Annotated in this window: 55 protein-coding genes (1 of these 55 running past the window's edge); 31 read left to right on the top strand and 24 right to left on the bottom strand. The window is 59.1% G+C overall.

What is annotated here, in order from left to right; all coding sequences use genetic code 11:
• The 6 genes in view from Q666_RS37135 to Q666_RS37110 are tightly spaced (each overlapping or abutting the next) and all read left to right on the top strand, a layout consistent with a single transcriptional unit that may run on beyond the window.
• Positions 1 to 15: the final stretch of an aromatic-ring-hydroxylating dioxygenase subunit beta gene (locus tag Q666_RS37135; RefSeq protein ID WP_023001313.1), read on the top strand. It extends 459 nt beyond the left edge of the window; only the last 15 of its 474 coding nucleotides appear in the window; its start codon lies beyond the left edge, outside the window; it ends in the stop codon at positions 13 to 15.
• Positions 12 to 1625, top strand: coding sequence for an AMP-binding protein (locus tag Q666_RS37130; protein WP_023001312.1), 1614 nt, complete (start codon positions 12 to 14; stop codon positions 1623 to 1625). The genes Q666_RS37135 and Q666_RS37130 overlap by 4 nt, the downstream gene beginning before the upstream one ends.
• Positions 1625 to 2800 (top strand): thiolase family protein, encoded by a 1176-nt coding sequence (locus tag Q666_RS37125; protein WP_023001311.1) that lies wholly within the window; start codon positions 1625 to 1627, stop codon positions 2798 to 2800. The genes Q666_RS37130 and Q666_RS37125 overlap by 1 nt, the downstream gene beginning before the upstream one ends.
• Positions 2797 to 4053 carry an SDR family NAD(P)-dependent oxidoreductase gene (locus tag Q666_RS37120; protein ID WP_023001310.1) on the top strand — a complete coding sequence of 419 codons (1257 nt, stop codon included), beginning with the start codon at positions 2797 to 2799 and terminating at the stop codon, positions 4051 to 4053. The genes Q666_RS37125 and Q666_RS37120 overlap by 4 nt, the downstream gene beginning before the upstream one ends.
• Positions 4050 to 4823 carry a cyclase family protein gene (locus Q666_RS37115; RefSeq protein WP_023001309.1) on the top strand — a complete coding sequence of 258 codons (774 nt, stop codon included), beginning with the start codon at positions 4050 to 4052 and terminating at the stop codon, positions 4821 to 4823. Before Q666_RS37120 ends, Q666_RS37115 begins: the two co-directional genes overlap by 4 nt.
• Positions 4820 to 5545 (top strand): SDR family oxidoreductase, encoded by a 726-nt coding sequence (locus Q666_RS37110; RefSeq protein ID WP_023001308.1) that lies wholly within the window; start codon positions 4820 to 4822, stop codon positions 5543 to 5545. The genes Q666_RS37115 and Q666_RS37110 overlap by 4 nt, the downstream gene beginning before the upstream one ends.
• A 46-nt stretch (positions 5546 to 5591) precedes the next feature.
• On the opposite strand, the gene Q666_RS37105 is transcribed toward Q666_RS37110, so the two are convergent.
• A complete protein-coding gene (locus Q666_RS37105) occupies positions 5592 to 6020 on the bottom strand; it encodes a thioesterase family protein (protein ID WP_031269446.1) in 429 nt (142 codons plus the stop codon).
• Between the two features lie 382 nt (positions 6021 to 6402).
• Here Q666_RS37105 and Q666_RS37100 point away from each other — a divergent pair, with 382 nt between their 5' ends.
• The 4 genes from Q666_RS37100 to Q666_RS37085 all read left to right on the top strand — a co-directional run bounded on the left by Q666_RS37100 (position 6403) and on the right by Q666_RS37085 (position 11743).
• Entirely contained in the window at positions 6403 to 7419 is a 1017-nt protein-coding gene (locus Q666_RS37100) for a TRAP transporter substrate-binding protein (protein WP_023001306.1), read from the top strand.
• Positions 7420 to 7473: 54 nt separating this feature from the next.
• A complete protein-coding gene (locus Q666_RS37095) occupies positions 7474 to 7971 on the top strand; it encodes a TRAP transporter small permease subunit (RefSeq protein WP_023001305.1) in 498 nt (165 codons plus the stop codon).
• Positions 7964 to 9277 (top strand): TRAP transporter large permease, encoded by a 1314-nt coding sequence (locus Q666_RS37090; RefSeq protein ID WP_023001304.1) that lies wholly within the window; start codon positions 7964 to 7966, stop codon positions 9275 to 9277. The genes Q666_RS37095 and Q666_RS37090 overlap by 8 nt, the downstream gene beginning before the upstream one ends.
• A 117-nt stretch (positions 9278 to 9394) precedes the next feature.
• The gene (locus Q666_RS37085) at positions 9395 to 11743 is read left to right on the top strand and encodes a cytochrome P450/oxidoreductase (RefSeq protein WP_023001303.1); all 2349 of its coding nucleotides are present in this window, start codon (positions 9395 to 9397) and stop codon (positions 11741 to 11743) included.
• 53 nt (positions 11744 to 11796) lie between these two features.
• Here Q666_RS37085 and Q666_RS0132775 read toward each other — a convergent pair whose 3' ends face one another.
• Entirely contained in the window at positions 11797 to 12474 is a 678-nt protein-coding gene (locus tag Q666_RS0132775) for an SH3 domain-containing protein (RefSeq protein WP_031269444.1), read from the bottom strand.
• Between the two features lie 295 nt (positions 12475 to 12769).
• On the opposite strand from Q666_RS0132775, the gene Q666_RS37080 reads away from it, so the two are divergent.
• The 4 genes from Q666_RS37080 (at position 12770) to Q666_RS37070 (ending at position 15818) form a co-directional block, all read left to right on the top strand.
• Positions 12770 to 13486 carry a response regulator transcription factor gene (locus Q666_RS37080; protein ID WP_023001301.1) on the top strand — a complete coding sequence of 239 codons (717 nt, stop codon included), beginning with the start codon at positions 12770 to 12772 and terminating at the stop codon, positions 13484 to 13486.
• Between the two features lies 1 nt (position 13487).
• Positions 13488 to 14825, top strand: coding sequence for a HAMP domain-containing sensor histidine kinase (locus Q666_RS37075; RefSeq protein ID WP_023001300.1), 1338 nt, complete (start codon positions 13488 to 13490; stop codon positions 14823 to 14825).
• A 56-nt stretch (positions 14826 to 14881) separates the two neighbouring features.
• Positions 14882 to 15460 carry a hypothetical protein gene (locus Q666_RS64690; protein WP_023001299.1) on the top strand — a complete coding sequence of 193 codons (579 nt, stop codon included), beginning with the start codon at positions 14882 to 14884 and terminating at the stop codon, positions 15458 to 15460.
• Between the two features lie 115 nt (positions 15461 to 15575).
• Positions 15576 to 15818, top strand: coding sequence for a cysteine rich repeat-containing protein (locus tag Q666_RS37070; protein WP_200863787.1), 243 nt, complete (start codon positions 15576 to 15578; stop codon positions 15816 to 15818).
• 86 nt (positions 15819 to 15904) lie between these two features.
• Here Q666_RS37070 and Q666_RS37065 read toward each other — a convergent pair whose 3' ends face one another.
• Positions 15905 to 16822 (bottom strand): LysR family transcriptional regulator, encoded by a 918-nt coding sequence (locus Q666_RS37065; RefSeq protein WP_023001297.1) that lies wholly within the window; start codon positions 16820 to 16822, stop codon positions 15905 to 15907.
• 111 nt (positions 16823 to 16933) lie between these two features.
• Between Q666_RS37065 and Q666_RS37060 the strand changes: the two genes are divergently transcribed.
• On the top strand, positions 16934 to 17563 hold the full coding sequence (locus Q666_RS37060; protein WP_023001296.1) for an NAD(P)H-dependent oxidoreductase: 630 nt from the start codon (positions 16934 to 16936) through the stop codon (positions 17561 to 17563).
• Positions 17564 to 17870: 307 nt separating this feature from the next.
• Here the strand turns inward: Q666_RS37060 and Q666_RS37055 are convergent, their stop codons facing one another.
• Both Q666_RS37055 and Q666_RS37050 read right to left on the bottom strand, forming a co-directional pair.
• Positions 17871 to 19448: a GMC family oxidoreductase N-terminal domain-containing protein gene (locus Q666_RS37055; protein ID WP_200863786.1), complete on the bottom strand. Its 1578-nt coding sequence runs from the start codon at positions 19446 to 19448 to the stop codon at positions 17871 to 17873.
• A gap of 42 nt (positions 19449 to 19490) precedes the next feature.
• Positions 19491 to 20261 carry an alpha/beta hydrolase gene (locus Q666_RS37050; RefSeq protein ID WP_031269442.1) on the bottom strand — a complete coding sequence of 257 codons (771 nt, stop codon included), beginning with the start codon at positions 20259 to 20261 and terminating at the stop codon, positions 19491 to 19493.
• A 158-nt stretch (positions 20262 to 20419) separates the two neighbouring features.
• Here Q666_RS37050 and Q666_RS37045 point away from each other — a divergent pair, with 158 nt between their 5' ends.
• Positions 20420 to 20890 carry a MarR family transcriptional regulator gene (locus Q666_RS37045; RefSeq protein WP_023001293.1) on the top strand — a complete coding sequence of 157 codons (471 nt, stop codon included), beginning with the start codon at positions 20420 to 20422 and terminating at the stop codon, positions 20888 to 20890.
• 18 nt (positions 20891 to 20908) lie between these two features.
• Here Q666_RS37045 and Q666_RS37040 read toward each other — a convergent pair whose 3' ends face one another.
• Positions 20909 to 21691 carry an SDR family oxidoreductase gene (locus Q666_RS37040; RefSeq protein ID WP_023001292.1) on the bottom strand — a complete coding sequence of 261 codons (783 nt, stop codon included), beginning with the start codon at positions 21689 to 21691 and terminating at the stop codon, positions 20909 to 20911.
• Complete coding sequence (locus Q666_RS37035; RefSeq protein WP_023001291.1) at positions 21688 to 22017, bottom strand: nuclear transport factor 2 family protein; 330 nt, start codon at positions 22015 to 22017, stop codon at positions 21688 to 21690. Before Q666_RS37035 ends, Q666_RS37040 begins: the two co-directional genes overlap by 4 nt.
• A gap of 134 nt (positions 22018 to 22151) precedes the next feature.
• On the opposite strand from Q666_RS37035, the gene Q666_RS37030 reads away from it, so the two are divergent.
• The 4 genes from Q666_RS37030 (at position 22152) to Q666_RS37015 (ending at position 24616) form a co-directional block, all read left to right on the top strand.
• Positions 22152 to 23063 carry a LysR family transcriptional regulator gene (locus tag Q666_RS37030; RefSeq protein ID WP_023001290.1) on the top strand — a complete coding sequence of 304 codons (912 nt, stop codon included), beginning with the start codon at positions 22152 to 22154 and terminating at the stop codon, positions 23061 to 23063.
• Between the two features lie 201 nt (positions 23064 to 23264).
• Entirely contained in the window at positions 23265 to 23579 is a 315-nt protein-coding gene (locus tag Q666_RS37025; RefSeq protein ID WP_031269440.1) for a metalloregulator ArsR/SmtB family transcription factor, read from the top strand.
• A gap of 47 nt (positions 23580 to 23626) precedes the next feature.
• Positions 23627 to 23965 carry an SRPBCC domain-containing protein gene (locus Q666_RS37020; protein WP_023001288.1) on the top strand — a complete coding sequence of 113 codons (339 nt, stop codon included), beginning with the start codon at positions 23627 to 23629 and terminating at the stop codon, positions 23963 to 23965.
• 45 nt (positions 23966 to 24010) lie between these two features.
• A complete protein-coding gene (locus tag Q666_RS37015; protein ID WP_023001287.1) occupies positions 24011 to 24616 on the top strand; it encodes an ATP-dependent Clp protease proteolytic subunit in 606 nt (201 codons plus the stop codon).
• Between the two features lie 108 nt (positions 24617 to 24724).
• Here the strand turns inward: Q666_RS37015 and Q666_RS37010 are convergent, their stop codons facing one another.
• The 15 genes from Q666_RS37010 to Q666_RS36940 all read right to left on the bottom strand — a co-directional run bounded on the left by Q666_RS37010 (position 24725) and on the right by Q666_RS36940 (position 40293).
• Complete coding sequence (locus tag Q666_RS37010; protein ID WP_023001286.1) at positions 24725 to 25420, bottom strand: RraA family protein; 696 nt, start codon at positions 25418 to 25420, stop codon at positions 24725 to 24727.
• 7 nt (positions 25421 to 25427) lie between these two features.
• Positions 25428 to 26126: an alpha/beta hydrolase gene (locus Q666_RS37005; protein ID WP_023001285.1), complete on the bottom strand. Its 699-nt coding sequence runs from the start codon at positions 26124 to 26126 to the stop codon at positions 25428 to 25430.
• A 61-nt stretch (positions 26127 to 26187) separates the two neighbouring features.
• Positions 26188 to 27150, bottom strand: a complete 963-nt coding sequence (locus tag Q666_RS37000; RefSeq protein WP_023001284.1) for a cupin domain-containing protein — start codon at positions 27148 to 27150, stop codon at positions 26188 to 26190.
• Positions 27151 to 27281: 131 nt separating this feature from the next.
• The gene (locus Q666_RS36995; RefSeq protein WP_031269438.1) at positions 27282 to 28301 is read right to left on the bottom strand and encodes a LacI family DNA-binding transcriptional regulator; all 1020 of its coding nucleotides are present in this window, start codon (positions 28299 to 28301) and stop codon (positions 27282 to 27284) included.
• A complete protein-coding gene (locus Q666_RS36990) occupies positions 28301 to 29065 on the bottom strand; it encodes an SDR family oxidoreductase (protein WP_023001282.1) in 765 nt (254 codons plus the stop codon). The genes Q666_RS36995 and Q666_RS36990 overlap by 1 nt, the downstream gene beginning before the upstream one ends.
• Positions 29062 to 30393, bottom strand: coding sequence for a histidinol dehydrogenase (gene hisD / locus Q666_RS36985; RefSeq protein ID WP_023001281.1), 1332 nt, complete (start codon positions 30391 to 30393; stop codon positions 29062 to 29064). Before hisD (Q666_RS36985) ends, Q666_RS36990 begins: the two co-directional genes overlap by 4 nt.
• 121 nt (positions 30394 to 30514) lie before the next feature.
• Positions 30515 to 31813 carry a TRAP transporter large permease gene (locus Q666_RS36980; RefSeq protein WP_023001280.1) on the bottom strand — a complete coding sequence of 433 codons (1299 nt, stop codon included), beginning with the start codon at positions 31811 to 31813 and terminating at the stop codon, positions 30515 to 30517.
• Between the two features lie 3 nt (positions 31814 to 31816).
• Positions 31817 to 32308, bottom strand: a complete 492-nt coding sequence (locus Q666_RS36975) for a TRAP transporter small permease (RefSeq protein WP_023001279.1) — start codon at positions 32306 to 32308, stop codon at positions 31817 to 31819.
• Between the two features lie 25 nt (positions 32309 to 32333).
• Positions 32334 to 33314, bottom strand: a complete 981-nt coding sequence (locus tag Q666_RS36970) for a TRAP transporter substrate-binding protein (protein ID WP_023001278.1) — start codon at positions 33312 to 33314, stop codon at positions 32334 to 32336.
• Between the two features lie 400 nt (positions 33315 to 33714).
• On the bottom strand, positions 33715 to 34719 hold the full coding sequence (locus Q666_RS36965) for a LacI family DNA-binding transcriptional regulator (RefSeq protein WP_031269437.1): 1005 nt from the start codon (positions 34717 to 34719) through the stop codon (positions 33715 to 33717).
• 52 nt (positions 34720 to 34771) lie between these two features.
• The gene (gene ugpC / locus Q666_RS36960) at positions 34772 to 35830 is read right to left on the bottom strand and encodes a sn-glycerol-3-phosphate ABC transporter ATP-binding protein UgpC (RefSeq protein WP_023001275.1); all 1059 of its coding nucleotides are present in this window, start codon (positions 35828 to 35830) and stop codon (positions 34772 to 34774) included.
• A gap of 3 nt (positions 35831 to 35833) precedes the next feature.
• The gene (locus Q666_RS36955) at positions 35834 to 36712 is read right to left on the bottom strand and encodes a carbohydrate ABC transporter permease (protein ID WP_023001274.1); all 879 of its coding nucleotides are present in this window, start codon (positions 36710 to 36712) and stop codon (positions 35834 to 35836) included.
• On the bottom strand, positions 36712 to 37743 hold the full coding sequence (locus Q666_RS36950) for a sugar ABC transporter permease (RefSeq protein ID WP_031269436.1): 1032 nt from the start codon (positions 37741 to 37743) through the stop codon (positions 36712 to 36714). Before Q666_RS36950 ends, Q666_RS36955 begins: the two co-directional genes overlap by 1 nt.
• Before the next feature lie 65 nt (positions 37744 to 37808).
• The gene (locus tag Q666_RS36945) at positions 37809 to 39044 is read right to left on the bottom strand and encodes an extracellular solute-binding protein (RefSeq protein WP_031269434.1); all 1236 of its coding nucleotides are present in this window, start codon (positions 39042 to 39044) and stop codon (positions 37809 to 37811) included.
• 64 nt (positions 39045 to 39108) lie between these two features.
• Complete coding sequence (locus Q666_RS36940; RefSeq protein ID WP_023001271.1) at positions 39109 to 40293, bottom strand: ester cyclase; 1185 nt, start codon at positions 40291 to 40293, stop codon at positions 39109 to 39111.
• A gap of 207 nt (positions 40294 to 40500) precedes the next feature.
• On the opposite strand from Q666_RS36940, the gene Q666_RS66165 reads away from it, so the two are divergent.
• Positions 40501 to 40641 (top strand): hypothetical protein, encoded by a 141-nt coding sequence (locus Q666_RS66165; protein ID WP_161633257.1) that lies wholly within the window; start codon positions 40501 to 40503, stop codon positions 40639 to 40641.
• On the top strand, positions 40622 to 42013 hold the full coding sequence (locus Q666_RS36930; RefSeq protein WP_081713174.1) for an amidase: 1392 nt from the start codon (positions 40622 to 40624) through the stop codon (positions 42011 to 42013). The genes Q666_RS66165 and Q666_RS36930 overlap by 20 nt, the downstream gene beginning before the upstream one ends.
• Here Q666_RS36930 and hisD (Q666_RS36925) read toward each other — a convergent pair.
• A complete protein-coding gene (gene hisD, locus Q666_RS36925; protein WP_023001268.1) occupies positions 42004 to 43287 on the bottom strand; it encodes a histidinol dehydrogenase in 1284 nt (427 codons plus the stop codon). The genes Q666_RS36930 and hisD (Q666_RS36925) overlap by 10 nt on opposite strands.
• A 524-nt stretch (positions 43288 to 43811) precedes the next feature.
• Between hisD (Q666_RS36925) and Q666_RS36920 the strand changes: the two genes are divergently transcribed.
• The 8 genes from Q666_RS36920 to Q666_RS36885 all read left to right on the top strand — a co-directional run bounded on the left by Q666_RS36920 (position 43812) and on the right by Q666_RS36885 (position 53561).
• The gene (locus tag Q666_RS36920; protein ID WP_023001267.1) at positions 43812 to 44840 is read left to right on the top strand and encodes a hypothetical protein; all 1029 of its coding nucleotides are present in this window, start codon (positions 43812 to 43814) and stop codon (positions 44838 to 44840) included.
• 235 nt (positions 44841 to 45075) lie between these two features.
• Positions 45076 to 47742 carry an AAA family ATPase gene (locus tag Q666_RS36915; RefSeq protein ID WP_081713173.1) on the top strand — a complete coding sequence of 889 codons (2667 nt, stop codon included), beginning with the start codon at positions 45076 to 45078 and terminating at the stop codon, positions 47740 to 47742.
• Positions 47743 to 47823: 81 nt separating this feature from the next.
• Positions 47824 to 49059 carry a serine hydrolase gene (locus tag Q666_RS36910; protein ID WP_081713172.1) on the top strand — a complete coding sequence of 412 codons (1236 nt, stop codon included), beginning with the start codon at positions 47824 to 47826 and terminating at the stop codon, positions 49057 to 49059.
• Between the two features lie 119 nt (positions 49060 to 49178).
• On the top strand, positions 49179 to 50111 hold the full coding sequence (locus Q666_RS36905; protein WP_023001264.1) for a hypothetical protein: 933 nt from the start codon (positions 49179 to 49181) through the stop codon (positions 50109 to 50111).
• Between the two features lie 314 nt (positions 50112 to 50425).
• On the top strand, positions 50426 to 51199 hold the full coding sequence (locus Q666_RS36900; protein ID WP_051990056.1) for a prephenate dehydrogenase: 774 nt from the start codon (positions 50426 to 50428) through the stop codon (positions 51197 to 51199).
• A gap of 482 nt (positions 51200 to 51681) precedes the next feature.
• The gene (locus tag Q666_RS36895; protein ID WP_023001262.1) at positions 51682 to 52635 is read left to right on the top strand and encodes a homocysteine S-methyltransferase family protein; all 954 of its coding nucleotides are present in this window, start codon (positions 51682 to 51684) and stop codon (positions 52633 to 52635) included.
• Between the two features lie 18 nt (positions 52636 to 52653).
• The gene (locus Q666_RS36890) at positions 52654 to 52941 is read left to right on the top strand and encodes a DUF1127 domain-containing protein (RefSeq protein WP_023001261.1); all 288 of its coding nucleotides are present in this window, start codon (positions 52654 to 52656) and stop codon (positions 52939 to 52941) included.
• Positions 52942 to 52943: 2 nt separating this feature from the next.
• Positions 52944 to 53561, top strand: coding sequence for a GNAT family N-acetyltransferase (locus tag Q666_RS36885; RefSeq protein WP_023001260.1), 618 nt, complete (start codon positions 52944 to 52946; stop codon positions 53559 to 53561).
• A gap of 30 nt (positions 53562 to 53591) precedes the next feature.
• On the opposite strand, the gene Q666_RS36880 is transcribed toward Q666_RS36885, so the two are convergent.
• Complete coding sequence (locus tag Q666_RS36880) at positions 53592 to 54695, bottom strand: hypothetical protein (protein WP_152533263.1); 1104 nt, start codon at positions 54693 to 54695, stop codon at positions 53592 to 53594.
• A gap of 435 nt (positions 54696 to 55130) precedes the next feature.
• Here Q666_RS36880 and Q666_RS0132755 point away from each other — a divergent pair.
• Positions 55131 to 56573 (top strand): VCBS domain-containing protein (locus Q666_RS0132755; protein ID WP_031269429.1); only part of this gene is annotated, 1443 nt, incomplete at its 3' end.

Below are 56573 nucleotides of genomic sequence, written 5' to 3'. Positions count from 1 at the left end.
CAGTTGCTGCCATGACAGCCATGACAGTTGAAACAGTTTATGAGGCCTTCGCTGCAACGGCGGAGAAATATCCGGACCGGCCGTTTCTGAACGTTCTGCCCGGCACTGCAGACATCTACGGCATACCGCCCGGCGAGCTGACATATGGCGCCGCACGCCAGGAAGTCGACACGCTTGCGCAGGACTTGATGGAGGCTGGCTATGGTGCAGGCATGCGTGTCGCCCTGCTTCTGGAAAACCGGCCCACGTTCTTCCTGCATTGGCTCGCGGTAAACCGGATCGGCGGCTCCGTTGTGCCGGTCAATCCGGACCTGAGAGCTGCGGAGCTTGAATATCTCATCGGCCACTCCGAACCGGCGTTGATCATATCGATCGAAGACCGCCACAAGGAACTTGAGGCTGCCGTTGCCGCTGCCGGCATCAAGGCGGCCGTGATTGCCCCCGGCGACCCGGTCCCCGGGCCGCGCGACCAGGCGGTCACCGCCCGGCCGCTGGAAGGCGAGGCGCGCGAGGCGGCTATCCTCTACACCTCGGGCACGACCGGCAAACCGAAGGGCTGCGTCCTTCCCAATACCTATTTCCTGCTTGCGGGCCGCTGGTATGCCGGTGTCGGCGGACTGGCAACGCTGACGGAGGACGGCGAGCGCATGATCACGCCCCTGCCCGTCTTCCATATGAACGCAATGGCCTATTCCTTCATGGCGATGGTCATGGTTGGCGGGTGTCTTACCGTTCTGGATCGCTTCCACCCGCGTGCGTGGTGGCAGGATGTTGCCGCGTCCCGGGCAACCTGTCTGCATTACCTGGGCGTGATGCCGTCCATGCTGATGGGGTTCGACCCTTCCCCTGAAGAACGTGCGCATCAGGTTCGCTTCGGCTTTGGCGCAGGCGTCGACCCGAAGCTGCAGATTGCCTTCGAGGACCGTTTCGGCTTTCCGCTGGTTGAAGCCTGGGCGATGACGGAAACCGGTGCCGGGGCAGTAATCGCCGCCTCGGGTAAAGACCGGCTGGTGGCCCAGGCAAGCATCGGCAAGCCAAGCACGGGCGTCGAATGGCGGCTTGTCGACGACAGTGGCAAGGAGGCGATTCAGGGTGAATTGCTGGTGCGCCACGCGGGGCCGGATCCGCGCTACGGCTTCTTCTCGGAATACTACAAGGACGCTGCCGCGACGGACGAGGCCTGGAAAGACGGCTGGTTCCATACCGGCGACATCGTCCGCCAGGGCAAGGACGGCAACCTGTTTTTTGTCGACCGCAAGAAAAACGTCATCCGGCGGTCGGGCGAGAACATCGCCGCCGTGGAGGTGGAATCGATCCTGATGCGCCATCCCGACATCGAGGCGGCCGGTATTGCCCCTGTGCCCGACCCGGTGCGCGGCGACGAGGTGTTTGCTTGCCTGAAAGTGAAGAACCCGAGCCGAGACAAGGCCGAGGCGATCACACGCTGGTGCCTGGAGCAGATGGCCTATTACAAGGCGCCGGGCTACATCGCCTTTGTCGACAAGCTGCCGTTGACGCCAACCCAGAAGATCCAGCGGGCCGCCTTGAAGGAATTGGCCCTGCAGCTTCTGGACGATCCCGATACAATCGCCACCGGTCACATGAAAAAGCGGCAGGCCAGTTGATGGGGAAACGACAGAGCTATGAGGGCGTTGCGGTCACTGCACCGGTTTCAATTCCCTATCAGCGTTACTCCATCGAAACGGCCCATTGGTGGATCGCAAGCGCATTGCGCGGATCCCTTCAGGCCGCTGGTTTGAGGACTGCGGATATTGACGGGTTTTCGGTTGCAAGCTTCACCCTGTTTCCGGATACCGCTGTCGGGCTGACGCAGCATCTGGGCCTGTGCCCCAGGTGGCTGGACAATATTCCGATGGGTGGTGCCAGTGGTGTGGTAGCCCTGCGGAGGGCCGCACGTGCAGTCCAGGCGGGCGACGCGGACATCGTGGCCTGTGTTGCCGGAGACACCAACCACATCGACAGCTTCAGAAATCTGCTGTCGAGCTTTTCCCGCTTTGCCCAGGATGCCTCCTACCCTTACGGATTTGGGGGGCCGAATGCCAATTTCGCGCTTCTGACCGACCGTTACATGCAGGAATATGGCGCGACACGCGCGGATTTCGGCAGGATCTGCGTTGCGCAGCGTGCCAATGCCTTGCGCAATCCGAACGCGCTGATGAAGAAGCCGCTGACGCTTGAGCAATATCTCGACGCCCGCCCGATCGCCGATCCGATTGCCCTGTTCGACTGTGTCATGCCTTGCGCCGGGTCCGAGTGTTTTCTCGTCATGTCCATTGAAGAGGCAGAGCGGCGGAACCTGCCCTATGCCGTGATCGGGGGAACAATCGAGCGCCACAACGCCCATGCCGAGGATCCCGTGCAACTGCGTGGCGGCTGGACGCTCGATGTCGAAGAACTCTACGCCATGGCGGAGTGCTCGCCGGACGACATCGATCTCCTGCAGACCTATGACGATTATCCCGTCATTTCGATGATGCAGATCGAGGATCTCGGTTTCTGCGACAAGGGCGGCGGCCCGGATTTCGTCAGAAACCGGGACCTGACAATTTCCGGAGACTTTCCGCACAACACCTCCGGCGGACAACTGTCTGCCGGTCAGGCCGGGGCAGCGGGTGGTTTCATCGGCCTCGTGGAAGCACTGCGCCAGGTACTGGGTACCGCCGGAGGCACGCAGGTGACAGATGCGACGACCGCGATGGTTTCAGGCTTCGGCATGATCAATTACGACCGCGGCGTCTGCACGAGTGCGGCCATTGTGAAAACAGGGAGCCCGGCATGAGCACACCGCTTTCCCCTCCCCTCAAGAAAGATCCGCAAAAGCGCACGCAGTCTCCATTACGTCCTCCGGAGGCCCGATCCCGCGCGGCTCTCGGCCTGACCGCGGCTGCGGCGGAAGGCCGTTTCGCTCTTCAGGTCTGTGACGACTGCGGCACGGTGCAATATCCGCCCCGGGATGTTTGCGGGAGCTGCCTGTCGGCGAGGCTGGAATGGCAGGACATCTCGCCGGCGGGCACACTGCTGGCAGAGACCCGGATCCGCACGTCGATCAATCTCTATTTCCGGGAGAGAACGCCCTGGCGCATGGGCTCGGTGCAACTGGATGCCGGTCCCGTGGTCCTGTGCCATGTGCATGGCGACTGCGAGCGCGGCGAGGAAGTTACACTGTTGAACCGCCTGGACGCGTCGGGCCAGGGCGTTTTGCTGGCAGTGCCCAAGGACAGGACAAGCAATATGGAAGACGATCCGCAAATGCGTGCCCTTTCAGCCGACCCGAAACACAGGCGCATCCTGATCACGGACCTGCGAAACCCGAACACGCCGGCTCTGGTGACGTCGCTGCTGGAGGCAGGGGCTTCAACCGTCTTTGTCGGCGAGGCCGAAAGCTGGCGTCCGCACGCGAACCGCGATCTCTTGTCCGGGCTTGAAAAGGTCAGCGTGCTGCCGCTTGACGTCACAGACACCGCTTCGGTAGAGCGGCTTGCCGGGGAAATTGGCGGCAAGACGGATATTCTGGTCAACAATGCCCGGTTTCTGCGGCCGGGCGGTGTTCTGGCAAGAGGCGATACTGCCTTCGCGCGTGAGGAAATGGAGACCAATTATCTTGGTCTGATGCGTCTTGCGCAGGCATTCGGACCGGGCATGTGCGCTCGCACCAACGATGGCGTCAACTCGGCGGTGGCCTGGGTGAATATCCTGTCAGTCTTCGCCCTGTCCAACTCACCGGACTTCGGCTGCTTTTCTGCCTCCAACGCTGCTGCCTATTCGCTGTCGCAGTCCCTGCGCGGAGAATTCCGTGCGTCCGGGCTGCGTGTCATGACCGTCTTCACCGGACCGGACGAAGACGACTGGACCCAGCCGGTGCCGCCGCCCAAGGTCAATGCAAAGGCTCTGGCAAGGTCTGTAGTCACGGGGCTGCAGCAGGGGCTTGAAGACGTGTGGTGCGGTGACGTTGCCATGGAGATACGCGAACGCTGGTGTCGGGACCCGAAAGTCCTGGAACGTGAACTCACGCAAGGGAGAGAAGGCGCATGAGCGGTCTGAACCAGCTGGTCTCCGGCCTTGCCACCGGAGCCGTCAGGATTGTGGATCTGACCCACACGCTCGATCCGGACTTTCCCGTGATTGTGCTTCCGCCCGAGTTCGGTCAGTGCGCGCGTTTCCGGATGGAGGAAATCAGCGCCTACGATCACCGTGGTCCGGCATGGAAATGGCACAACATTTCCATGAGCGAACACACCGGCACCCATTTCGATGCGCCTTCGCACTGGATTTCAGGAAAGGACGTGGCGAATGGCTCGGTTGACGAGATCCCGGTCGAGGCTTTTGTTGGTCCTGTGGTGGTAATCGATTGTTCGAAAGGGGCGGCAGGGAACGACGATTTCGAACTGACGCCGGAGATCATTGCAGGCTGGGAAAGCGAGCATGGCCGTATTCCGGAAGATGCCTGGGTGCTGATGCGTACCGACTGGTGCAAGCGCAGAGGCGCTGACTATCTGAACATGCGCGCGGACGGGCCGCATTCGCCCGGACCGACGCCGGACGCGATCCGGTTTCTGATCGAGGAACGGAACATCCGCGGCTTCGGCACGGAGACGGTCGGAACGGATGCAGGCCAGGGCGCACATTATGTTCCGCCCTACCCCGCTCACTACTTTCTACATGGCGCAGGAAAATACGGCCTGCAATGTCTGGCCAATCTGGATCAGCTGCCCGCGACAGGCGCCGTGCTGATCGCAGCTCCCCTAAAAATCAAGAATGGAACCGGCAGCCCGCTTCGGGTTCTGGCGATGGTGACGGAATGAGTGAATTTACGGCAGTCGTTACCGGCGGCAACAAGGGGATTGGTGCCGATCTGGTCGAAAGGCTTCTCGGTCAGGGCTACACGGTGGTGTCGGTCGCACGAACCGCACCGGAAAAGTCTCACCCGAACCTGCACTCGGTGGAAGCCGACCTTCTCGATGCACAAGCCGTGGCCGCTGCCGCGGGCACGATCGCGGCGGAGTTCGACGTCACTCATCTGATCCATAATGCAGGGCTCATCTGGCCCAACCTTGTCGAGGATGCCAAGCCCGAAGACATCACCGGCCTTGCGCAGTTGCACCTGGGATCGGCTTTAACACTCCTGCAGGCGGCCTTGCCAAACATGAAGGCGCGCCAGTTCGGCCGTGTCATGTTCAACGCCTCACGGGCGGCGCTCGGCGCACCGACCCGAACCGCCTACAGTGCCAGCAAGGCCGGCATGATCGGTATGGCGCGCACCTGGGCCCTGGAGCTTGCCCCACATGGCATCACCGTCAACGTGGTCGCCCCCGGCCCGATCCTGACCGACAACTTCTGGGGTATCGTCGAAAAGAACAGCCCGCAACAGGAAGCCCTCGCAAAACGCATCCCGGTCGGGCGCATTGGCAACGTCCGGGACGTTACCAATGCCTTCCTGTTCTTCTGCGATCCGGAAAACAGCTTCGTGACCGGACAGACGCTTTATGTCTGCGGCGGTGCGAGCGTCGGAACGCTGACGATCTAGTGGGAGACGCGTTTGACTAGAAACCAACGCGATTTGTTCTGAGCCGTCAGCTGTCTTCTTGATCTTGCGGCATGCAGGCCAGCAGGGCTGCCTTCACGTCATCCGGCCAGGGGATGGAGCAATGCTTGTCGAGATCGCTGGCGGCCAGCACCTGGGTGCTCGACCAGCGTTTTTCGCCCTTGCAGCTGATCTCGTGATGCATGGTGACCGACGACCGGCCGACCCGCTTCACGGTTACTTCGAACTCCAGCTCTTCCCCGAAAAAGGAAGGGCTTGAGAAGTCGCTGGAAAGATGGACAGTCGGAGTGCCCCAACGTTCCTCCCAGATAATCTTGTGCCATGGATAGCCGAGCTTCAGCCAGAATTCCTCGTTCACACCGTTGAGGATGTTCAGATAGGATGGAAAATAGGCTGTGCCGGAGATGTCGCAATCACCGAAGTTGAGCATGCGGGTGGTTTTGAATGGAACGTCCAAGATGCGTTTCTCCCTGCCACTGGCTGGCTCACCATGTAACGGCGGCCCAATTTTATTTATTTGATTTTGCACATATCGCAGAGGGGCTTCAACACGTGGATTGTTCGCCAGGATGTAAACTCCTTGCCTGCGCAACGCGGGCTGTGCGCTGAGAAATCTGGATAAAGATCTGAAATCAAGAAGAATATTCGGAGTTTCGTGAAGCGTTGATCCACCGTGAAAATGATTGCGGAGCGGCGGTGTTTTCTATTGTCGATTGCAAAAAATACATGCAGTTTCATATTTATTGACAAGGCATGCTCATCAATGGAAGTATTCAAAAACGGTCTCGGGCCTGCGGAGGAGCCCAGCCAGACAGACGCATCATTCAAGGGAGAGGAAGATGAAGTCGCTATTCAAGATTGTTGGCGCTGCCGCAGTTTCACTGAGCCTCAGCGTTTCGGCGCTTTCGGCGGAAACCGTTCTCAAGATTTCCAGCTGGCTGCCGCCAACCCATAGCGTGAATACCGGCATTTTTGCCAATCTGATCAACATGATGGAAGAAGCTACAGGCGGCGAAGTCTCGGGTGAGCTGGTCTTTGGCCTCGCCCCGCCACCAGCCCAGATGGATCTGGTTCTCGATGGTGCCGCAGACATGGCTATCATCTTCCACGGGTATCAACCGGGCCGTTTCGTCGGGACGAAGCTGATTGAACTGCCGGGTTATGAAGGCAACGCAGAAGACGCATCCGTCGCCTATTGGCGCGTTTATGAAAAATACCTTGCCGACCTTAATGAGCATCGCGGCGTCAAGGTCATTTCGCTCAACACCCATGGCCCCGGTCAGATCCATTCCAGCAAGGAAGTCAGCAGTCTTGCCGACATGAACGGCCTGAAGACGCGTATCGGCGGCGGTGTTGCCGGCGATGTGGGGTCCGCGCTCGGCCTGATCGGCATCAACGTTCCGGCTCCGAAGGTTTATGAAACGCTGGAATCCGGTGCGGCCGACGCCGTTGCGATGAATGTCGGCGAGCGTGTCGGATTCAAGCTGAACGAAGTGGCCAAGTATCTTTATGACATGCCGGGCGGTCTCTATCGCGGCTCTTTTGCCGTGATCATGAGCCAGGAAAAATTCGATAGCCTGCCGGAAGATGTCCAGAAGGCCTTGGACGAGCAAGTGTTTGGTGAGCCCGCGAGCCGGATGGCAGGTGCATCCTGGGACGAGTCCGACACGATTGCCTATGAAGCGACCAAAAACGCAGAAGGCACGAAGATCACGCCTGCGAGCGATGATGACATCGCCAAGTTCGAGGAAATCAGCAAGGAAGTCACGGACAAGGTTCTGGCGGAATTGCAGGAAGCCGGGGTGGACGCGAAAGCCGCCTACGAAATGGTCAAGCAGGAAATGGCCGGAAACTAAACGAGTCCGGGCGGTCCGGTTCGTCCGGACCGCCCGCAGCTGAAGGATCTGGACGTGTCCCGTCTACTCAAGTTTGCGGCCAGTCTGCCGGCGCTGCTTGCCTCGTTTGCCTTGTTCGTCCTCATGGTCATGACGTTCTGCGACGTGGTGCTCCGGTCGGTGTTCAACGCGCCGATCGAAGTTGCCGCCGACATGACGCGCCTGCTCATGGCAATCATGGTTTTCTCGGTTCTGCCGGTCGTTTCCGCAAAGGATGGCCACATCTGCGTCGACCTGACGGACGGCATGTTCAAGCGCGCCGGACTGACCCGCTGGCGCAACGCTTTCACGGATCTCTTTTGTGGCCTGATGCTGGTCCTCCCGGCCATGCGCGTATTTGATCTGGCCGAACGAAGCCGCTCCTATGGCGACGTCATGGAATATCTGCGCCTGCCCCTGCACTATGTCGGATGGTTCATTTCCATCGTCACGGCAATTACCGCCGCAGTCCTCATTGTTCGCGGGCTCGGCCATGTTTTCGCACCGAAATTGATGAGCCCCCGGCATGCTTGAAGGACTTCTCGGATTTGCAGCGGTTCTCGTACTGGTCCTGCTGCGAGTGCCCATCGCCTTCGCCATGGGCTTTGTCGGAATGATCGGCTTCATGATTGAATCGGGCTACCGCGCCTCGATTTCCATGACGGCCCGTCTGATCATCGATACCAGTCAGGATTACGGCCTCTCGGTCGTTCCGCTGTTCATCCTCATGGGGTTGTTCGTCAACAAGGCAGGGATCAGCCGGGAGCTCTATGCCGCTTCCAACGCGTTCCTGGGCCATTTTCGCGGTGGTCTCGCTATGGCAACCATCGTTGCCTGTGGTGGGTTTGCCGCCATATCCGGATCGTCCCTTGCAACCGCCGCCACCATGTCGAAGGTGGCCATGCCGGAAATGCGTCGGTTCGGCTATGCCGACAAACTGTCGACGGCTTCGATTGCCGCCGGCGGGACGCTCGGCATCCTCATACCGCCTTCGGTGATCCTCGTCATTTACGGTCTGCTGACCGAAACCTCGATCGGCAAGCTTTTTGTCGCCGGCATCATTCCCGGCCTTCTGGGCGTCGTACTCTATCTGGTTGCTGTCCAGTTCACGGTCTGGCGCGATCCGGAAGCCGGTCCGGCAGGGGAACGCATCAACCTCAGCGGAAGACTGTCCGCCCTGAAGGATGTCTGGGCTGTCTTGTTGCTGTTCTTTCTGGTGATCGGCGGGCTCTATGGTGTCTTCGATGTGCCGCCGATCAACCTGAGCTTCTCGCCGACGGAAGCCGCCGGCATGGGCGCCATGGGGGCTTTTCTGATTGCGCTTGCCCGCAGACGCCTGTCGCTTGCAGATGCCCTGGAAGCCCTGCGCGAAACGGCCATGACCGCAGCCAGCCTGTTTGCAGTTCTGATCGGCGCCTGGATCTTCTCCAACTTCGTCAATATCGCAGGCCTGCCGACCGCACTTAGCGACATGGTGACCGCCTACAATCTGCCGCCGTGGATGGTCATGGGGCTGATCCTGCTGATCTACATTGCGCTCGGCTGCGTGTTCGAAAGCCTGTCGATGCTGCTGTTGACCGTGCCGATTTTCTTTCCGGTCGTCACAGGGCTTGGCTATGATCCGATCTGGTTTGGCATCATCGTCGTGGTGGTAACCGAAATCAGCCTGATCACGCCTCCCGTCGGCCTGAATGTCTTCGTGTTGCGGGCGGTCGTCGGCGACGTGCCGACGGCCACGATCTTCAAGGGTGTTACGCCGTTCTGGATGGTCGATATCATTCGTCTGATCATCTTGCTGACACTGCCGGGACTAGTGCTCTTGCTGCCAAACCAGATGTAGGATCAGATTTGGTCTGGCATCTGCCGGCAAGCCTCTGGCATCGGAGCCGACACAGACCGCAGACGTACCTTTTCAAAGGGGGATGCGGTCCGACTACTTTTCTGGGAGGAGGAGAAAATGGAACGCACTGCGAGCCCTGCAGACGCGATGGCGGGCGGTAAGTCTTCAAGGGGCAGACCGGACAACCCGGCCGCTGCCGAAGCCCAGTGTCCGTTTTCCAAAAAGGCTGCCGAATTCGATGCGTTCGCCGGACCCTATCAGGCGGACCCCGCAGAAGCACTGCGCTGGTCACGGGAGCAGTTGCCCGTCTTTTACAGTCCCAAGCTCGGCTATTGGGTGGTCAGTCGCTACGATGACATCAAGGCGGTCTTTCGTGACAACATCCTCTTCTCGCCCCGGAACGCCCTGGAAAAAATCACACCGGCAACGCCGGAAGCAATGGAGGTACTGAAGGGCTACGGCTATGCAATGAACCGGACCATGGTGAACGAGGACGAGCCCGTACACATGGAACGGCGGCGCGCCCTGATGGACCACTTTCTTCCGGATAATCTGGAAGCCCGGCAAGAGATGGTACGCCGGCTGACGCGCGAAAAGATCGACGCCTTCATCGACAGCGGCCGGGTCGATCTGGTCGATGCCATGCTTTACGAAGTGCCGCTGAATGTCGCCCTGCATTTTCTGGGTGTTCCGGAAGACGACATCGCGGTCCTCAAGAACTTCTCGGTCGCCCACTCGGTCAATACCTGGGGCAAGCCCACCGACGAGCAACAGGTCGCCATTGCGCATGACGTCGGGCAGTTCTGGAACTACGCGGGCAAGATCATCGAAAAGATGCGCAAGGAGCCGGACGGAACCGGCTGGATGCATGAGACGATCCGCAAGAACGCGGAAATGCCGGATGTCGTGCCGGACAGCTACGTACATTCGATGATGATGGCGATCATCGTTGCCGCCCACGAAACGACGTCGCTTGCCTCGGCAGGAATGTTCAAGACGCTGCTCACCCACAGGCAGGCCTGGCAGGACATCTGCGAGGATCCGAGCCTGATCCCCAACGCGGTGGAAGAATGCTTGCGCTATTCAGGCTCCATTGTTGCGTGGCGGCGGCAGGCCATGGCGGCGACCAGCATCGGCGGCGTCGAGATCCCGGAAGGGGCGAAGCTGCTTATCGTTCAGGCGTCTGGCAACCAGGATGAGCGGCATTTCGAAGATGGCGACAAGTTCGACATCTACCGCGACAACGCCGTCGATCACCTCACGTTCGGCTACGGCAGCCACCAGTGCATGGGCAAGAACATTGCCCGTATGGAAATGCGGATCTTCCTGGAAGAAATGACGCGCCGGCTGCCACACCTGCAACTGGCCGAACAGGAATTCACTTACCTCGCCAATACCTCCTTCAGAGGTCCGGATCATGTCTGGGTCGAGTGGGATCCGGTGAAGAACCCCGAGCGGGCCACGCCGTCGATTGCAAACGGGAACCATCATTTCCCGGTCGGAGCGCCGGCGCGCCGTGATATCGCGCGCAAGATCCGCGTCAAGAATGTCCGCAGGGAAGCAGACGGCATCCTCGGGCTGACGATCGAGGACGCCAAGGGCCGGTCCCTGCCGGGCTGGAGTGCCGGGGCACATATCGAAGTGTGCCTTGAGGGCTTCGATCGCAAATATTCTCTGTGCGGCAGAGCCGACGGCAGGGACTACGATATCGCCGTGCTTCTTGAAGAAGATGGACGGGGTGGTTCCCGCCGAATTCACGAGGTCGCCGCAGAGGGGCTTGAACTGCGCCTTCGCGGACCCAGCAACCTCTTTCGGCTCGACGAACAGGCCAGCTCATACGTCCTGGTTGCCGGAGGGATCGGCATCACCCCAATCCTCGCGATGGCAGACCGGCTGAAAGCCTTGGGGCGGGACTACACGATCCACTATTGCGGACGATCCCGCGAAAGCATGGCCTTTCTGGACCGGTTGCAAGCAGACCACCCCGGAAGGCTTGCGATCTATGCCGGGGACGAAGGCGCACGCGCGGACCTGGCTGCCATTGTCGCCGGCTTGCGCGACGGCGGGCAGATCTATGCTTGCGGTCCGCAGCGGATGATTTCCCAGCTGGAAGACCTCACTGCAAGTCACCCGGCCGGAGCTTTGCATTTCGAGCATTTTTCCGCGCAGGAGACCGCTCTCGATCCATCGAAGGAAAACGCCTTCCAGGTTGAACTGAAAGATTCCGGCCTGACGCTTGAAGTCGCAGCAGATGTAACGTTGCTCGACGCACTGCTTGCGTCAGGTATCGACATTGCCTGCGATTGCCGGGAAGGATTGTGCGGCAGTTGCGAGGTTGAAGTTCTTGAGGGAGAAATCGATCATCGCGACGTGGTACTGACGCGCACCGAACGCGCGGAAAACCGGCGCATGATGTCCTGCTGCTCGCGGTCTGTGAAGGGCGGCAAGGTCAAGCTGGCGCTGTAGGGTGCCGGACGACGGTTCGCAATGAGCGAACCGTCCGCAGACCGGTAATCGTTTCAACGCTGGAAAACCCGCGTTCTTGTTCCACCGGCAGGTCCCGTCCGGCTGACGGTGCAGGATTGACTGTTGGTGCTGCAATTGCGAGTGCGCGACGCGGTGCCGCCGTAAGGGCCGACCACGTTTCGGGTGGCATTGCATTCACCATTGGCACAGGTGCGGGACTGGCTGGCCGAACCGCCGTAGATACCCGTCGTCGTCCGCGTGGCCGTGCAGCTGTCTCCTGTGCAGGTAACCGCCCTGTCATGCGCAGTAACGCGTGCCGCCGGCGCGACCGGATAAGCCGGGCGGTAATAATGACCCCAGCGGCCATACCAGGGATAGGCGGCGTAGTAGGTGTCCCAATAAGCGCGGTTATAGGCAACGACGGTGAGGCCGACTGCGGGTGCGACCACTGGCGTGACGATGACCGGGTTGCCGCGGTAAACGACCTGAATGTAGCTGGCCGACACCCAGCCGCGATACGCGCCGAAGCTCACGTCGCACCAGGAATAGCCGGAAACGCAGCCGTAAGTCGTGATCCGTGTTCCGGCCGGAACAACAGTGACGACGGGATAGCCGGTCGATGGGCCTGCCCTCAGGTTCACGTTTCCGGTGGAGACGGCAACCGTTGCCGCCGCCGCAAGCGATGGTGCGCCGATCAGGATCGCCAGCGCGAGGTATAGTCGTTTCATCATGGTGTTCTCCATATGCGTCGCCGCCTTGGCAACGGCCTTTGGAGACCCTCTCTCTGTCGCTTGCACCGGGTCTTTCCGGCGCGTTGCGTTATGTTTCAATTTGTAAAACATGACCGTTCGGCCGGCGTTGGTCCCGCTGGCGCGTACAGGAAGACAAATGCCGTGGCCGCGGTGGTTCTGCACCGTGCGGCGGTCTGGCAGCCAAGGCATTTCGTTAGATTTCCGGTTTGTATGATTTTGTAATCACTCCCTGTTTTCGTTTGATTTCGCAGGGTCCTCATGTGCAATTGAACTCATGGAACCGGATGCAAAGACAATATTGATCGTCGACGACGATCATGAAATCCGCCGCCTTGTGGGCGAGTTTCTGAGCCGGGAAGGCTTCGAAGTCGTCTCTGCGCAGGACGGCCGGGACATGGATTCGGCGCTTGAACGCGTCCAGCCGGACCTTTTCATTCTCGACCTCATGTTGCCGGGCGAAGATGGACTGTCCATCTGCCGCAGGCTGCGTGCGCAGGGCAATACGCCCATTCTCATGCTGACGGCAAAAGGGGATGAAACCGACCGTGTGGTCGGGCTGGAACTCGGCGCCGATGACTATGTCGTCAAGCCCTTTGGCCCGCGAGAGCTGCTGGCACGGGTCAGGGCGATGTTGCGCAGGGCCGCCTCCAACCCCTCGCAACCCATGTCGAGACGGTTTGCCTTTGACCGGTTCATTGTCGATCTGGACGCGCGCCAGGTCGAGACCGACGATGGAGATCTGGTGTCCGTCACCAGTGCCGAATTCGATCTTCTGTCGTGTTTTGTTCTCCGCCCGCGCAGGGTTCTCTCCCGCGATCAGATCCTGGACTGGACCCGTGGTCGCAGTGCCGGTCCTTTCGACCGTACAGTCGATATCCTGGTTTCGCGCATCCGCAAGAAACTGGAAAGCTACAGCCCCGGCAGCAGCTTGATAAACACCGTTCGCAATGGCGGCTATCTTCTGACGGCCTCGGTCCGGCAGGTGGCGTGAGATGCGCTTCGGCCTGGTCGCAAGACTTGTTGCCATCGGCGCAAGCCTGCTTCTGGTCTTGTGGCTGCTGGTGCTGGGCGTCGCCTATCGCGAAGGCAGTCTTTCGCGCGCAACATCCAACCCCGAACCTGCGCAGCTTGCCGCGATTGCAGAGCTTTTTGCTGATACTCCTACCGGGCAGCAGGACACGGTTCTGAAAGCTGTCCGCTCGCCGGGGCTTGATGTTCAACTGGTAGCCGTTTCCGAGGTTCCCGACACCGACAGCCAACTGCGTGACAGTGGTGTGCTTGAACCCTACAGGGCAATTCTGGGAGAGCGCCTGCTTGCCGCACAGTCTCGCAAGCTGAACGGACTGGACGGCAGCCGCTGGCGTTTCGGCCCCATGCGCCCGCTCAAGTTCTGGATCACAGCGGGAGACGGCAAGGCTCTGGCAATCGGGGTTCATCTGCCGTTCCCGGTCACGCCTCTGGGCTTGCCTGTCGGCCTGGGGGCGGGTCTGCTCGGTACGGTGTTCGCGTTTATTGCGCTGCTTCTGTTCCACCGTGAGATCCGGCCGCTTGCAAGGCTGGCGGCGGCGGTGGACCGCATCGATCCGTCTACCGAACCTGTTCCCTTGCCGGACACCCGCGCAGGTACGCCGGAAATTACAGCCCTCGTCCGGGCATTCGACAGGCTGCAAAAGCGGCTTCACACCATGACCCGCTCGCGAATGGCGCTGATCGGCGGGCTCCAGCACGACGTGCGCAGCTTCGCCACCCGCCTCAGATTGCGTCTGGAAAATCTGCCCGACGCCTCGGAGCGGGAGCGGGCAACATCCGATATCACGGACATGATTTCCCTGCTCGACAATGCCCTTCTGATTTCCCGGGCCGGCGTCGGCGTGCTCGACGAGGAGTTGCTTGATCTCTGCGAGCTTGTCAGCGCGGAGTTTGCCGAGTTCAGGGAAGCAGGACTGCCTGCCGAAGCGAGCGAGGATTTCGCGCGGAAGCAGGCATGGATCGTCGGCGATCGTGTCGCGCTCAGGCGCATCATTTTGAACGTGGTCGACAACGCCATCAAATATGGCACCTGCGCGCGGGCAACCTTCGACATGGACAAAGAGCGGATAACGATCCTGATTGATGATGATGGCCCCGGCTTTTCGGAAGAAGCCAGATCGCTGTTGCTCGAGCCCTTTGTGCGCGCGGAACCATCAAGGTCCCGGGGAACTGGCGGTGCAGGCCTCGGTCTTTCGGTAGCCCGGTCGCTGACCGAAGCCCATGACGGGGCCATCAGTCTGGAAAACACCCCACGGGGTGGCCGGGTGAAGGTGACGTTGCCCCTCTTCAAGTCAGGCTGACAACCGGGCGGGAAACAAAAAGCTACAATTTCCCATCAGCCGGAAAACCGGCGGAGATGCGGAACTTGCAGGATCTCTCCATCGACAACGAATTGGAGAGTACCGTGAAGAAGCTGATCCCCTTGTCGCTTGTGGCCGGCGTCACGCTTGCCGCCGTCATGCCTTTTGCCGCGGTGTCGCAGGACAATCCCTTCGCCATCAAAGGCCCTGCCTATCCACCCGAATTGCCTATCGTCTTCGGGGGCGTTCCCGACATCTACGACGTTGCGGAGCGCCTCGATCATCTTCGGCATTTCTATACCGGGAAAGCAGCCAGGTTCAGGCTGGCCGGCGCGTTGAGTTCGCAGGAAACGGCAATCGGCATCCGGGCCGACCAACAGGACGAATGGCGAGCCTATACCGCGGCAATGCTCGCTCTGGTCCCGGATGCCGGCACGGTGCGCGCCCTTGCAGGAGCGCCTGACGAAGATCCGGCAGGTCCGGAAGCCTTCGGCCGGATTGAAGCTCTGGCGGACGTCCTCTCCGTCTATGGCGAAAAGGGTGCAGCGTTGAAAACCGCAGTCGAGAACCTGCGCGCAGCGCTAACGGAAGAACAGCTTGAGGCCTCCCGGTTTCCTCGCCTTACCCTCAGATAACCCGCATCACAATACGACAGAATTGCCGGTGCTCCCGCCGCACCGGCAAAGACGGGCGCGTGGCCGCCATTGTTCCGCGCGCCCGTCGTCCCCCTCGAGACATAGGATGATTTTCATGAGATTTTTGATTTCGGCTCTTTTGCTTCTGGGTGTCTCCGGGGCTCATGCCCAGGAGCTGACCCGTCAGCAGATGCGGGAAATCAGGACTGCCTGCGAAGCAGACGTGCGCAGCTTATGCTCCGGCATACAGCCGGGCGGCGGCAGGCTTCTGCAGTGCCTTCAGGCCAATGCGGCAAGCATGTCGCCGAGTTGCGCGAACAAGCTTCTTGAACTTCAGGCGTTACGTCCCCCGCAATAACAAAAGCCGCGGCGGCAGACCCTTCCCGGCAATGCCGCCGCTGCCAATTCAACTTTGCCTTTTGCGGGGCTCTGGCCCATGTCGTTTCATTCGGACGGACTGGTCCAGCCTTTCCATTCCAGCTTGCCGGAAAAGGTTTCGACGAGCGCGTCGATCAGGACTCTGACTTTCCGGGGTGTATTCGCTCCAGGGGGGCGGAGTACGAAAAGGCCGACTTCAGGTGTCGGATAGTCAAGCAGCAGGGGAACAAGGTCACCACACTCAACCGCATCGTTGACGAGAAACAGGGGCGCGTGAGCAATTCCAAGCCCCGCAACCGCCCAGGCTACGGTTATGTCTCCGTTGTCAGTGCGCAGACGTCCCGACGGGCGTACCGAGATGTTCCCGTTGCCACTGTGGAAGATCCAGTCCGGTGAAAGCGCAGCTGTGTAAATAAGGCATTCGTGGGCGGTCAGGTCTTCAGGCGTTTGCGGTGTACCGTTTTGCTTCAGATAGGTCGGGCTGGCGACGACGATTGAGTTGATCGGTGCGATCTTGCGAGCGACGTAGCTGGAATCGCGCAACTTCCCAATTCGGATCGCAGCATCGAACCGCTCGCCGATCAGATCGACAACACGGTCAGAAAACGAGGCATCCACTTTCAACCGCGGGTGACGACAAGCCAGAGATCCGAGGATCGGGCCAAGATGTCTTGTCCCGAAGGCAAGAGGGACCGACAGTCGCAATTCTCCGACGATTTCGTTCGAGTGCTCGGAGATTGCTTCGAGCGTGTCTTCATAGTTGGCCAGAAGATCCTCGCTTCTGGATTTGAATTCCTGACCAGCCTCCGTGGGGGCAATGCCGCGGGTCGTTCGATCCAGAAGACGGGTGCCGAGCAGGTCTTCAATCCGCGCAATTCTGCGGCTGACGATGGATTTCGAGATGCCGAGTCGCGTCGCAGCCGCGCTCAGGCTGCCGCATTCCACGACTTCGATGAAGCATCGCATATCGTCCAGATCAATCATGCGTTCCTCTCAGAGCAACAATCTGGTGCGGAAAATGACGGTTCCGGAAAAGGCATCCGGGAACCAAGTTGACGACTGAATTTCTTACATGAAAAGCAGGACGTACAATCAATGTCTAAAGTTCTCGTACTCACAAGCAGTGTTCTGGGCGATGCCTCCGTATCCAACCAGCTTACCACCCACATCGTAAACCAGTTGCGTCTCAAGAATGGCAAAAGCAAGGTCATTGCCCGCGATCTGGGGAGCAATCCCGTACCGCACCTGATGCAGGATTCCACGATTGCCTTGCGTGTTCCCGAAGCTGAAAACGAAGTGCAGGCAAACGCGCAGGCCCTCTCCGACGAACTCATTGCCGAGTTGAAAGCGGCCGACCTGCTGGTCATCGGTGCGCCCATGTACAACTTCGGCATTCCGTCCACGCTGAAAGCCTGGTTCGACTACGTGCTGCGCGCCGGAGTAACCTTTTCCTATAGCGACGCAGGTCCGGAAGGCCTCCTGAAAGGCAAGCGTGCTATCGTCGTCTTGACACGAGGCGGCCTCTACAGCGAAGGACCGGCGCAGCTGATGGATGCCCAGGAACCTCACCTGCGCACCTTGCTCGGCTTCATCGGCATCACGGACGTCACCTTCATTCGCGCCGAGAAACTTGCCTTCGGTGCCTCTTTCCAGGAAGAGGCCATCGCCGCAGCCAAGAAGGCAGCCAATCAGGTGGTTGACGACTTGCAGCTGGTGGCTGCCTGACATCCTTGCAGCGGATTTCGTCGGTTGCGATAGCGAAACAGGCATATTTCAACACCGTCGTCCCCTATCCCCGCCCCTGTCTATGTCAGAGGGCGGGGTTTCCGTTGTGAGCAAACGTCTGAAAGATTGTTTTGCCTCTCCTGTTCGGATTTCTGCATCCACATTCGGAAACACCTGTCCCTTCATGCCCTGCCCGAGATGAAGATCGGCTCAGTTTGGCCGAGTGATCAATAAAGGTGGACGCGGCGGAGGCAGCCGCCGCGTCCAGACCATGTTTCAATCAGAGATTAAACGTCCCTTGGACGTGTCAATGGTCGGTGTCGGGCGCATCGGACAACCCGTGCTGGAGCCGGATCATATCCGCCGCGCGCTCTCCGATGACAACACATGGAGCCATCGTATTGCCGGTCGTGATGCGCGGCATGATCGAGGCGTCGGCGAGCCTAAGTCCCTCTATGCCATACACCTTGAGTTGATTATCAACCACCGACATGCTGTCCCGCCCCATCTTGGCCGTACAGGATTGATGCCAGTAGGTGACAGCGGATTTCCGGATGAAGTCGATCATGCCTGACTTGTTTCGGGACCGCGGTGCCGTCTCGGTTTTGACCAGCGGTGTGAAGGCTTCACTGTTTCCCACCTCACGGCATAGTTCCACTGCCGCCAATGCAGCCGTCAGATCTTCCGGCTCACTCAAGGAGTTGGGTTCTATGAGCATAGGGTCGCGGGCATCCGGCCCGGATAGACGCAGCCGTCCCCGGCTTTTCGGCTGTGCAAGCCCGGCAAACATCGTCCAGCCGTGCTCAGGCGTTTCCAGGTCCGTTTCAACAGGGCTGGGCACGGCAAACTCAAGCTGACACTGAAGGATATCGGGTTGCTGAAGACCGGAATTGCTCTTCCAATAGAGGGTCGCTTCACAGCCGCCTCCGCCGACCTCCTGAGGTTTGCGGTACGCCCAGGTACACCCAAACGCGATGTGATCCTGATGATTGCGGCCAACGCCGGGAAGATGCTGGACAACGGGGATGCCGTGAACCCGCAGTTCATCCTCCGGACCGATACCGGACTGCATCAGAACCTTGGGTGTGTGAACAGCGCCGAGTGACAGCACCGTTTCATATCGCGCGCGGAACTGCCGATATTCGCCAGCGACCAAAGCTTCAACGCCGATCACCTTCTTTCCCTCAAATAGGAGCCGCGTGACCAATGTATTGGTCAGCACAGTGAGGTTTGGTTGCGCCATCATCTTGTGGGTGTAGGACCGGAAGACCGACTCCCGCTTGCCATTGCGGATCCTCAGTTCCGCGATCGATGCACCGCCGGCACTTTCCATCATCTCGCCGTTGGGCGTGTCAAAGACGGGAACACCAATCAGCTCCGCCGCCTCGAGAAGTGCCCTGGCAACCGGCTTTGGACTGTCAGGTTGCGCGACGTGGACGGGGCCGCCGGATCCCCTTCGCAGAGGATCCGGTGTTCCGCGCCAGTCTTCAATACGGCGGTAATATCCGAGCACGGACTGGTATCCCCAGGCTTCGTCGCCGGATTCTGCGGCGAAATGGTTCCAGTCTTCCTTGTGGCCCCGGGCCCACACCATGACATTGATGCTTGAACCACCACCAAGCCCCTTGCCCATGCTTAAGGGAAGCCGGCGGCCGGCGAGCCCAGGTGTTGGTTCACCAACGAAGCCCCAGTCACGGTCACTGCCAAGGTTCAACGGCCATTGAGCCGGTTCCATGACACTTTCGGCGAGATCGTCGCCTCCAGCCTCAAGGAGCAGAACCCTGGCATTGCCGTCTTCGGCCAATCTGGCTGCGACAACCGACCCGCTGGAACCTGCGCCGCATACGATGAAATCGAATTCGGCATTTGTCTTTTCGAGCTGCATGGTCTTGTCCATATGATCGACCTCTATCGATGCTTGTGTTGTTTAATGCTGGTTCGAGACCGTTTGTGCGGCTTCGTCGATCGTGTCGGCGACGACTTTCGGCTGGGTCATGAAGAGAGCGTGGCTGGCAGAGACCTTCGTGATCTTTGCACCGATACGTTCCGCCATGTGGATCAGCATGGCCTGGTCGAACGCCTTGTCTTCGGTTGCAATCACCGCCCAACTCGGCTTGGAGCGCCACGCGGCATTCTTCAGCTTCGTGCCAAACGCTGCCAAGTTGAGGGGAACTTGAGAATCCCGCATGAAAGCGGCGTCCGCGTCGCTGACGTCATGGGCAAAGCCGGATTTGAATTTTTCCCGGTCGACATAGGCGAAATCGTCTTCCGAAGTGTCGATGACGAACTCGGAAGCCGCTGGAAATCCATCATATTGTTGAGCTGTCGTTTCGCCGGCATCCGGTGAAAGCGCCGAGACATAGACCAACCCGGCAACCTTCTGGTCGACCCCCGCTTCGGTAATGACCGTACCGCCCCAGGAATGCCCGACAAGAATGGCCGGGCCGTCCTGCCGGTCCAATGCGCGTTTGGTGGCCGCAACATCGTCTTCCAGAGATGTCAGCGGGTTCTGGACGATCGTGACCCGGTATCCACGCATTGTCAGTTCGTCATAGACGCCGCGCCAGCCGGAGCCATCCGCAAAAGCGCCGTGAACAAGCACAACATTCCTGACAGTCTGATCCGCCGGAATGGTGTCTGACGCGTTCGCGGACTTCAGTCCGATGACGGCAACGGCGGCAGCCGCCAGAACAAACATTTTCGTCTTGGTCTTCATGGCTCTTCTCCTAATAGGTTGCGATAACAGTTATCGCGATAAGAGTGATTATAGTGATCGAATTTTCAGGTCAAGAGAAATATTATCGCGATATTGTTTCTCGCGGTGTGGTTTGATATACGGGGGCAAAGGAGCAGCGCATGACGAATGACCGGAAGAACAGTCCACCGCCTTTGGACGATCAACTCTGCTACGCGATCTATTCGGCAGGGATTGCCATTCAGCGCGTCTACAAACCCCTTCTTGACGAGCTCGGGGTGACCTATCCGCAGTATCTCGTTCTCAATGTTCTCTGGCGCGACGACCAGAAGACAGTCGGGGCAATCGCCGAGACCCTGGCGTTGGAATCCAGTACACTCACGCCGCTTCTCAAGCGTCTCGAAACGGCGGGACTGCTGCAAAGAACCCGAAATCCAAACAACGAGCGACAGGTTGTCGTGGCCTTGACCGACAACGGCCGTGCGCTTCAGTCCAGGGCAGGATGCCTTGGCGAGGCTCTGCTGACGGCTTCGATGCAAAGCCCCGAAGACCTCGCGAGCCTCAACAAGAACATCCGAAATCTTCGCGACACGATCTATTCTCAGATCGGCGGGTGGGGCACTCCCGCCTGATCCGCGCATTCGTCATGTCTACGTTGTCGGTATGGTGCCCCCGTCAATGACGTATTCGGTGCCGGTGATCGTGGCCGCGCGGTCGGACGCCACGAACGCAATCAGGTTTGCGACCTCTTCCGGTTTTGTCGGGCGACCTATCGGTATTCCGCCAAGCGCATCCATGATCATCTTCTTGCCGCCCTCGTAATCGGTGCCTGCCTGTTTGGCGAGACGGTCGGCAAGGCGCACCGAAGCTTCCGTCTCAATCCACCCGGGCGATACACGCAGCACACGCACGCCCCTTGGCGAGACTTCTTTCGACAGGGCCTTGCTGTAGGTGGACAGCGCTGCCTTCGCCGCCGCATAGGCGGTTGTCGATTCAGGCAGCGGCAGCTCCCTCTGGATCGACGAAACGTGGATGACGACACCGCTTCCCCGTTCAACCATGTCCGGCACGAGTTGCCGGTCCAGGCGAACGGCAGGAAAGAGATTGAGGTAGAGCTCGTTGTGCCACTCGGCGTCCGTCAGGGCGACATACCCGCCTCCCGGAGCAGAGGAACCGCCGAGCATATGAACAATGATGTCCACGCCTCCCAGCCTTTCCCGGACAGCGGCGACAAGGTCATCGCAGCCTTCGGTCGTGGTCAGGTCTGCCGCGACGAACTGGACACCATTTTCAAGCGTGTCCGGTCTGGTCCGGGCGCTTGTCAGCACTTCGGCCCCGAGTTCCCGGAACAGTCTGACCGTCGCAGCTCCTGCGCCTCGCGTTCCGGACGTGACAAGCGCCCGTTTGCCTTCAAGACTGAGGAACGGACTCACGGCAGAATCTCCAGTTCAGCAATCTTTTCGCCCGTCAGGCGGAAAAAATACTTCAGGTCGACAGGGCTGCCGGGAAAGTTCCCGGCAACGTGGCCCGTCACCACCTTGCGATTTCCTTCCACCTCGATTGCGAAAGGCTCGACCGTGTAGGAGTACTTTGTTGAAGCTTCCGCCTTCCATCGGCGGATCGCGGTGCGTCCCGCATGCACGTTTTTCTCGTCCTTGACGACCGCGTCTTCGCTGAAACATTCAGCGACGGCATCGGCATTCCTGTTTCCGTCAGCTTCGAAATAGGCAGCAATCGGTCCTGGTAACCTGATATCCATCTGACATCTCCGTTTCTGGTGATGGTCCAGCCGGAACAGCGGTGTGTTCCGGCGTCGATGGTCGAAATATATGGCTGGACCTTAATCGCGATAATTGGGATAAAGCTGGATGTAACATCACGAAAATCGGAACAATGTCACGTCAGATCCTGGGAGAACTTGAAGCGGTTCTGGCCATCGCCAATCGAGGGTCTTTCCGTGCAGCGGCGCTCGAACTCGGGCTGTCGACGACGGCGCTCAGCAACCTTATTGGCAAGATAGAACGGCAACTCGGCGTTCGCCTGTTCAATCGCACCACGCGAAGTGTCTCGTTGACGGATGCCGGTCGGACCTTCGTCGAACAGGTGTCCCCCGCACTGCGTGACATCCAGGACGCAATGGCAGCCGTGCGCTCGCAACAAGACACGCCTTCGGGGACATTGCGCATCAATGCTTTCGCGACAGCTGCCCGGGAAGTGTTTGCGCCGCTTGTTCTGGCGTTCCTGCAGCGCTACCCACAGGTTCACATCGATCTCGTCACCGAAGGCCGGATCGTCGATATCGTCGCCGAAGGGTTCGATTTGGGAATCCGAACCGCCGACCTGGTGCCAAGTGACATGATCGCTGTGCCGCTGGGGGCGCCTCGCAGCTTTGCTGTGGTCGCCACCCCCACCTACCTCGAAGAACATGGGAGGCCGGCCGCACCCCCCGATCTTCTGGCTCACCAATGCATCCGTGTCCGACTGCCAAACGGTGCACTTTATCGCTGGCATTTCGAGAAGGATGGCAATGCCCTCCTGATCGACGTGGGGGGTCCGATTACACTTGATGAAGCTTCGCTTGCACGAATGGCCGTTCTCGACGGGATCGGGATCGGGTTTTTCATGGAAGCCAACGTGCGCGACGACATCGCTGCCGGGCGACTTGAACGGGTCCTGCAGGATTGGACCCCGCCAACGTCGCCGCTGTGTCTCTATTATCCCGGGCGTAAAAACCCTTCGGCTGCCTTCCGGGCTTTCGTCAATATGGCACGGGACCTTGGCAAGGCCACCACGCGAAGTGCCTAGCGGGGAAACTCACTGTTCAGAACCAGGTCTGGCAGGGATCGCTTGTGATCCACCCAGGCGAACCGGGCACTGGATGTCGCTGGTTGTCGGCAGGACTTAATCCAGACCGATACCGGCTGGCGCGCAGCGTGTTTGCCATTCCCCCAATGAACCAACCAAATCGCTGTTGCGTCATACATAAGTGTATGCTTATGTATGACCATGTTGGAAAATGACATCTTCAAGGCTCTGGCCGACCCGACGCGGCGCGCAATCTTCGAGAAGCTGGCCGATGGCCGCATGAACGCAAGTTCCCTGCGCAATGGCATGGACATCAGCCAACCGGCAATGTCCCAGCATCTCGCCGTCCTGTGCCAGGCAAAGCTTGTGCGACAGGAACGGCAGGGCAGATTCGTGAACTACGAAGTAGACCCTGACGGACTGGCTCTTATCGCCGGCTGGCTCGCAAAATACCGCGCCTATTGGCCAGCCCGCATCGACGCGTTGAAAACCCTGCTGAAGGATATGGACCAATGAGCGACCAAACGCCCGATGTGGAGTTGGCGACTTCCGTGCAAGGGGAGATGGAAACTGCTGACATCGTTCAGAAATATGAGCTGGAGGCACCACCGGAAAAGGTCTGGCGAGCCATCACCATCCCCACTTTCAGGGAACGATGGCTACCGGACCACGATCTCGCACAGGCAGAACCTGTTGCCGTGATACCGAACGAAGAGATCCTTTTCCGGCTGCGCGATGATGCACCGCCATTTCTGGAAAGTGTCGTGCAGTTTCAGCTGCAGCCGATCAGCAGCGACCGAACGCTTCTGACGATCAGGCAACGCCTTGCGGATGGCCGGCTGGCGTCTCGCGATACCTGGGCAGCAAACAGCAACGAGCCGGTCATGATGCTGGCCGCATAAGCTCTTTTCGACCAACCCAAATCATTGAAATACAGGAGTTCGCCCATGCGCGAAGCGATGCAGCTCGTCCCGATGGTCGTGGAACAATCCAGCAGCGGTGAACGCTCTTTCGACATCTATTCGCGATTGCTGCGCGAACGGATTGTCTTTCTCAACGGCGAGGTGAATGACACGGTGTCGGCCCTCATCTGCGCTCAGTTGCTTTTTCTGGAGGCGGAGAGCCCTGGGAAGCCGATCCAGCTTTATATCAACTCACCCGGTGGCATGGTCACCAGCGGCTTCGCGATGTACGACACCATGCGCTACATCCGGGCACCCGTTCATACGCTGTGCATGGGCACTGCCAGGTCGATGGGATCTTTTCTGCTCATGGCCGGGGAACCTGGCGAAAGGGCCGTGTTGCCCAATGCGAACATCCTTATCCATCAACCGTCCGGCGGCTTCCAGGGACAGGCATCGGACATGGCGATCCATGCGGAGGAAATCCTGCGCACCAAGGAGCGCATGACACGGCTTTACGCGAAGCATTGCAACAGAACCTACGAGGAGTTCGAAGCCGCGATGGACCGGGACCGGTACATGACACCGGAAGAAGCCCTGGAATGGGGACTGGTCGATCGCATTCTGTCCGAACGCGATCTCGACAGCTGATATGAGATCGGTCTGAGCCAGTCCGGGGCCAGCGCGCAACAGGCAAAGAATGAACCTCAAGCTATTGTAGTTAGCTGGTTTCATGTCTTCTTTGCTGTGCCCGTGTCCTCAGACGCGGGCAGCTTCGAAAGCCTTCCAGACCTTCTCGAAGGCGGCAAAGTCCATCGGTCCTTTTGCTGTGGCTTCCAGAACGATCTTTTCCGAGGCAAAGAGCTTGGCAATACCTTCTTTAAGACCCGGTATGACCTCCGCTGGAATGACCACGGCGCCATGGCGGTCGGCGTGGACCAGGTCACCGTCCTGGACAGTCAGCCCAAAGATGCTGACAGGCGTGCCCAACTCGCGAACATGCACGAACCCGTGGCTGGGGCCGATGGAACCCGCGACCACCGGAAATCCTTCTGCCATATCGCCGAGGTCGCGCATGACCCCGTTGGTGATGGCACCGGACATGCCGAAGGCCTTGTGGATCGAAGTATTCACCTCGCCCCAGTAGGCCCCGATGCTATGCGGGAAATCCACGTCCTCGATGACGGCTATCGAGGGTTTGGGAGCCTCGGCCATGCGCCGGTAGTATTCCATGCGGCGGGCGCGGATGACGTCCGCAGGCTCTGTTGGTGGTTCGAGTGCGGCGATCTTGGCCGTTGAGGCATAGCCCACCATGGCGCCACCCTCCGGTGCGCTGCACAGCATGGTGCCTCGTGTGAAGCCATTGAAGCCGCGCTTGCCCTCGACAACCTCGATGGCATTGCAGACCGTCGGCGTATCCACGCGTTTCAGCAGTTCCAGAAGTTCCTGATCCATTCTAATCCTAGTCCTCAAGCCATCGTGCGAGTGCGGCATTCGTTGCCGCCGGCTGTTCCAGTGTCGTCAGGTGACCGGCTTGTTCGATGATTTCCAGAACCGAGTTCTGAAGCAGTTCGGCCATCTGTGTATGCCGATCAAGGGGGCAAAGCCTGTCGCTCTCGCCGGTCAGAACCAGAGCCTTGCCTTTGTAGGCGCGCAGCGTTTCGGTCTGTGACGGGCGGTCAATCAGCGCTTTCGACTGGCGCAGGAAAACCTCGGGTCCGAGGCCTTCGGCCATGTCAAGCGCAAGGCTCTCGAGGTCGGCAGCGGTCGACCTGTCATGTGCGAAATTTGGAATGACCTCGAGGCGCATGACGTCCGAGAGCCCACCTGCGCGGACCGCCGTCATTTGTGGCGCCCGCTTTTCCTTCACCGTGTCCAGTTCGGCACGTGGATTGGTGTCGAGAAGTGCCAGACGCTCCACACGTTCGGGCGCCTGCCTCACGACCTCCATGGCGACGATCCCGCCCATGGAAAGGCCCGCGAGCGCAAAGCGTTGCGGTGCGCCGGAAAGGATCGCCGCTGCCAGGGCCTCGACATTGTCCTCGTTGCAGATCGGAGCAAGATGCAGTGCACGCGACCCGGAAAAGGCAGCGATCTGCGGCCCGTAGAGCCGGGCGTCGCACATCATGCCGGGGATCAGGACGAGCGGGAGACGCGTCATGGCCACTTCCTTTTCAAGAAGGCAGCCGGCGAGACCGGGTAGCCTCGCCGGCTGCCAGGTGTCAGTTCCCGGTCCAGGTCAGGCCGGCGGGATCATCTGTGGCGACAACCCGGTAGAGCGATGCCTCGCCGGTCATCGACGGCTCAAGCGAGTAAGCCTCTCCGGCGAGCATCAGGGCGGTGTCGCCCGGGTTGAGCACGGTTTGACCGCCGCTCCAGCTTAGCGCCCAGTGGCCACGCATCGGCATCAGCACTGTCGGCTTCTCCGGTGTGATGGTGTCGCTGGAGAGTGAGCCGCGCGTCAGGAACTCGACCTCGAAACCGGGCTTGTCTTTCAGGAGAGCGTTCTCGCCGATCACCTTCGCCGGCTTTTTCGCTGCCAGCGCCATCAGGTCCCAGTAGCGGGCAACATAGTCGCGGACCACGTCCTCCACCGGCGTTTCCGGGAAAGCCTTCAGCTCTTCGTCGGTCAGAAGCGGCATCGGCGACACGTTGTGCGGCAGGGACTGGCCCTTCTTGCTGTCGTAGAGGACCCCGTTCTCCCCAAGGATGAGACCGTGTTCCCGCGCGTCCTCGATCACCTGAGGTGCCCAGGTCACGCCGCCGCCGGCATCATCGCCGCCAAGGATCGCCATGATCATTCCGTAGTCGGTGCCGATGTTCTCGAACCCGCGAAAAATCCCGGTCGGAATGTTGAAGATGTCGCCTTCCTCGGCAACGAATTCGCCGGCCGTGCCATAGCGGCCCCAGAAGAAGCGCCAGCGTCCCTTCAAAACGAAGAAGACTTCGGCTGTGGTGTGGTTGTGAAGCGAGTTGCGGCAATGTGGCGGCTGTCCCGCGGCACCGATATTGAAGCCGACCTTGTCGGTGATGTGGACGTGCTGGTCGGGACTTTCCGAAACCCCGCCGCCGATGATGGTGAAGTTTTCCTTCTGGTTCGAGCCAGGCGTATGGGCGTCGATGAAGGCAGTCTTGCACGGCTTCAGTTCACCGTAGCGAACGATGCGATCGTTGATCGAACTCATGTCGAATATCCTTGAGAAATCTGGTCAGTGTAGGGCGGCCAGCAGCCGGTTCGGCGGGTGGTTGTTCAGCCGCCGTGATCTCAAGCTCTGCAGATAGGTGTGATGCCGTTCCTCGGCCTGAAGGGGTGTCCTCATGTGCCGAACGGGTCCAGCTTGCGCGTGGAGCCGCGCTGGATCAAATCGCCCGGGATCAGGATGCGTGTGGGCTCTGTGTGCCCCTCGACGCGGCCAAGCAATGTCTCGACTGTTGCCTCGACCATCCGGTTCACCGACTGGCGAACTGTCGTCAGGTCATAAGTCGGCCAGCCTGCGACGGGTACATCATCGTAGCCGACCACAGCGACGTCGCCCGGTACGGAAAGCCCCAATTCGAAACGCAGAACGTCCATCACGGGAAGTGCCATATGGTCGTTGCCGACGAATACCGCGTCCGGTCTGTCCGCTGAACCGAAGAGCTCACGCGCAAGCTGGCGCGCAACATCGGTGCTGTATTTGCCGTCGAGCACGGCGCAGGGTTCACGGCCGTGTTCGGCAAGCGCCTCAGTGAAGCCGCGTGCGCGGTCGCGCCCGGTCGAAGATCCCTGCCAACCGGCGATATGGGCGATCCGTTCATGTCCGCAGGCGACCAGGAAGTTGGCGACGGTCCGGCCGCCTGCAAGGTTGTCGGAGGTTACCGACGACAGGCGGTTGTCGTCCTGACCGCGATTGAACATGACGATCGGGATGCCGGCGTCCTCGCAGCGGGTGGTCAGGTCGTTGGTGATCGCAACAGAGGCCGTGATGATGCCGTCGACGCGGTAATCGAGCAATTCGTCGACCACGCGGGTGACATCGTCCTCCTGGTTCTCCGCCAGAAAAATCAGGATGTGATAGCCCCTGGCCTGCAAGGCCCGGCTGAGACGCTCGATTGCGAGCGGATAGAACTGGTTTTCAAGGTAGGCCACGACGAGGCCGATGATGCGGCTTCTGCCGGTAATCATCGCCCGCGCGATCGGGTTCGGTCGGTATCCGAGTTCCTCGGCTGCCGCCTCGATGCGGTCGCGGGTCTTCTGCGAGACGCTGGAGCCCGGCGTGAATGCACGGCTGACTGCCGACTGGGAAACCCCTGCCAGCTTTGCGACTTCGCTGAGTGTGACCTTTTCCTTGCTCATCAGTCCGCCGTCCAACCTCCATCGACCAGCAATGCCGTTCCGGTCACCAGGGAAGAAGCGTCCGAGGCGAGGTAGACGACCGCGCCCATGATATCCTCGACTTCGCCTACCCTGCCAAGCTTGATCTTCTCCTCGATCCACTTGCGCCGTTCGGGGTTCTCGAAGGTCGTCTCGGTCAGCGGGGTGCGAATGAAGGTCGGGCAGATGGAATTGATGCGGATCCCCTTCGGGCCCCACTCGATCGCCATCGATTTGGTCATGCCTTCGATTGCGTGCTTGGAAGCTGAATAGACGGCGCGGTCGATGCCGCCGACATGGCCCATCTGGGACGAGATGTTGATGATCGAACCCGGCTTGCCTTCGGCTGCCAGCCGGCCTGCGGCCAAGGCTGCAAGAAAATAGGCTGCCCGGAAATTCAGGTCGATCACTGCATCGAAGTCTTCGGGCCGGGTTTCCAGCGCAGGACCATGGCGCGCCATGCCGGCGGAGTTCACGACAACGTCAAAGGCCGGCAGGTCGGCGAGGGCTTTTTCAAGTGCTTCATGATCTGCCATGTCGAGGACCAATATGTCCGCCTGCATACCTTCGGCCTGCATTTCTGCCTGAAGGTCCTGAAGCGGCGCGGCCCGCCGGGCTGCCAGCGTTACTGCCGCCCCGGCTTCCGCAAGCGCGACAGCGCACGCCTTGCCGATGCCGGAGGACGCACCTGTTACGAGGGCGCGCCGGCCATCAAGACGGAAGGACGGGGTGCGCGGAAGGCTCATTCGGCCTTCTCCAGAACCGGTGCTGCCTCACCATAGGGGACATTGACACCGCCATAGCGGCGAACGCGGACGTTGCACTGCTCGGCGTGGCCGACAAAACCTTCCAGCATGCACAGGCGCGAGCCATAAGCACCGATACTGGCCGCTGCTTCGTCGGTCATGACCTTCTGATAGCTGTGGGTTTTCAGGAACTTGCCGACCCAAAGTCCGCCGGTGTAGCGGCCGGCCTTCTTGGTCGGCAGCGTGTGGTTGGTGCCGATGACCTTGTCACCGTTGGAGACATTTGTCCGCGGGCCGAGGAACAACGCGCCATAACAGGTCATGTTTTCCAGGAACCAGTCGTCGCGGTCGGTCATGACCTGAACATGCTCGGAAGCAATGTCGTCGGCGACCTTCAGCATTTCCTCGTAGGTATCGCAGACGATCACCTCGCCGTATTCTTCCCAGCTCACGCGGGCGGTGCCCGCTGTCGGCAGAATGGCGAGAAGCCGTTCGACTTCGGCCATGGTTTCTTCCGCCAGCCTGCGGCTGTTGGTCAGCAGCACGCAGGGGCTGTTGTAGCCGTGTTCGGCCTGGCCGAGCAGATCCGTCGCGCAGAGTTCCGCGTCTGCGGCGCTTTCATCGGCGATCACCATGGTTTCCGTCGGTCCGGCAAAAAGATCGATGCCGACGCGACCGAAGAGCTGACGCTTGGCTTCCGCAACAAAGGCGTTGCCCGGACCAACCAGCATGTGCACCGGCTCGATGGTTTCCGTGCCGATGGCCATCGCGCCGACGGCCTGAATGCCGCCCAGCACGTAGATTTCGTCCGCGCCGCCAAGGTGCATGGCCGCGATTACGGCGGGATTGGGCTTGCCGTCGAACGGCGGAGTGCAGGCAACGATGCGCGGAACGCCGGCGACCTTCGCTGTTGCGACGGACATATGTGCGGAGGCCACCATCGGAAACTTGCCGCCCGGCACGTAGCAGCCGACGGACTGAACCGGCAGGTTGCGGTGGCCGAGAATGACGCCCGGCAGCGTCTCGACCTCAATATCCAGCATGCTGTCGCGTTGGGCCTTTGCGAAATTGACCACTTGCGCCTGGGCGAATTTGATATCGGACAGTTCCTGCTCGGTCAGCTGGGCGATCAGGCCGTCGATCTCCTCTTGCGACAGGCGGTAGGATGCCGGGGAATACTTGTCGAATTTCTCGCTGAGGTCGCGCACGGCAGCATCGCCGCGTTCCTCGATATCCTTCAGGGTTGCCTCGACAACGGCGCGCACCTTGGCATCGTCCTCGACACGGTCCGCTTCCGGCTTCCCTTTCTTCAGATACTCGACAGTCATTTCAGGTTCCTCAGTTTTCCGGGCGACTTTCTGCGCGGCGAAACCGCATCGTCCGTCGTCATATTTCGAATGCGGCCGAAATGCCGCTGTTGTGTGGTTCAGCGGGTTGACCGCCGAAGGTTTAGCGCCCGTAGCCCAGGAACAGTTCTGGCAGTCCAAGGGACAGGACGGGAATGAAAGCGATCAGCAGGAGCGCGAAGATCATCGTCACCACCCAGGGAAAGATCCTGCGGGCGATGTCCTCGAACCGGATCTTGCCGACAGCGGCGGCCATGAACAGGTTTGCTCCGAGTGGCGGTGTCACGAAGCCGATAGCAAGCGCCACGACCATGACGATGCCGAAGTGAACCGGATCCACGCCGAGTTTCAGCATGATCGGCAGAAGAACAGGTGTCAGGATGACGATTGCCGCCAGTGTTTCCAGGAAGGTGCCGACGATCAGAAGCAGGACGATCGCGGCCAGCATCACCACCACCTTGCTCTGGGTCAGCGACAGCACGAGCTGGGCGAGATCGGACGGGATACGCTCCAGAGCAATGATGCGGCCGAAGGCGTAGGACGCACCGATGATGACGAGCACGGCGGAGACCAGCAACGCTGCTTCCAGCATCATCTTCGGAACGGCGGACAGCGGAAGTTCCCGATAGACGAAGCAGCTCACGATCAGGGCATAGACGACGGCGACGGCGGAACTTTCGGTCGGTGTCACCATGCCGGAATAGATGCTGCCGAGAACAACAGGCGGCATGGCGAGGGCGAGCTTCGCGTCCCAAAGGGCGGCCCAGAGACTGCCGGTGCGGGTTGGCGGTACCGGGTTGCCCGCACCCTGGTTTCCGGAGCGACGCTGTATCACGTTGTAACCGATCAGGGTCAGCGCGATCACGAAGCCCGGAACGATGCCGGCCATGAAGAGAGCCGTCACCGAGACGCCGGAAGAGACCGCATAGACGATCATCACCACCGACGGCGGGATCATGACGCCAAGCCCGCCTGCGGAGGCCACCATAGCGCCTGCATAGGCCCGGTCGTAGCCGCGATCGACCAGAGCCGGGATCATGGCGAGGCCGATGGCCGCCACCGTCGCGGATCCTGTTCCGGAGATGGCCGCAAAGAACAGGCAGGACATGATCGTCACGGTGCCCAGATCGCCGGGCATGCCGCCGAAGGCATGGTCTGCAACCGCGATCAGGCGTTTGGAAATGCCTCCCTCGGCCATCAGGCTGCCGGCCAGGGTGAACAGCACCACCGCGATGAGCGTGAAGCTGTCGATGGCCGAGACCAGCCCGAGGGCATACATGTCGAGGCTGAGGAACGGAATATAGAGGATTGCGAGCATGCTCGCGGCACCGAGCGCAATGCCGATCGGTACGCCGATGAGCAACAGCAGCAGGAAGCTTCCGAAGAGAATGGCTGTCGTCATGGCTCAGATATCCGTCTGGGGGCCGAGGCGCGTGTCGCCATCAACGACGGCAGCCTTGATGGATTGCAAAAGACGCAGGCTGCTCAGGGCACCGGAAAAGATGATCGCCGCGTAAAGCACGGCTTGAGGCCACTCGGTGGAGCTCAGGATCTTGCCGCGGTCGATGGATTGCTGCGTGATCACGACACCGAGCCAGCAAACGACGACGGAATAGATCAGGAAGATCACCTCGGAGAGCACGAACATCCAGTGGCGCAGCGCCTTCGGCATGACATCGATCAGAACCGTGACACGCATGTGCCGCCGCTCGCGGATTGCGTAACTCACGCCGAAGTAGATCATGTAGACGAAGGAAAACCGGGCGAGTTCGTTCGCCACAGCTATCGAGGTGGAGAAGGCAAGCCGCGCAATCACGTCCGCGAAGACCAGAATGATGATCATGCCCAGCATCGAGACGATCACCGCCGGCTCGAACCATTTTTCGAGAAACCGCATTTTGCCTTCTCCTCCCCTGGTTCGCTTACTGCGCGACAGCCTGCATGAAGGTGTCGTAGAAGGAGTCGCCGACCTTGGCGCGAATGTCGCCTTCGATGGCGGCGTTCATTGTTTCGCCGAGGCGCTTCTTGTCGGCCTCCGGCAGCTCGTTCACTTCGAGCCCGGCTTCCTTGAGTTTGGCCAGGGTTTCGGCATTGGCGGCCGCGGTCAGCTCGCGCTGCTTCTTGACGGTTTCCACTGCAACTTCGTCGATGAGCGTGCGGTCGGCTTCGTCCAGGCCGTTGTACCAGTCAAGATTGGCCATCCAGAGTTCCGGCCAATAGATGTGACCGGTGAGGGAAACGTATTTCTGCACCTCGAAGAAACGCTCGATGATCATTGAACTCAGGGCGCTTTCCTGGCCATCGATCAGGCCCTGCTGCAATGAGGAATAGATCTCTCCCCACGCCAGCGGCACCGGAACAGCGCCAACCGACCGCCAGGCCTTGATGGCGATCGGGTTGTCTGCCGAGCGCATGCGCAGGCCTTCGAAGGCTTCGTAGCTGTCGAGCGGTGCACGGGAGTTGGTGAAGCTGCGGAACCCGAGTTCCATGAAGCCCATGTTCTTGAGCCCACGGTCTTCCATGGCTGCAGAGATGGTCTTGCCGGCGTCGCCGTCCAGAAGGCTGCGCGCGGTTTCTTCGTCCTTGAAGAGTAGGAACTGGTCGAGCACGGCAAGCTGATCGACAGTCGAGCTCAGATGAACCGACGCACCCGTGGTCATGGTGATGTTGCCGGACTGGACCAGGTCAGTCATTTCCTTGACGCTGCCGAGCTGGCCACCCGGAAAGATCTCTACCTGGATGGTGCCATTGGAGCGCTTTTCGAGTTCTTCCTCGAAGTAGCTCAGAGCCTGGTGGACAGGCGAGACCTCAGGCGTGGCATGGCCGATGCGGATGGTCGTATCGGCTGCTGCCTGTGTGACAAATGCAAGTGCGGCTGTTGCAGCCCAAACGGCGACTTTCATTCTGTTCCCTCCCGAGAAGCGAAATTGAAAACGGGAGAACCGGCATTTGGGAACGCTTGCAAGCTGCAGTCCCACCGGCTCCTCCCCGGAACAAGATCGCGGCACCTCCGTATGCCTGCGACCCGGCCCTTGACCCGGTTCCTACGCCGGATTGAGGCGATCCGCAAGGAGTTTTGCAAACGTTCCCAAAATTTCAATTGCGGGAAAACACCCCAAAGTGCGTGCTAAACTCTTGGAAATTGATCGAAAAATTCGCGATTTGAGGCAGGCAAAAAATATTTTTGCAAAATTTGTGAAAACGCTTGCAAGCAAAGTTTTCCGACAAGTGACACGGGAAGGCCATGGCGAACCGGCGTCGGCCGCACAGTGGCGCAGCTGGTAAGCGTTCTGTTCGGGAATACTAGCTTCGGGTCGTGCCGCGGATGACCTCGACCGGCGGAATGCGGACCTTGCGGACGTCCGTATTCCCCTCCTCTATCGCGTCGACCAGCATGGCGACTGCCGCCGAGACCATCTGGTTGATGGGCTGCCGGATCGTGGTGAGGTTGAACGAAGGCCAGGCGGCTTGCGGGATGTCGTCAAAGCCGACCACGGCTACGTCCTCGGGAACTTTCAGTTTGAACTCGAAGCGGATTACGTCCAGGGCTGCGAGCGCCATGTGGTCGTCGGCGACAAAGACAGCATCGGGCTGATCGGGCACGTCGAAAAGCTGGCGGGCTGCATCGGCGGCATCCGTGTAGTGATAGTTTCCGTCCGCTCGGGAGTGCAGTTCGACACCTGCTTCCTGCAGCACGGCCATGAACCCGGCTTCGCGATCAATCTGCGTTGAGGCTCCGGAGAAGCCGGCAAGCAGGGCAACGCGTTTCGGCTGTCCACGCAGAAGCGCTTTTGCCGCCAGCTCGCCGCCAAGGCGATTGTCGCTGGTCACCGCGCGCAGATTGTCCTTCGGCTGATCGCGGTTGAACAGAAGCACCGGGATGTCGAGGTCCCGGCACCGCTCCGCCAGCGTCGAGGAAACGGACACAGATACCATGATGATGCCGTCGACCCTGTAACCCATGATTTCCTGGATGACGGGCTCGACATCGTTGATGGTGTTCGATGCCATGAACAGGAGGACATGGTAGCCGTTTTCCTGAAGCGCGATTGAAAGCTTTTCAACCGCTTCGGGATAGAACTGGTTCTCGAAGTAGTAGACGATCAGGCCGATGATCCGGCTTTTCCCGGTGATCATCGCCCTTGCCAGAACATTCGGCCGGTAATCGAGTTCGTCCGCGGCGATGCGGATCTTCTCGGCCATCTTCTTGGAAACGGAGGCGCCCGGGGTAAAATATCTGGAGACTGCGGACTGGCTAACGCCGGCCTTGCGCGCAACGTCTACAGATGTAACCGGTTTGCTGTTCAAGCGGGCCTCCGTGATTTTATCATGTTCTGAGTACTCGTGCTTCGCGAACTTGTCACCCCTTCACGGTGAGCCGCCGGCCGTCCTGTGCATCAAACAGATGACAGCATTCGATCGGGATCCGTGCGCTGATCGGCGCACCGATCTCGGAGCGGAAGTCCTTGGCGGCCTTCAGGTTGACCAGTTCCCCACCCGCCTCGACGGCCACCATGGAGGCGTCGCCGAGAAGCTCCAGGGCGAAAACGGTCGACGACAGCTCGCCTCCCCCGTCCACAAGGGTCACATCCTCGGCCCGGAAACCCAGGGTCACCGGCCCGGAGATGTCACCGCGCAGACCTTCCACGCGGATGTTCTGAGCCGTAAATACGCCGGCGGAAATCTCTCCCTTGACCAGGTTCATCGCCGGAGAGCCGATGAAGGAAGCCACGAAAGTGTTGGCCGGGTTGTCATAGATCTCCGTCGGTGTCGCCACCTGCTGAATGACGCCACCGCTCATCACCACCACCCGGTCGGCAAGGGTCATCGCCTCGATCTGGTCGTGGGTAACGTAGATCGTGGTCGTCTTCAGCCGATGCTGGAGGTTCTTGATTTCGGCGCGGGTCGACACGCGCAGCTTCGCGTCCAGGTTGGACAGGGGCTCGTCCATGAGAAACACCGTCGGCTCGCGGACGATTGCACGTGCCAGAGCGACGCGCTGCCTCTGGCCACCGGATAGCTCCGCGGGTCTTCGGTCGAGCAGGTCGGTCAGATCGACCATTTCCGCCGCCTTCATCACCCGGGCATCATGCTGGTCCTTTGGCACCTTGCGAACCTTCAGCGGGAAGCGGATGTTCTCGTAGACCGTCAGGTTGGGATAAAGGCCATAGCTCTGGAACACCATGGCGATGTCGCGATCCTTGGGTTCCAGAGTGTTCACGACCCTGTCGCCGATGATGATCTCGCCTTCGGAGATGTCTTCCAGACCGGCGATCATGCGCATGGTGGTGGACTTGCCGCAGCCGGACGGACCCAGCAGAACCAGGAACTCGCGGTCGGCGATGTGCAGGTTGAAGTTGTTGACGCCGTAGACATTGCCCCAGCGCTTGGTGACATTTTTCAGTTGGATCTCGGCCATGGACTATCCCTTGACGGCGCCTGCGGTCAGCCCGCTGACAATCTGGCGTTGGAAGAACATCACGAGGATGAAAAGCGGTACGGTGGCGCTCACGGTTGCGGCAACCGCATACATGATGGTGCCTTCGGTCTGGATGGTTCCAAGGAACGAATTGATCTTCGGAACCATGGTCTGGTTTTCCTGGGACAGCAGCAGCGCGGTCACCGAGAAATCGTTGTAGGCCAGAAGGAAACTGAACAGGCCGGTGGTGATTACGCCCGGCCACATCACCGGCATGATCGCCAGCCGGAACGCCTGGAAGCGGGTGCAACCGTCAACCATCGCGCTTTCATCCAGATCTTTCGGGATCGACTTGAAGAAACTGTGCAGCATCCAGATCGTGAAGGGCTGGTTGATGGCCACCAGGACGATGATCGCTGTCGGCAGATAGCCCCAGATGTTGAGCTGGAAGAACGGCAGCAGAAAGCCGGAAACCAGCGTGATGTGCGGCATGGCCCGGAAGACCAGCGCGGCGATCAGGATCCAGAAGGTGTAGTTGCGGCTCGAGCGGGAAAGCGCATAGCCGCCGAGTGTTCCGAACAAGAGCGAGATGGAGGTTACGCAGATGGTGACGATCGTGGTGTTCCAGACCGAGTGGTAGAACTCTCGCTCGATCCAGGCGCCACGATAGCCGTCGAGTGTCAGCGCCTCGCCTGTCTGGCGCACGGTCGCAGGCCCCGTGATGGCGTTCCAGAACGAAACCCTGCTGAAGAAGTCGGCCTGGACCTTGAACGAGCCCCACACAGTCCAGATGAAGGGGAAGGCTGCAACGATCAGCCACACAACCAGGATGACCCCGGTGAAGATGGCGAGCGGGCGGGAATAGCCGATGGATCTGGTCATCACCGGGCCTTTCTCTTGAAGTCGTGCCAGGTCCGCACGAGCACCGGGCTGAGCAGGATGATCACGCCGATCATGGTCAGGATCGAGGTGGCTGCGGCCGAACCGAAAAGCTGGTTCACCTGCCCTGTCAGGTCGTTGTAGATCAGCCAGGAGAGCGAGGTTGCGTTGGCCTCCGACGAGAAGCCGATGATCGGTTCGAACACGCGGAAATTATCCATCAGCAGAACAAGACCGACGAAGGTCGCCAGCGGCGTCAGGTGAGGCATCACCACGTATCGGATGCGTTCCCAGCGGTTGGCGCCGTCAATCATGGCGGATTCCAGCGTGTCCATCGGCAGGGTCTGCAGACCGGCATAGAAGACCACGAAGGCGAAGGGCGCCATATGCCACGTTCCGTAGGTGATGAGCGTGAGCCACGACAGCACGGGGCTGGCCTTCAGCGACAGTTCCGGATCGTTGAACAGCCACTGGAGTGTCGCTCCGATGATGCCGTCGGAGTTGATCATCCAGAACAGGATGAGGGAGCCCAGAAGGGGTGTCACGATGTAGGGCAGCAGCGACAGGAAGATGATCGGCCCGCGAAACAGCCTGGGCACACTGTTGACGCCGAGAGCGACGGCAAAGCCGGCAATCATGGCAAGCGGTGTCACCAGGAAGGTGTAGACCAGGGTGAAGGACAGCGCCTTGTAAAAGGGCAGATTGTAGATCCTGGTAACGACATCGACAAAACCGTTGCTGCTTTCCAGGATCTCGGCGATCTCTTCAACCGCCAGGTGGGACCGATTGAGATAGGTGCCAAAGGCGTTGAAGCGCCCGAGTGGCTCTTCTTCGCGCAGGACCCGGGTTGCCTCGGTGTCGACCTTGGTTTCGTCGGTGCAGCCGAACGGGCCGCAGTTTTCCACGGTCACGAGAACCTGTTCATGCTCGACGAACATGGACTGCACGAAAACGGACACGATCGGCAACGCAATGAACAAGAGCATGGCGAGTGCCGATGGCCATATGAACGCTGCAAAATCACGGTGGCGCATAAAGTCTCCCCCGAAAAGGATACACCCCTGTCATCGACATGACAGGGGTGTGGCAAAGGGCAGTATCAGTTGAGGAAGCCGGCTTCCTTGGCTGCGGCGCGGTAGGCTGCTTCCACGTCGTTCAACGCCTGTTCGGCACTTTCGCGCCCCTGAAGGAAATCGGAGAGTTCCGCGCCGAGTGCCGTATGCAGAAGCCCCATGTAGGGTGACATCGGGTAGGCTTTCGCCCCGAGCTTCGCGTTTTCGAGGATCGCTTTTGCCGAGGCGGGAGGAGAGAAATCCGCAATCAGCCAGGCAGCTGCGGACGGATTGTCCTGGGCAACCTGAGGCCGGATACCGTGCATCATCGCCTGGAAGGAGGCTGCTGCATCTTCGTCGGAGATGTTCTTGGCGATGGTGAAGCCGTCCCACCAGAGCGCAGCGGCCGGCGTGGTGCCGCCACCGACGGTCGGTGCGGGTGCGAGAATGGTGGCTTCCCCGATTTCCGGTGCCGGGCCGTTGGGGTCGATGTGACCGTTCACCATGGACGCCCACTGGTTGATGATCGCGACTTCACCCGAAAGGTACATCGCCTTGATTTCATCGGACGTGAAGGTCAGGAACTCGGGTTCCATGTATTCGGAAAGTTCCTTCATCAGCGCCAGGGTCTTCAGACCCTCCTCGCCGCTTATGGCCGGCTCTGCGCTGCCCGGCTCGAAGAAGGTGCCGCCAAGGCCCAGGTAGGTGTTGACGAACTCGTTGCCGAGATACCATCCGGCCTGGTCTGCCGCGGCCAGCGGGTATTCCAGAATGCCCTTCTCCCGGATCACCTTGGCAGCCTCGATGACCTCTTCAAGCGACGTCGGCTGTTCGAGGCCGGCTTCCTTCAGGATGTCGCCGCGAATGTAGAGGTTCTGGCCGTTGGCCATGAAGGCGATTGCCATGACCTTTCCGTCGACCTTGATGAGCTGCGTCGGCTGAAGCTGCTGGCCGTATTTCTCGACCAGCTCGTCCAGCGGGCGGATGAGGTCGTCGTTCATGAGCGGAACGATGGAATTGTTGGCAACCATCGCCACCGTGTATTGCGCCGGGTTGACCGTGAGCGCGGGCACCTGAAGTGCCTTGTGCTCGGTCGTCATGTTGGCTTCCACGGTGACGCCGTCTCCCGCGCAGGCTTCCGCTTCCTTGATAACGGTTCCGAGGGCATCGAAGTCGTTTGCAAGGATCTTGACGTTGCCACCCTCGATGCCGCACCCGGCGTGTGCCGTGCCGGCCCCGAGAACGAGTGCAAGCGCACTCACGGCTAGCTTCAATTTGCTCATCTCATTCTCCATTGGAAGAATGCCCGATTGCCCCGGGCTATTTCTCTTTGTTCTTGACGTTCTTTCAGGCTTCGGCGGCCTCCACCACGGAAGCCTTGTCAGCAAGCTGCGCCAGCTTGATCTGAACCAGCAGGGACAGTTCGTCATAGACCGTCCATTCGTCGACGATCTTGCCGTCCTTGTAGTGATAGTGCGACATGCCCATCAGACGCAGATGCTTGCCGGTGGGCGCTCCAAGGCTTTCCAGAATGCCGTAGCCGAGGTGATGACCCTCGAGTATCCAGCGAACGGCGACTTTCGTGCCGCCTTCGACGCAGGGCGTGGAACAGATGTGCTGCGGAGCGTAGACCGCATCCGGCATGCTGCCCACGAGGCCGAGCGCTTGATGAGAGACCGACGCGGTGCCGTAGAGCTCTTTCATCAGCGGCCCATGGTACATGGCGGTCGGTGCATAGACTTCGCGGATGCGGCCGAACATCTTGCGATTGAAGATGTCATGCAGGAACTGAAGCGTTTCGCGTTCCAGATCTGTGTTGGCGATGTCCAGGTCGGCCTTTTCCGCCGGCGGATACTGACCCTGAAGGAGGCCGACCTCGCCGATGTCGAGCTGCGTGAGGCCCTGGCTCAGTTTCGTTTCGGCGATCTTGCCCGCATAAGCGTCGACGTCGAGGCCGAGTTGGCGTACGACCGCCATCTGGTCGGAAACCACCCATTCGCGGTAGATCTTGTTGCGATGGATCATGCAGTCGGCGACCGTGCGGGACACGAAGGAGCGGCCGTTGGCCGGACCGTAATGGCCGTTCTGCGTATAGCGCCCAGAGCCGGTTACCAGGTGAGAAGTGTAATAGCCGTCCTTGTCGTCGCCGTTCCAGATGACATGGGTTGCCATGCCGCGGCGTTCGGGCAGGGAGACGAGCCTCTGGATGGTGTCGCGCACCACGTCCTCACGATTGTAGATCGTGCCCATCGGCAGGTAGAGGACGATATTATGCGTGTAGTGCGAATAGATGAGGCCTACGTCGCGCTCATCCCAGATCTTGTGCGTGCAGCGGACAATATAGTCGACGATATCGGAATAACAGGGGTCGAAACCCTCCATGCCCTGAACCGGGGCGCGCCCCTCCGGGACCAGGTCGGTGAAATCGGCGCGCTCGACTTGCATGACATTGCCGTTGTGCGGCGCGTCGTTCACGCGTGGAGCGGATTTCACGTCCTTTGCCTTTGGGGTGGAGACTTCCTGCGTTCCCATTTCATCGTACCTTTTAGCGAAGCTGTTTCGCGCATCTTGCAGAATTTTGCATACGCTTGCATTTTGATATTGCCAAACATGTTCAGTCCGATCAATAAAAATCTGCATACCTATGCAAAATGAAATTATCACGGTTGAAAATCACTCCCGGAGGACGTGCGCTTGCCGCACCGGAACGACCGGAAGACGACGACAGGAGAGCGGCCGATGACCCTGACCGAATACAAGAAGCGCCTCGCGGATCTGGGGCTGGCTGTTCCCGAGGCGGATCTGAAAGCATCCGTTGCACAGGCGCAGCGCCTGGCCGAACAGGCGCGGGCCCTGAAGGATGACCGCGACGATGGATGATGTTCTGGACAGCCCCTTGCGCCGTCAACAGGAGCTGATCGCGACCGGACAGGTGTCGGCGTGCGAGATCGCGTCGGCTCTGGTTGCCCGCATCGAACGGCGGGACGGTGCCATTCGTTCAGTTGTGCATCTGTCGCCGAATGCTTTTGCCGAGGCGTCTCGCTGGGACAATGTTCTGCCGGACGACCGGCCGCCGCTGGCCGGGCTCTGCTTCGGCGTGAAGGACATCATTGATGTGCAGGGCCAGCCGACCCGTTGCGGGTCGCATGCCCATTCGCACGCTCCCGGTCGGGTCGGGCACATTGATGCTGTCAGCGTCGCGGCGCTCAGGCGGGCCGGCATGGTGCCGCTGGCCAAGCTCGCAACCTATGAATATGCGCTGACTGGCCCCGCCTTCGACCAGCCCAACCCGCCGGCCTGCAATCCCTGGGACACCAGCGCGATCACCGGCGGCTCCTCGTCGGGCTCCGCCGCGGCCGTTTCGGCCGGGCTTATGCGTGTTGCACTCGGGACGGACACCGGCGGGTCGATCCGTGCACCTGCGGCCTATTGCGGTGTGGTTGGGTTGAAGCCGACCACGGGCCTGGTTTCAGCATCCGGGTGTTTTCCGTTGTCGCAGAGCCTCGATGTCATTGGTCCCCTCGCCGCCTGCGCCGAAGACGCTGCCGTCATTCTGGAGGCGCTCGCCCCTGCGAGCCGTGCTGCAGCTGACATCGGGCAGGAGCTTACGGGACTTCGCATCGCCTACGCCCGCGACTGGTTCGTTGATGATCCTGCGGCGGATCCTGACCTTGTCCAAGCCATGGACGACACCGCCGCGCTCCTTTCCTTGCTCGGTGCCAGAATAGAGCTGGTGACGCTGCCGCCCTATCAAAGGCTCGAGGACGCGGCCACTGTCATCCTGCAGGCGGAGGCTCTTCAGAACCATTTGGTAGGTCTGCGCAACCGGTTCGATGCCTATGGTAAGGACGCGCGCCGGAACCTTCTGACAGGAGCTGTTCTGGACGCACAGGACGTCGTGCATGCCCGTGGTGTTGCGCATCGTTTCAGGCAGGAGGTCGACGTATTGCTGGCACAGCACAGCGCACTTCTCATGCCGACCACGCTCGGCACCGCACCGAAGTTCACCGCCTTTGCCGACGGCGCGGTCTGGACGGCAATGCGCACCATGCCGTTCAACATGTCAGGGCATCCGGCGATTTCGCTTCTCTGCGGGTTCGGCGCGAACGGCTTGCCGCTCGGCTGCCAGCTTGTCGGCGGGTTCGGGCAGGAAGCGTTGCTCTGCCGGCTCGCTTACCAGCTCGAACAATCCAGCAACCATTCGGCCCGGCCCGCGATCGGGGCCGAGCCGGTATCGCTGGATTATCCCTGAAGTCGGTCGAGGCGCAGCTGCGCCGCGCGGCGGTGGCCTTCAAGCCCTTCTGAGGCGGACTGGCGGACTGCCGGCGGCGCGACCTCGCGGATGCCGTCCTCGTCCATCCACTGATGGGTTACGGTCTTGATGTATGACCCTACCCAAAGCCCGCCGGTGTAACGTCCGGCGCCCATGGTCGGCAGCGTGTGGTTGGTGCCGCAGCACTTGTCGGAATAGACGACGCTGGCGTTCGGACCGATGAAGAGCGAACCGTAGTGCTTCAGCTTCCTGGCGAAGGTCTTGGCATCCTCAGTGTGCACCTGCAGGTGTTCGGCGGCGACGATGTCCGAATAGGCGATCATTGTCGCCTCGTCCGGGCAGACGGAAATCTCGCCGTAGTCTTTCCAGGCCTGGCCGGCGGTGGCTGCCGTCGACAGGCTTTTCAGCTGAACGTCCACTTCTCTCAGGACCGCTTCCGCAAGGTCCGCGTTTGTCGTGATGAGGCCCACCCGGGTTCTGGTGTCATGCTCGGCCTGTGCCAGAAGATCGGTGGCGATCATCTCAGCGTCGCCGGTGTGATCGGCGAGTATGAAGATCTCCGATGGACCGGCGAGCTGGTCGATCCCGACAGGGCCGAAAACCTGACGCTTGGCTTCATTGACGAAGGCGTTGCCTGGGCCGACAATCTTGTCGACAGGTGGAACGGACTGCGTGCCGAGTGCCATCGCAGCGATTGCCTGCGCCCCACCGATCCGGAAAATCCGGTCGGCGCCGGAAAGGTGGCAGCCCGCAATCATCGCTTCATGGGCGTTCGGCGGAAGGCAGGCGATGATTTCGCCGACGCCGGCCACCTTCGCCGGGACGATCGACATGATCGGCGCGGACAGGAGCGGGTAGCGGCCACCAGGGACGTAGCAACCGACCCGGTCGAGCGGAATGTTGCGGTGCCCGAGGTGAACACCTGGCCGGATCTCGACTTCCAGATCCTGCAGGGTTCCGAACTGAGCCCTGGCGAACATGCGCACGTTGGAGATTGCGAACTCGGTGTCTTCGCGTGTCTGCGGGTCCAGCCTCTCGACTGCTGCCTCACGTTCTTCAGCAGTGACCTCGAACCGGTCGAGCGCCGCCTTGTCGAATTTCTCAGAATAGTCACGGACGGCAGCATCACCTTCTGCGGCAACCCGCTTGAGCACTTCTGCGACCAGTGTTTCGACGCTGGCATTGTCGGCAACCGCATCGCGTGCCGGGGATTTCACAAAACGGATGGTGTCCGGGATGGGTAGTCTCGTCATTTGTCTCTCTCAGGTCCCTGCGGCGCAATAGGCCGGCCACACCCCGCAGATCGTGGCCGAAAGCTGAAACATCACAGGAAACATCCGGATCGGGAGCGTGATCGGTGTTTCCCGGCAGCCGGTCCGGTAGAGCGCTGCGAGCGCGTCTCGGTAATGAGAGTTGGCGCATCGTGACCGTGGAATTCCTCTTGTCGATCGAGGATCGAACAACGGTGCCGGTGCGCGTCTCTCTGCCAACTGCATACGTTTGCAATACTGCCGCCAAGCATCCATTGCAAGCAAATTTGCATACGAATGCATTTCAGGCTGAAAACGCTTGTTGCGAGCTGTGCGTTTTGTGCGCAGGTGACGATGGGAGGGCCATCGGCAGGATATGCGGATGGCTGTTCGTGTCGCATTTTTGATCGATGACGTCTGAAACGCAAAACCACGGCCGGTGGCTACAACTTGGCTGTCTCTTCGGTTAGTAATCGCAACCATCAGAATCTGTTCGAAAACCGGACAGAATTCCACAGGGCTTCAGAATGTTTCAGGTTGATGGCGGCCGGATAACCGACCCCGACGTGCTTGTTGCGGCCGACCTCGCTCGGGCGGTCGAAGGGACAGACGGACTTGTGGTCCAGTTCAGCAATCCGGAGGCCTGCAAGGTTGCGACGCTTCAGGCATTGAACGAGGCCTGCCGTCTGGCAGGTGACCGGTTGACCGTCCGGTTTTACCAGCACGACGATGAAGGCTTTGACGCGCGCTGCCTGAACCATTTGCCGGATGTCGCAAACCTGGCTCTGGATTGCCTGGACCGAATCTCGCACGTTGAAGCAATCAGCCAGTTACCGAAGTTGGAGCGATTGCATTTCGGAGTTTTGGACTTTGACCAACCTCAGTTCCTGGAAACCTTGAACCTGCGGCAACTCCGAAGTTTGACTGTCGCCGCAAACCGGAAAAGAAACCTCGATCTTGCCCCGCTTGCCGACGCGGTGAACCTGCAGGACCTGTTCGTTCAAGGTCACTGGAAGGGCATTGAGGTCATCAGCCACTTGCCCAATCTGGCAACCTTGTCATTGAGTTCGTTTGCCGGGAAACATCGTCTCGACTTCGTATCCTCCATTGCGTCCCTCAAACAGTTTACCCTGATCCTGGGCAGCCGGGCCAACCTGGGCGAGTTGTCACACCAGACGCTCGAGAAACTGCGCATTTTAAGAATATCCGGACTAGGCACACTGGGTGACCTTGGAAGGTTTCCCGCGCTGTCAGCCTTGCAGGTTCATGATCAACTCAAACTGGTTGAAGTGGACCTGAGACATGTCGGTCTGGAACGGCTGAGCTTGTTCAACTGCAAGAACCTGAGAACACTCCCGGGCCTCGAATTGCAGGATCGTCTTCAGGAATTTGAAGCATGCCGCGTCGGACTGGATCTGGATAGCCTGCGCGACAGAACGTGGCCGGCCACGACACGTGCCGTCCGGTTGATCTCCACACGTGAGAAATGGAATGTGGAAGCAGAAAAGAAGCTTGCCGAACGAAAGCTCAGCAGCGAGGTCAGCAGGTGGATCTGACAAGGTGCATCCGGTCTTCTCTCCGGGCAGCGAGGCAGGCCCGAGATCATTCCTGGCCTCTTGCGATTGAGAACATTTTCCTGCGAAGACCGCATTGGTGAAACGCTGTGCAAATCGCCCCTTTCGAGTGCGTTTCGATCGGTAAATCAAGAAAGAACGTCACAACCAGTTATTGAGAATTGCCGTTGCGTCCACTCTTCCATAGATTTGTTTCCAGGTCCGAAACCGTCTTTTTTTGGTTGGTTTGTTGCTACTTGAACGCGAAGAGCAATTGCAAATATTGGATGAGGTTCGCCTTTCCATTTCCAGGTCGGGTGGACGGATCGTATTCGTTGCCGGGGAAGCCGGGATAGGAAAGTCGTCTCTGATTGCGGATTTCCTGAGCAGCCTCGGGCCCGAAACCAGGAAGGTCATCGGTCTTTGCGATCCTTTGATCACGCCGCGCCCGCTCGGGCCGATACGAGATATTGCAGCAGGTCTTTCCGGATCGACACAGATCCGCGATGAGGAAGCCATGCTTTTTGGCGGCCTGGTGGATCATTTGTCGTCTTTGCGAGAACCGGTGGTATTGGTGATCGAGGACCTGCACTGGGCGGATGATCGCACACTGGACTGGTTGAAGTTCATTGGCCGCAGGATCGCGATGCTGCCGTTGCTGCTGGTTTGCAGTTATCGTGATGACCAGTTGGCGGGTTACCATCCGCTTCGCTCAGCCATGGGCGAGATCGTACCGGCCCGAAAGAAGCAGATAAATCTCGCTCCTTTGTCTCTGGACGCGGTGCAGACGCTTGTCGGGTCAACCCGCCTGGCTCCAGACCGTCTCCTGGACATCACGGGCGGTAATCCCTTCTTCCTGACCGAATTGTTGGCTCAGTCTGCAGACGGCAGCAAGGTTCCCCAGACCATCGGGGATGCGGTCGATGCGCGTCTTGCAGGATTGCCGCAGGACGTCGTGCGGCTACTGGAATATGTGTCTTGCTGGCCTGGTGCAATTCCGTCGGGCATTCTCCTGGCTTTGCCACTGCCCGACGGCTACGGCACCCTGACGCAGGCTATCGAGAAAGGTCTGCTGATTGAAAGCGGCGGAAGGCTCTCCTTTCGTCATGAGATTGCGCGGATTGCCATCTACGATCGGCTCAGTCATCCAAGGCGGGTTGATGCGCACAGGTGCTTCCTGGATCATCTTTGCAACCGGGAAGACGGAGTGCAGCCTCTCGACATGATCGTGCATCACGCCCGCGGAGCCGAACATGAGCAGCTACTGCTGCGGTATGCACCGCTTGCCGCAGACAATGCGGCAAGCCTCGGAGCCCATCGCGAGGCCGCCCGCTTTCTTGAACATGTCTTGCCGCTGGCGGACAGCCTGGACCTCGAGCAGGCCGCCGAAATCTGCGAACGTTGGGCCTATGAGGCAGGCTTGTCGCTTGGCATCGACGCAGACGTCATTTCCAACCGCCGCAAGGCGGTGGAGCTCTGGCGCAAGGCCGGAAATGAAAACCGGGTGGGAGAAAACCTGAGATGGTTGTCCCGGCTCCACTGGTACAGGGGAGAAGCCGAGGAAGCCAAGAGGTACATCGAGGCAGCAATCGAAGTCCTGGAAAACAACGCCTCGGCCACCGAATGGGCGAAGGCGAAGGCGTACGCCCTTCGCGCCCAGTATCATATGCTTCAAGACGAGATGAGTGAGGCGGTGACGTGGGGGCGTCGGGCCTTGACCTTTGCGCAGGCTGTCGAAGACGTTGAAACCTGCACGCATGCGCTTAACACGGTCGGTTCAGCCATGCTGTTCCGAGGGGATCCGGAAGGGGAGACGCTGTTACGTGAGAGCCTGCGGATCTCGCTGGAAAACGGGTTCGATGAGCAGGCAGCGCGGGTTTATACAAATCTCTCCGAATGCCTCATAGAAATGCGTGCCCTCGACCGGGCTGAAGATCTGATCGATGCCGGGATCCGTTTTGACAGTGCTCACGATCTTGACGCCTGGACCTATTACCTGATTGGTCGAAAGGCACAGCTTCGGCTGGAACAGGGACGTTTTGACGAGGCAGTCACGATTGCACGCGGGGTCCTGGGACAGGAAAACCAGACCCTGCTCATGCGGATGCCCGCGCAGATCGTCCTCGCCCGTTCCCTTCTGCGCCTCGGTGATGCGGCCGCCGGAGAGGCTTTGCAGCAGGCACTCGTTTCAGCGGAAAAGATCGGCGAACCCCAGTACCTGACGGTTTTGAAGATCGCGGAAATCGAGCAGTCCGTGCTGGCTGGGACTTCAGAAACCGCAGCGCAGGCCTGGGACTGGCTCTGCAGCCTCGATCCCAGGCTCCTGAGCCCGAGAAAGCTGGGCGAAGCGATGTTCTGGGCCCGGATTGCGGAATTGCCGCTGAAGTCCACTTCCACCCCTGGCCTTCCGGAGCCTGTTCGCCTGCTTCTCGAAGGGAAGGCCGAAGAAGCCGGATTGGCGTTTCAGATGGAAAGTTCGGATTATCTGGCAGCCTGGTCGTTTGCCGCCACCGGGAAGGCTGAACGGCTTCAGGAGGCCGATGAATTGTTCCGGTCCATGGGGGCGATGGCGGCCCGTCGCTGGTTGCGCTCTCGTGAAGGGGTATCCGGCCTTCCGCCGCTGCAGCGCGGGCCTTACAAGAGTTCGCGCAACCACCCCTATGGTCTCACCGCAAAGGAGCAGACAGTGCTCCGACTTCTTGTCGAGGGAAACAGCAATGCGGCAATTGCCGAAACGCTGAGCCGGTCTCGCAGAACCATTGAAAACCATGTTTCATCGATCCTCTCCAAGCTACAGGCAAAGGACAGGGTGGAGGTCCTTTTGCGTTCACAGAGCGAACCCTGGATCGTTCTGGCGGAAGACGAGACCGACATGGAAATTGAGTATTCGTCGCACGAAAATTAGGTGCACCCACCCATGATCCGTTTGGCCATCGGCCGTAGTGTTTCCGTGAGCTAACGCGTCTCAGGAAACGGATTTCGTGTCATGTTCAAACCTTTTTTAGTATCCCTTATCGCGATGGGCCTGCCGATTGCCGCCAGTGCTTGTGATCTTCCGGCGGAGAGACCCTCTTTCATTGATGTTCAGGAAAAACCGGACTTTGATACCGCAACGTTCGCAGCGTTGGTCGCTCAAGCGATTGGAGACCGGTACATGGGGTACGCGGTCACGTTGCGCGGCGAAAACGGTCGCATCATTGCCCAGGTCAACCACGGCTACGCCCGCACTCCTTGCGAGAGCGGTGGCGAGCAGCGCTTCAACGGCCGCACCGAGGCCGCGATTGGCTCTGTCTCGAAAGTTCTGACGGCGGCAACGGTTATTAACCGAGCCGAGACACTCCAAAGCGTTTCGCTAGACGACCGGTTTCAGGATTACCTTCCCAGACGTTGGCAGGGCGAGCTCGACACCTCCCTGCAACCCGTTACGCTTCGGAATCTCCTGCAGCATCGCGCGGGGTTCGCCAAGTCCGGAAAAACAATCTGGGATCATGCGTTCACGTTGCAGGAACGCTATCAGCTTGGTGCTGAAACCTACATCGTCAGAGCGCAGAACATCGCAACAGGCGCGAATGCCTGCGTGCCTGAACCCGTGACGAAACGGTGTTACGCGAACACGTCCTTTGCGCTCTGGAATGTCAGTGCCGCTTCCCTTGTGCCGACGAAATGGGCGCAGATCGAGGACGGGTTTGCCCCCGGCGAGATAACATATGACAGTTATCTTCAGGTTCATGCGTACAATCGGTACCGGGATATCGTTGAAAAGACCCTGTTCGAGCCGGTTGATGTCACTGGCGGCTGCAATACTTTCTCCGATCCGGCGCGAGGCGCCCTCTATTACAACGGACCGATGGATGAGGCCGGTACGGATCGCACCGAAGCCGGCAAGCCGTGTGCTATCGGAGGCTGGTTTCTGTCAACGAGAGCCCTCTCGAAGGTCGTTCATCGCATCGTTTCGACGCGCGAAGTCGTCAACGACAATCACGAGCTGATGTTTTCCGCAGATGATGACCGGCTCGTTTTTGCAAGCCGTCCAGGAACCAACGATGGGCGGGCCGTATCCCACAACGGAAGCCGTTGGGGCGGACAGGCGACTGCTGAGGTGGTTGTCTTTCCGAATGGCTTTGTCGCGGCAGCAATCGCGAACTCCCGCCCGGCAAATGAAGGCGTGGGACTGAGGAAGGCGCTGATCGATGGCTACAACGCAGCGCGTGGGCCGTCGTAAGAACTATTAGCTCAACTATGCTTCATATGAATAAGTATAAAATATCTACATTTTCATAAATGCAAGTATAGAAAAGTTCTAAATGGTATAAATAAAGAGATAATTGAACAGGAAAGACAATGAATCTATTCGACTTTCCCAGTGCGATAATTGCCACCATCTCACAAGCGATTTCAAAAGGGATCAAAGATCCTTCCAATCTCGCTGACCTGGTTTTCTACTGGCACCATCCCGAGTTGCGCGGTTCGGGGATCAGGAAAGGCATGAACAACTACGATGAACTGTCAAAGGAATGGCTGAGCTATTATGACCTGTTTGCCAGGGAATACGGTCCCGTCGCCCCGAAATCCGGTGACAATTCCGACAGGACTTCGTGGCGACCTTACGAAAAATCGAACATCGATGGCATCGGTTTCATCAGTTCCGACATCAAGGCCTGGGCGTCACGACCACCGAAACACAAACGTGAGGTGGCGGCTTTTGTCAGTAACAAGATGGATGGTGACCGGGCACGGCTTTTTATCGTCTGGAAAACAAATGATCCGAGGAGCCACTGTAAATTCCACAATGTGTCCGAAAACGGTTCGATCCACTACTGGACCGAACAGCCGCTCGATTACAATACGATCAGGCAAGACCACAAGCTTGAGGTCAATTGGATCACATACCTAGGGAACGACGCCGGCGTTAAAGGTATTGCGTTGATGAATTTCGGCCTGAACGTCATCATTTTCGATAAAACATTAAAGAACGGCGTGTGCCTCTCGCTGGCGCGCAGTGCTGCGAAAAGGGCTCTGGCTGAAGAAGCCAAACAAACGTACGAGCTTATGCAATCGGTCGTAGGTGGGGCGAGTGGTGCCAAGATGGCAAAACCGAAAAATTTTGGTGACTTGGCCTGGCATTCGTTTGGCGCCCAGGTGAAAAATGTCGTTGAGAACAGGTTTCCTCGATCCGTGTCGCCAAACGTTGGATCCCTTCATGGCATACGTTTCAATGACGAAATCAAGGACGGCAGCGGCAAGGTTATCGGTTGGGTAAACTACTTCGACTAAGGGTCGCTGAATTCATCTTCGCTGGGCCGGCTGCGTTGGGTGGCGCGCTGGAAACGGTTGTTTGAATTGTTGTGTATCGGCCACTTACCTGTACGGTCAACACAAGTTGCCATATTGAGATGATCGCGCCGCATTGACTTGTCCCACCGGGCTTGCTAGCTCAAGAGCATGAGCAACGTCCTGCACAACACTGCAAACTATTATTATCCGCCAAGTTAGCGGAGGGACTTTGCTGTCTGTTTACCGCTGCATCGCCAGCGGTTGTGACTCGGTATACAGCTCTTGGCCTTGCAGCCAATTCACCGAGTTAGGCCATGACTGTTTTCCAAGCTGCAATATGTAAACCACATCGCTCTCTCACCCTGGGCCTTATCGGCTACGGGGCGTTCGGGCGATTGATCGCCGAGCATCTTTCTTCTCATGTCGAACTGCTGATCCATGATCCGCGTTATGATGGCAGTGCGGACCTTGCCGAGGTCGCCGCCTGCCGGATCGTGGTGGTCGCTGTTCCGGTGGCTTGCATGGAAGAAACACTGCGTGCGATCGCGCGGCATCTGAGGCCGAATACGCTGGTGCTGGATGTCGGTTCGGTAAAGGTCGAGCCCGCTCGTCTGATGCTGGAGTTGCTGCCACCACATGTCGAAATCCTTGCGACCCATCCGCTTTTCGGACCGCAAAGCGCTCGCAACGGATTGCAGGGACTGAAAATCGCGCTGTGCCCTCTGAAAGGCCGAAGCTACAAACGTGTTGCCGCCTTTCTCAAGGTGGCTCTTGGGTTGGATGTGTTCGAAACAACACCGGATGCGCATGATCGCGATGCCGCGCTGTCCCAGGGCCTTACCCACTTGATTGCCAAGGTGCTGGTGAAGATGGGGCCGCTTCCCCGGATGACCACCACCCGAAGCTTCGACCTTCTGAACGAGGCTATCGAAATGGTTCGCCACGATCCGCCGGAGCTTTTTGATGCGATCGAGGGGCTGAACCCCTACGCCTCGGGCGTGCGCCGGCGTTTCTTCGACCTTGCTTCGGAGCTTGATATTGAGCTGCGCACGACGCCGCATCTGCCCGGCCGGGCTGCCCTGTCATGAACCGGGCCCTCTAACGGGCTCAGTTCGGTTCGATAATCAACGCCGCAGTCAGTCAAACCCGCCTGACTGCGGACAAGACCAAGCCGGCTGCGCCTCTTGGAAATAGCGCCGGCTCGTTATTCAGCCTCCGCAAGTTCCGGTCAGCCCCCTTGCCGGTTGCTTGTGTCTTTGGCCGATACCCCGAAAGTCACGCATTAGACGCGTCGATCGGTTCAATGCCTTCTCTTGGCCATTGTCCCCTCGTGGCAATTCCCCTTCGCAAAAGGTCAGTTTCTCGAAGATGAACGTCCACCTCATTCGGTGTGACGGCCGTCATACGTGAAAGTTCCTTGGCCAGCTATCTAAGGTCAGGTCGTCGTTTGATTGGGTAGCCAAGCATCGCGCGGCAAAATTACTGAAATCAACAAAATAAATGTTGCTCTGCGGCGGAAGGAAAAACGCAACGCAGTACGCAAATCATTTGAGCCAAGAGAATACCGAAGATGGAACTTTACAAGTACCGTAATAAACTGCCGCAGATTGGTGACGCCTGCCTGCTCACCGATGGTGGCCTCGAAACAACTCTGATTTTTCATGATGGCATCGACCTGCCACTGTTTGCTTCCTTTCATGCCTTGAAAGAAACAGAAGGCCGCGCTGCCCTTCGCCGCTATTACGAACGCTACGCCCGTATCGCGAATGCGCAGGGCACGGGATTCATTCTCGACAGCGCGACCTGGCGCGCCAGCCGTGACTGGGGTGACCGTCTTGGCTATTCGGCTGAAGAATTGAAGCATGCAAACCAGGACGCGGTTGCAATGCTTTTTGAACTGCGTGCCGAGTTCGAAGGTGAACATCCCTTTGTCATCAGCGGCAATATGGGTCCTCGGGGAGATGGCTACGCACCCGAAACCATGATGTCCTCTGCCGAGTCCGAGGACTATCACGCTGTTCAGGTCGCCACGCTGGATGCGGCAGGGGTCGATATGATCAGCGCGATCACCATGACCCATGCCGGCGAAGCCATGGGCATAGCGCGGGCCTGCGCGAAGCGGGACGTGCCGTTGGCTCTTGCCTTCACCGTTGAGACCGATGGGCTCCTGCCGACAGGCCAACCGCTCAAGGACGCAATCGCCGAGCTCGATGCCGACTGCCCGCCCGCCTACTACATGATCAATTGCGCCCACCCGGATCACTTCCGGCACGTCCTGGAAGAAGGAGCGGACTGGACCCGGCGAATTCGGGGTCTGCGCGCGAATGCTTCGCGGTTGAGCCACGCCGAACTGGATGAAGCTGAAGAGCTGGATGACGGCAATCCGCAGGAACTTGGCAGGGACTATGCCGACCTCCTGTCGGTCCTGCCGAACTTGCGGGTCTTCGGTGGCTGCTGTGGTACCGACCACCGGCATGTCGACGCAATCGGGCAGACCTGCCTCCACCAGCCCCTTAGGGCGTAAGGAACGGGGAGTATCACAATGACCGTTTCGACCATGGTTGGCAGGATTGCCTGTCGCAGGAACGCGATCGGGATTCTGGAACGTTGGCGCAGAGCCAGGAAGAACCGCATCCTGATCCAGACACTGGAGAGAATGTCGGACCATGAACTGCGCGACATCGGATTGAACCGTGACAGCGTGCGCCATGTGATCCGTAACGGTGACACCCGGGCGCTGCATCACCTGAGGCCCGCTCCAGCGGTCATGCTGGATGCGGCGAAGGGGGACGGGATGTGCAATGAGGTCAACGTGGGAGAAGTGAAGTGAAAATGTCGGTCCAATCGAAAGGCGAAACACGGAGCGAACAGATCCGTCTGGCCACGAAGGCAGACGCACGTGAAATCGCCTCGCTTTTCCTGATGTCCTCAGATGGACTTGCTTCTTACATCTGGTCTCGTGTCGGGGCTCCCGGCGCGGACCTCCTGGAGGTTGGGGCATCGCGGTATTCGCGGGAAAACACGGCGTTTTCCTATCAGAATTGCCACATGGTTGAGATTGGTGGCCAGGTGGTGGCCATGTTGCATGCCTTCAAGATGGAGAGTGACGAGACACCGGAGACCGACCCAGTCCTCAGGCCCTACTCCGAGTTGGAAGATCCAGGCTCGTTGTATGTTTCCGGCGTGGCTGTCCGTCCGGAATTTCGCCGTCGCGGGTACGCGCGAAAGCTGATGATCCTTGCCGACCGTCTTGCAGCCGCGCAAGGTCTCGCGCGGGTTTCGCTCATCTGCTTCGACAGGAATGTGCAGGCACTTCGTCTCTATGCGTCACTGGGCTTTCGCGAGATGGATCGTCGCGCCATCGTACCGCATCCAAGCCTGCACTACTCTGACGGCAATGCTCTTTTGCTTGTACGAGAGTGCACTGCCAGGGAGCAGGTGGAGGGTTGATCTTCACCTGTGCCCTTGAAGCCCGGGCTGTCACTCGAAGACCTTGAACCGCTCGTAGACCTGGAACAGCTGTTTTTGTGAGTTGACGGCCATCTTTGTCATCGCAGACTTCAGCTGTTTTCGAACGGTATCCTGCTGAACACCCTTGACTCGGGAGTAGTCTGACAGCGGCTGCAGCGCTATGACAGCGGCAATGGCGGCGCTCTCGCTTCCACTCAGTCCAAAAAACTGGCTGATACGGTCGAGCGTACGCGGAGAGAGAATGTCCTGCGGATTGAGAACCACGATCTTGTAGGTCACCCAGCGTGCCGGTTCCAGTCGTCCATCAACGAAACGGGGGAGCGGGTTGAACACCTGCACGGCGTAGGTCGTGTTGGTTTTGCTATCGAGAAGACGTACCAGTGGCGCTTCCCCGTTTCGAACGCGCCGATGAACCGCGTCCAGCTTCTTTTGTTCTCTTGGATTGCGGCAGACCAGTCTGCCATTTTGAATTCTCACGAAACCCAGGTCGAGGATATCCTGCGCGATTTGGTTGACGTATTCGGTCTCGCCATTGGCAAGCATGATGACGCCATGGGTTTGTGCATCGTTGGACGATCGGTGAACGAGTTCCCGTTCACCGGTTTCCATGCGCAGCTGCCGAAGTTGAAGTGCCTTCCTGGCATGGACAACGAGCCTCGAAAAATCCTCCATTACCTCTTTGGAGAAGGTCCCGTCTTTGCGCACGCTTGTAACACCGAACCAGCCAAGTCGACCTTCAACGGTGATGTTACTGCCCATGATCCTGTTCACATCATATCGCGGAAACAGATCGTGATGGATCGGACTGGAGCGTAAACCTTCTTGTGTATTGAACTGATCGTCCGTCATGACAGCCCCTACAGGTGATTTCGTTATGAGTTTTAAGCGGTAATCGATGTTGACATAGTGCTGGTGGTATTCATCGAGAAAACTCGGATCCATATTGGCGGTGAAATTAAGTCCAATCGAAGAGTTATCCTTCCCAAGAAGACATAAATGAGATTGAGCCGCGCCAAGGTAAGTAACTATTTTTGAAAGAGTTTCTGAAAACAACCTCTCCGTTTCTACGCTCTCATATAACTCTGCGATAAGCTTCTCGAGTTGCTCGGACATTGCTAAAACACAACATTCTGACAGTAAAAAAATATGAAGAATGGCACGACAAAAACTATGCAATCGTATACACAACTCTAAGAGGAGGCAATAACGTATTCCGTGAGGAATTATTTTTCTCGCGTGCCAAAAAAATTAACAAATGGTTAATTAGGGTGCAAATGTTGACCATACGTCATTTTAACACCCCTCAACGCATTGAAACTCTAAAGCTTTCTCCGAAGTGTTGTTTACGCTGCGTATTTTCTGCGGCTTCGTCTGAAGGCAAGGTTAACAAACTTCTTGGTTAACGCAGCCCCCATTTGGGGAATGGCTCAAATTGAAACAGTCTGCCAAGTCTGCTCGTGCATTTCAGCAAGGGTGATTTTTACACCCATTCTTTAATCACCGGTTGTCCCTCTCGGGCAGCCGGTGGAGCTAGTCAGGAATGGATTAATGCCTAATAACATCAATCTGTCGGAATTTTTCGACTCCATCCGCGCCACTCTGGCGGACATCAAGAACAGCACTTCCACGATCAGCGACGTTGACGTTGTCGGTACTTACATCGAAGAAGACGGCAGCGATCCGACCCCGGACGTCTCCAGCATCAATTTCGTGAATGGGACGACCGGTGCCGATGTACCGCTCGAAGGAACATCTGGTCTTGATCTCGTGCTTGCCAGAAGCGGAAACGACATGCTTGTCGGTTACGGCAGCATCGACATCCTGCTCGGCAGCGACGACGTTGATACAATTGATTATTCTTACCTGAACAGCACAGAAAACGGCATCTTCATCGACCTTCGCAGCGGTATCGCCGTGAGCAAGGGCGGCGATATCGATCTGCTGTCGTCCATCGAAAATGCCATCGGTACGGTCAATGACGATGTCATGCTCGGCAACGGCCTGAACAACATCTTCTTCGGCAACGGCGGCAGCGATATCATTGACGGCCGTGGCGGCTCCAAGGACGTTGCCCAGTTTGCGGGCAAGGCTGAAGATTACGACATCAAGACCAACGAAGACGGTTCCGTCAGCATCACCAACGGCACCGGCACGACCACCCTTTACAACATCGAACTGGTTCAGTTCGGCGAAGGCAGTGAAGTCGGTGACATCCATCTCTTCAGTGTCACGGATGGCGCACTCGTCGCTCATAACGATGCGATCGACGTCACCGAAACCACCGGCGACGACGAAGCGGAAGTTGCAGCGACATTCAACGTTCTCGGCAACGACGACGAAATCGGCGAAACCGGTGGCCAGGTCATCACCCAGCTGGCTTTCAAAACGGCTGGTGGCTCGATTGTCAACGTTGATGCCGTCGCTGATTCAGATGGCATGCTGGAGGTCGAGGGCAAATACGGCACCTTGTTGCTGAACGTTGAAACGGGCGAAGCCAGCTACGTCTATTCCGAAGAAGCGAACCGCCTCGCCGATGGCCAGGAGGGTGTCGATACCTTCGTTTATCAGGTTGTCGGTGGTGACAAGGCCGAATTCAAGGTCACGGTTACCGGTAGCAACGATGCTCCGACGATCGGCGGCGACCTTTCGCTGAACTTCCTGCCCATCGTTGAATGGCCGGGTGCGGAAGACGAAGGCTACGTCCATACCCGTGGCGGTGTCTTCGAGATCAACGATCCCGATACGGTCGTCAATCCGGACAATTTTGAAGTCCAGATCAGCGAACCGAACCTTTCCCTGGCCTCCGGTGCCGGTGAAATTCTGGAAATGCCGGGCGATATCTACGCCGCGCTGACAGCCAAGGATACGAATTTCCTCTTCTGGACATTCGACCAGTTCGACGACCAGGGCCGGGTAACCTACTCCTACAAGGTCCAGGACAAGGCTATCGACTTCCTTGCCGAAGGCGATGTTCTGACGATCGACTACACG

The organism is Labrenzia sp. C1B70 (genome assembly GCF_000475395.1).
Taxonomy (GTDB): Bacteria; Pseudomonadota; Alphaproteobacteria; order Rhizobiales; family Stappiaceae; genus Roseibium; species Roseibium algicola.
This window is presented reverse-complemented; position numbering and strand designations above follow the sequence as displayed.

What these genes read in the sequence shown, in the direction of transcription:
- Q666_RS37010 (WP_023001286.1), bottom strand. Translation starts at nt 25,420, where the DNA reads ATGGATCAGGAACTTCTGGAACTGCTGAAACGCGTGGATACGCCGACG.
- Q666_RS36995 (WP_031269438.1), bottom strand. Translation starts at nt 28,301, where the DNA reads ATGAGCAAGGAAAAGGTCACACTCAGCGAAGTCGCAAAGCTGGCAGGG.
- Q666_RS66165 (WP_161633257.1), top strand. Translation starts at nt 40,501, where the DNA reads ATGACCCTGACCGAATACAAGAAGCGCCTCGCGGATCTGGGGCTGGCT.
- Q666_RS36945 (WP_031269434.1), bottom strand. Translation starts at nt 39,044, where the DNA reads ATGAGCAAATTGAAGCTAGCCGTGAGTGCGCTTGCACTCGTTCTCGGG.
- Q666_RS37055 (WP_200863786.1), bottom strand. Translation starts at nt 19,448, where the DNA reads ATGCAGCTCGAAAAGACAAATGCCGAATTCGATTTCATCGTATGCGGC.
- ugpC (WP_023001275.1), bottom strand. Translation starts at nt 35,830, where the DNA reads ATGGCCGAGATCCAACTGAAAAATGTCACCAAGCGCTGGGGCAATGTC.
- Q666_RS36940 (WP_023001271.1), bottom strand. Translation starts at nt 40,293, where the DNA reads ATGGGAACGCAGGAAGTCTCCACCCCAAAGGCAAAGGACGTGAAATCC.
- Q666_RS37125 (WP_023001311.1), top strand. Translation starts at nt 1,625, where the DNA reads ATGGGGAAACGACAGAGCTATGAGGGCGTTGCGGTCACTGCACCGGTT.
- hisD (WP_023001281.1), bottom strand. Translation starts at nt 30,393, where the DNA reads ATGACTGTCGAGTATCTGAAGAAAGGGAAGCCGGAAGCGGACCGTGTC.
- Q666_RS37050 (WP_031269442.1), bottom strand. Translation starts at nt 20,261, where the DNA reads ATGTTTGTTCTGGCGGCTGCCGCCGTTGCCGTCATCGGACTGAAGTCC.
- Q666_RS36950 (WP_031269436.1), bottom strand. Translation starts at nt 37,743, where the DNA reads ATGCGCCACCGTGATTTTGCAGCGTTCATATGGCCATCGGCACTCGCC.
- Q666_RS36955 (WP_023001274.1), bottom strand. Translation starts at nt 36,712, where the DNA reads ATGACCAGATCCATCGGCTATTCCCGCCCGCTCGCCATCTTCACCGGG.
- Q666_RS36970 (WP_023001278.1), bottom strand. Translation starts at nt 33,314, where the DNA reads ATGAAAGTCGCCGTTTGGGCTGCAACAGCCGCACTTGCATTTGTCACA.
- Q666_RS37015 (WP_023001287.1), top strand. Translation starts at nt 24,011, where the DNA reads ATGCGCGAAGCGATGCAGCTCGTCCCGATGGTCGTGGAACAATCCAGC.
- Q666_RS37070 (WP_200863787.1), top strand. Translation starts at nt 15,576, where the DNA reads ATGAGATTTTTGATTTCGGCTCTTTTGCTTCTGGGTGTCTCCGGGGCT.
- Q666_RS37075 (WP_023001300.1), top strand. Translation starts at nt 13,488, where the DNA reads ATGCGCTTCGGCCTGGTCGCAAGACTTGTTGCCATCGGCGCAAGCCTG.
- Q666_RS37130 (WP_023001312.1), top strand. Translation starts at nt 12, where the DNA reads ATGACAGCCATGACAGTTGAAACAGTTTATGAGGCCTTCGCTGCAACG.
- Q666_RS36895 (WP_023001262.1), top strand. Translation starts at nt 51,682, where the DNA reads ATGGAACTTTACAAGTACCGTAATAAACTGCCGCAGATTGGTGACGCC.
- Q666_RS36905 (WP_023001264.1), top strand. Translation starts at nt 49,179, where the DNA reads ATGAATCTATTCGACTTTCCCAGTGCGATAATTGCCACCATCTCACAA.
- Q666_RS37000 (WP_023001284.1), bottom strand. Translation starts at nt 27,150, where the DNA reads ATGAGTTCGATCAACGATCGCATCGTTCGCTACGGTGAACTGAAGCCG.
- Q666_RS37120 (WP_023001310.1), top strand. Translation starts at nt 2,797, where the DNA reads ATGAGCACACCGCTTTCCCCTCCCCTCAAGAAAGATCCGCAAAAGCGC.
- Q666_RS36930 (WP_081713174.1), top strand. Translation starts at nt 40,622, where the DNA reads ATGACCGCGACGATGGATGATGTTCTGGACAGCCCCTTGCGCCGTCAA.
- Q666_RS36980 (WP_023001280.1), bottom strand. Translation starts at nt 31,813, where the DNA reads ATGACGACAGCCATTCTCTTCGGAAGCTTCCTGCTGCTGTTGCTCATC.
- Q666_RS36990 (WP_023001282.1), bottom strand. Translation starts at nt 29,065, where the DNA reads ATGAGCCTTCCGCGCACCCCGTCCTTCCGTCTTGATGGCCGGCGCGCC.
- Q666_RS37080 (WP_023001301.1), top strand. Translation starts at nt 12,770, where the DNA reads ATGGAACCGGATGCAAAGACAATATTGATCGTCGACGACGATCATGAA.
- Q666_RS37045 (WP_023001293.1), top strand. Translation starts at nt 20,420, where the DNA reads ATGACGAATGACCGGAAGAACAGTCCACCGCCTTTGGACGATCAACTC.
- Q666_RS64690 (WP_023001299.1), top strand. Translation starts at nt 14,882, where the DNA reads ATGCGGAACTTGCAGGATCTCTCCATCGACAACGAATTGGAGAGTACC.
- Q666_RS37025 (WP_031269440.1), top strand. Translation starts at nt 23,265, where the DNA reads ATGTTGGAAAATGACATCTTCAAGGCTCTGGCCGACCCGACGCGGCGC.
- Q666_RS37020 (WP_023001288.1), top strand. Translation starts at nt 23,627, where the DNA reads ATGGAAACTGCTGACATCGTTCAGAAATATGAGCTGGAGGCACCACCG.
- Q666_RS37100 (WP_023001306.1), top strand. Translation starts at nt 6,403, where the DNA reads ATGAAGTCGCTATTCAAGATTGTTGGCGCTGCCGCAGTTTCACTGAGC.
- Q666_RS37085 (WP_023001303.1), top strand. Translation starts at nt 9,395, where the DNA reads ATGGAACGCACTGCGAGCCCTGCAGACGCGATGGCGGGCGGTAAGTCT.
- Q666_RS37030 (WP_023001290.1), top strand. Translation starts at nt 22,152, where the DNA reads ATGTCACGTCAGATCCTGGGAGAACTTGAAGCGGTTCTGGCCATCGCC.
- Q666_RS0132775 (WP_031269444.1), bottom strand. Translation starts at nt 12,474, where the DNA reads ATGATGAAACGACTATACCTCGCGCTGGCGATCCTGATCGGCGCACCA.
- Q666_RS37065 (WP_023001297.1), bottom strand. Translation starts at nt 16,822, where the DNA reads ATGATTGATCTGGACGATATGCGATGCTTCATCGAAGTCGTGGAATGC.
- Q666_RS37115 (WP_023001309.1), top strand. Translation starts at nt 4,050, where the DNA reads ATGAGCGGTCTGAACCAGCTGGTCTCCGGCCTTGCCACCGGAGCCGTC.
- Q666_RS36885 (WP_023001260.1), top strand. Translation starts at nt 52,944, where the DNA reads ATGTCGGTCCAATCGAAAGGCGAAACACGGAGCGAACAGATCCGTCTG.
- Q666_RS36910 (WP_081713172.1), top strand. Translation starts at nt 47,824, where the DNA reads ATGTTCAAACCTTTTTTAGTATCCCTTATCGCGATGGGCCTGCCGATT.
- Q666_RS37110 (WP_023001308.1), top strand. Translation starts at nt 4,820, where the DNA reads ATGAGTGAATTTACGGCAGTCGTTACCGGCGGCAACAAGGGGATTGGT.
- Q666_RS36880 (WP_152533263.1), bottom strand. Translation starts at nt 54,695, where the DNA reads ATGTCCGAGCAACTCGAGAAGCTTATCGCAGAGTTATATGAGAGCGTA.
- Q666_RS37035 (WP_023001291.1), bottom strand. Translation starts at nt 22,017, where the DNA reads ATGGATATCAGGTTACCAGGACCGATTGCTGCCTATTTCGAAGCTGAC.
- hisD (WP_023001268.1), bottom strand. Translation starts at nt 43,287, where the DNA reads ATGACGAGACTACCCATCCCGGACACCATCCGTTTTGTGAAATCCCCG.
- Q666_RS37005 (WP_023001285.1), bottom strand. Translation starts at nt 26,126, where the DNA reads ATGACGCGTCTCCCGCTCGTCCTGATCCCCGGCATGATGTGCGACGCC.
- Q666_RS37060 (WP_023001296.1), top strand. Translation starts at nt 16,934, where the DNA reads ATGTCTAAAGTTCTCGTACTCACAAGCAGTGTTCTGGGCGATGCCTCC.
- Q666_RS36900 (WP_051990056.1), top strand. Translation starts at nt 50,426, where the DNA reads ATGACTGTTTTCCAAGCTGCAATATGTAAACCACATCGCTCTCTCACC.
- Q666_RS37090 (WP_023001304.1), top strand. Translation starts at nt 7,964, where the DNA reads ATGCTTGAAGGACTTCTCGGATTTGCAGCGGTTCTCGTACTGGTCCTG.
- Q666_RS36890 (WP_023001261.1), top strand. Translation starts at nt 52,654, where the DNA reads ATGACCGTTTCGACCATGGTTGGCAGGATTGCCTGTCGCAGGAACGCG.
- Q666_RS36920 (WP_023001267.1), top strand. Translation starts at nt 43,812, where the DNA reads ATGTTTCAGGTTGATGGCGGCCGGATAACCGACCCCGACGTGCTTGTT.
- Q666_RS36975 (WP_023001279.1), bottom strand. Translation starts at nt 32,308, where the DNA reads ATGCGGTTTCTCGAAAAATGGTTCGAGCCGGCGGTGATCGTCTCGATG.